Source organism: Paenarthrobacter sp. TAF1, assembly GCF_052113825.1.
Classification (GTDB): Bacteria; Actinomycetota; Actinomycetes; order Actinomycetales; family Micrococcaceae; genus Arthrobacter; species Arthrobacter nicotinovorans.
The window spans coordinates 1-55,554 of record NZ_JBFRDO010000002.1 but is presented as its reverse complement, the minus strand read 5'-3'; the positions used below and the strand labels follow the sequence as shown (position 1 = coordinate 55,554).

The following is a 55,554-nucleotide window of genomic DNA, read 5'->3' as shown; positions in this document are numbered from 1 at the left end:
GCCCTGCAGCGGGCTTTGCTGTTCGTTGGTGGTGCCAGCCCCGACTGGTTCTGGACTGCCCAGTGGTACGTCGTGGCAGCTGCTGTTTTGGCAGGACTGCGCTACATCAGGGGACAGCGCGGGGAAGGCCTGCTGCGCCTGTGCATCGGAGCCGGGATCCTGTCCCTGACATCCGCGGGCACCATCTTCGGTGGAAGCTCCGGGCAGCAACTCTATGTACTTGTGGCACACGTGGTGCTGCTCGCCGTGGGACTTGTCGTAGCCGAGCGCCTGCTGGTGGCTTGGGGGGCCATCGGCGTGGTGCTGAGCATCATGTGGGCGCTTCGCACCTATGCCTTCGCAATGCTGGCCCTGGTAGCCGTGGGCCTCATTGTGCTTGCGGTGTGGCGCTTGAACCGTAAGCCGCCCGCTGGTCCCCAAGGCCCGGCCGCCGACGATGGTTCGGATGACACGGCGTCCTCGCGGGGCTATGGTGGCGTCCGATAGGGTTGGATTCTACGAAGAGGAGCACGGTGTGGAATTCCTGATTTTCCTGGCAGTGATAGCGGCCATCGGCGGTGGGGTGCTGTGGGGGCGCAAGAACTTCCGGCAAGAGATCGAGCGTGCCAAGCGCATCCGGCGCGCCAACAAGAACCAGTAGCTTCGGGCGGTGACGCCGGCTGCCTGACCAGCGCCCGCGGTCAAACCCGATAGCGATTTAACCGTTCGCGATTTAACCCGGCTGCGCTACTCGTTGCGGCTGCGCGCGCGAGCCAGCGCCCTGAGCCAGTAGAACGATTCCTTCGGGGTCCGTTCCAGGGTTTCAAAGTCCACGTGGACCAGGCCGAACCTCTGCGAGTAGCCCGCTGCCCACTCGAAGTTGTCCAGGAGCGTCCACACGTAATAACCGCGCAGATCCACGCCTTCCGCAGCGCCGCCGGGACCCGTCGCGGTGACGGCGTGGCCCAGATGCTCAGCCAGATACGCGATGCGGTTGGTGTCCGGGACAGGACCGTCGACATGGGCGGGCTCCGGAAAACTCGCGCCGCCCTCCGTGATGAAAATTGGTGGCAGGGCCTCCCCGTACCGCTGCTTCATCTCCTTGAGAACCGTGGCGAGTTGTTCCGGGGCCTCGGGCCAGCCGAAGCCGGTGGTCTCGTACTCTTGGTAGGCGGCAAGGTGGAAAGGGATGTTGGCCATCTCTTCTGCCTGCCCGGTAGGGATCTCGGCAGGCCCCCGCCCGGAAGCCACCTTGATGGGGTAGTAGTAGTTCAAGCCGTAGAAATCCAAGGGCTGGTTAATTGTCTCGAGGTCACCGTCGAGCACGGGACCCAGTGAGCGGAACCAAGGCCACAGGGGAAGCGAAGGCTTGGGGTATTGGCCAAGAAGGACCGCGTCGGCGTAAATGCGGTTCAGTATCAGGTCCAGGGCCTCAGCCATCAGACGGTCCGAGAGCCGGTTGCTGGCCGGCCGCACGGGGGAGTGCATATTGGACAGGCCGATCTTGCCCTTAGCCCCCTCTGCCCTGAGTGCTTTGACTGCCAGGCCATGGCCCAGCAGCTGATGATGGGCTGCAGGCAGGCTRTCGAACAGGAGCTGGCGGCCCGGGGCGTGCGCACCCAATGCGTAACCCTGCAGGGTAACGGAAACGGGCTCGTTCACTGTGACCCAGTGGTCCACCCGGTCGCCGAACCGGCGCGCGGCCACAGCGGCATACTCGGCGAGCCTCTGGGCAGTGTCCCTGTTCATCCAGCCGCCCTCATGCTCAAGGGCCAACGGGGTATCCCAGTGGTACAGGGTGACCATGGGTGAAATGCCGGCGGCCAGGAGCTTGTCCAACAAGCGGTCGTAGAAGTCCAGGCCGCGCTGGTTGACCGCGCCCCGACCGTCGGGTTGGATCCTCGGCCATGACAATGACAAACGGTAGGAATCGACGCCCAGCTCCTGCATCAGGGCTATGTCTTCATCCGCGCGGTTGTAATGGTCGCACGCCACGGTGGGGGAGCCGCCGTCGACGATTGCTCCTGGCTTTTCCGCGAAAGCGTCCCACCCGGACGGGCCGCGTCCATCAGCCGTGAGGGAGCCCTCAATCTGGAAGGCGGCCGCCGCTACCCCTAATGTGAAACCAGGCCGCAGGCGTGCAGCGAGATCTTCCACTGAGCCTGAATCCTGGACGGACATGCCACCATCATCCCCAGTTGGCGGGGGTCGGGCAATGCCCAATGCGGGCCGATTGGCCTTTGCTCCGGATTTCCGCCATACTGGATGAGTTGTTCAAGCGCTTCTTCGTGTCCCGATCCGGATAATGCCGGGTGTCAGGGTCCAGGTTGAAGCCCAAACATAACCCTGAACCCCATGGAATGCGGTCGAGTCTGCGTGGAAATCGCGACACGCCCGACCGCGGGGGTCGGTGCGCCGGCAGGTTGAGGAACCCGGGAATATCCGGATTCAGCTTGTGCGGCGTGTGGTGGTAAAACCTCAAACGCCTCGGCGGCCACATCAACAGGTAAGTAAACAGAGCAGCCCTAACTAGAGCAGCACTAGCTGAAAGAGAGTCAGGCGACATGGCGGGACAAAAAATCCGCATCCGGCTGAAGTCATATGACCACGAGGTCATTGATGTTTCAGCGCGGAAGATCGTTGAGACGGTCACGCGCGCAGGCGCAACGGTAGTCGGCCCGGTGCCGCTGCCCACGGAGAAGAACGTTTACTGCGTTATTCGCTCTCCTCACAAGTACAAGGACAGCCGTGAGCACTTCGAAATGCGTACTCACAAGCGTCTGATCGACATCATCGACCCCACGCCGAAGGCCGTTGACTCGCTTATGCGTCTCGACCTGCCTGCAGACGTGAACATCGAAATCAAGCTCTAGGGAGGTGCTGAGAGACTATGACCGCAACCCGTAACGTAAAGGGCCTGCTGGGCACGAAGCTCGGCATGACCCAGGTCTGGGACGAGAACAACAAGCTCATCCCGGTAACTGTCGTCCAGGCTGACTCCAACGTCATCACGCAGCTGCGCAACGCAGATGTCGATGGCTATGTCGCCGTCCAGATCGGCTACGGCCAGATCGACCCCCGCAAGGTCACCAAGCCGCTGGCTGGTCACTTTGAAAAGGCTGGCGTTACCCCTCGCCGCCACGTCGTCGAACTGCGTACCGCAGACGCCGCATCCTACGAGCTGGGCCAGGAGCTCTCTGTTGAGATCTTCGAAGCCGGCCAGAAGATCGACGTCGTCGGCACCTCCAAGGGTAAGGGCTTCGCCGGTGTTATGAAGCGTCACGGCTTCCACGGCGTTGGCGCTTCCCACGGTGCCCACAAGAACCACCGTAAGCCTGGCTCCATCGGTGGCGCATCCACCCCGAGCCGCGTCTTCAAGGGCCTGAAAATGGCCGGCCGCATGGGCGCCGAGCGTCACACCACGCTGAACCTCACGGTTCACGCTGTTGACGTTGAGAAGTCGCTGCTCCTTATCAAGGGTGCCGTCCCCGGTGCCCGCGGCCAGGTCGTACTCGTACGCACCGCCGTGAAGGGAGCCTAGTTCAATGACTAGCACTGTCAAGGTAGACCTGCCTGCAGAGATCTTCGACGTCCAGACCAACGTGCCGCTGCTGCACCAGGTCGTCGTCGCACAGCTCGCTGCTGCTCGCCAGGGTACTCACAAGACGAAGACCCGCGCCGAGGTTTCCGGTGCAGGTCGCAAGCCGTTCAAGCAGAAGGGCACCGGCCGCGCCCGTCAGGGTTCCATCCGTGCTCCTCACATGACCGGCGGTGGCGTTGTCCACGGTCCGACACCTCGTGACTACAGCCAGCGCACCCCCAAGAAGATGAAGGCTGCTGCACTCCGCGGCGCCCTGTCTGACCGCGCCCGCAACGGACGCATCCACGTCATCGCTGAACTGGTAGCCGGCACCAAGCCGTCCGCCAAGGACGCACTGGCTTCGCTGCGCTCTGTCACTGAGCGCAAGAACCTGCTCGTCGTTATCGAGCGCGCCAACGATGTTGCTGCACTTTCCGTGCGCAACCTCCAGGATGTTCACGTTCTGTACGCAGACCAGCTGAACACCTACGACGTGCTCATCTCCGACGACGTGGTCTTCACAAAGGCTGCTTTCGAGGCGTTCGTCGCTGACAAGGCAAAGAACGAGGAGGCCTCCAAGTGAGCGTAACCACCATCAAGGATCCGCGCGACGTCGTGCTTGCACCCGTCGTTTCGGAAAAGAGCTACGGTCTGATCGACGAAGGCAAGTACACCTTCCTGGTGGACCCTCGCTCGAACAAGACCGAGATCAAGCTGGCCGTAGAGAAGATCTTCTCGGTCAAAGTTGACTCGATCAACACCATCAACCGTGCCGGTAAGCGCAAGCGCACCAAATTCGGCTGGGGACAGCGCAAGAGCACCAAGCGTGCGATTGTCACCCTCAAAGAAGGCACAATCGACATCTTCGGCGGTCCGCTCGCGTAGCGGAGACCACTTTAACGAGGAAATAAATTATGGGAATCCGTAAATACAAGCCGACTACCCCGGGCCGTCGCGGCTCGAGCGTAGCCGACTTTGCTGAAATCACGCGATCGACTCCGGAAAAGTCGTTGCTGCGTCCGCTGCACAAGACCGGCGGCCGTAACAACTCCGGTAAGATCACCACCCGTCACAAGGGTGGTGGGCACAAGCGCCAGTACCGTCTGATCGACTTCCGTCGTCACGACAAGGACGGCATCAACGCCCGCGTTGCCGAAATCGAGTACGACCCGAACCGCACGGCTCGCATCGCACTCCTGCACTACGTTGATGGCACCAAGCGTTACATCATCGCCCCCAACAAGCTGTCCCAGGGTGACTTCGTCGAGGCTGGCCCCGACGCTGACATCAAGCCGGGCAACAACCTGCCGCTGCGCAACATCCCGGTTGGTACCGTAATCCACGCAGTTGAACTGCGTCCGGGTGGCGGCGCCAAGATGGCACGTTCCGCAGGTGCTTCGGTACAGCTCGTTGCCAAGGAAGGCCGTTTCGCCCAGCTGCGTCTGCCCTCCGGTGAAATCCGCAACGTTGACGTGCGCTGCCGCGCAACCGTCGGCGAGGTCGGCAACGCCGAGCAGTCGAACATCAACTGGGGCAAGGCCGGCCGCATGCGCTGGAAGGGCGTTCGCCCGACCGTCCGTGGTGTAGCCATGAACCCGGTTGACCACCCGCACGGTGGTGGTGAAGGTAAGACTTCCGGTGGACGTCACCCGGTTAACCCGAACGGCAAGCCTGAGGGCCGTACCCGCCGTCCGAACAAAGAGAGCGACAAGCTTATTGTTCGTCGCCGCCGTACTGGCAAGAACAAGCGATAGGAGCCTGGACACATGCCACGCAGCCTGAAAAAAGGTCCTTTCGTTGACCAGCACCTCTTTGTGAAGGTCGCACGGGAAAACGATAAGGGCACCAAGAACGTCATCAAGACCTGGTCCCGTCGTTCGATGATCATCCCCGACATGCTCGGGCACACGATCGCCGTACACGACGGACGCAAGCACATCCCGGTGTTTGTCACAGAGTCGATGGTCGGGCACAAGCTCGGCGAATTCGCTCCCACGCGGACATTCCGCGGCCATGTTAAGGACGACCGTAAGGGCAAGCGCCGCTAAGGCGCCTGACTTTACGTCTTAGACGAGAGAAGGAAAGCAATGGAAGCCAAGGCTATTGCGCGTCACATCCGCGTAACGCCTATGAAGGCCCGGCGCGTCGTCAACCTTGTTCGTGGTAAGCAAGCGAATGAGGCTCTGGCAATTCTGAAGTTTGCCCCCCAGGCAGCTTCGGAGCCGGTATTCAAGGTACTTCAGTCGGCAATGGCCAACGCACGTGTCCTCGCGGACCGTGACGGCGTTGCATTCGACGACAGCGACCTGTTCATCAGCGAAGCATTCGTTGATGAAGGCCCGACCATGAAGCGGTTCCAGCCGCGTGCCCAAGGCCGCGCCTACCGCATCAGGAAGCGGACCAGCCACATCACGTTGGTCGTGGCAACCCCCGAGAAAGAGGAGGCTCGCTAAGTGGGACAGAAAGTAAACCCGCACGGGTTCCGACTCGGCATCACCACCGACCACGTTTCGCACTGGTTCGCTGACAGCACCAAGCCCGGACAGCGCTACAAGGACTTCGTCCGCGAGGACATCAAGATCCGTCAGCTCATGTCCACCGGCATGGAGCGCGCCGGCATCGCCAAGGTCGAGATCGAGCGCACCCGTGACCGTGTCCGCGTGGATATCCACACGGCACGCCCGGGCATCGTCATCGGTCGCCGCGGCGCCGAAGCAGACCGCATCCGCGGCGAGCTCGAAAAGCTCACCGGCAAGCAGGTCCAGCTGAACATCCTCGAGGTCAAGAACCCCGAGATGGAAGCACAGCTTGTTGCCCAGGGCATCGCTGAGCAGCTGACTTCCCGCGTGGCTTTCCGCCGTGCGATGAAGAAGGCCATGCAGTCCGCACAGCGTGCGGGTGCCAAGGGCATCCGTGTTGCTTGCTCGGGTCGTCTGGGTGGCGCAGAAATGTCCCGCTCGGAGTTCTACCGCGAAGGCCGTGTGCCCCTGCACACCCTCCGCGCGAACATCGACTACGGCTTCTACGAAGCCAAGACCACCTTCGGCCGCATCGGTGTGAAGGTTTGGATCTACAAGGGTGACGTAACCGCCAAGGAACTGGCTCAGCAGGCAGCTGCTGCTCCGTCCCGTGGCCGTGCAGGAGACCGTCCGGGCCGCCCGGGTGGCGACCGCCGTCGTCGTAACGACCGTCCGGCAGCTGAGGCAGCACCTGCTGCCGTTGAAGCACCGGCCGCTGAAGCTGCTGCCCCCGCAGCAGAAGGAGGACAGGCTTAAATGCTTATCCCACGTCGAGTCAAGCACCGTAAGCAGCACCACCCGGGTCGTTCCGGCGCTGCTACGGGCGGCACCAAGGTCAGCTTCGGTGAGTACGGTATCCAGGCCCTGAGCCCGGCATACGTAACCAACCGTCAGATCGAGTCCGCTCGTATCGCGATGACCCGCCACATCAAGCGTGGCGGCAAGGTCTGGATCAACATCTACCCGGACCGTCCGCTGACGAAGAAGCCTGCTGAAACCCGTATGGGTTCCGGTAAGGGTTCTCCGGAATGGTGGGTCGCAAACGTCAAGCCGGGCCGGGTTCTCTTCGAACTCTCCGGTGTCAATGAAGAGGTAGCTCGCGAGGCCCTGCGCCTGGCAATCCACAAGCTGCCGTTGAAGGCACGCATTGTGCGTCGCGAAGGTGGTGAATAGAAATGGCAGTAGGGTCGAAGGATCTCGCACCCGCACAGCTGGACGGTTTCGACAACGAGCGTCTCGTTGAAGAACTCCGCAAGTCCAAGGAAGAGCTGTTCAACCTGCGTTTCCAGTCCGCCACCGGACAGCTGGAGAACCACGGTCGCCTGCGTGCGGTAAAGAAGGACATCGCACGCATCTACACCGTTCTCCGTGAGCGCGAGCTGGGCATTCGTGCCGAGGTTGCCGCACCGGTTGTGGAAGCCAAGGAAGAAAAGAAGTCCAAAAAGGCTGCCAAGGCTGAAAAGGCCGAGGTTGAAGCTGGAGAGGACGCCAAGTGAGCGAGAAGGAAACTGTGACGGAAGCAGCAGCCAGCGCTGAACAGCGCGGTTACCGTAAGACGCGTCGCGGCTACGTTGTCTCTGACAAGATGGAAAAGACCATCGTTGTTCAGGTTGAAGACCGCGTAAAGCACGCTCTGTACGGCAAGGTTATTCGCCGCACCTCGAAGATCAAGGCTCACGACGAAGAGAACACCGCCGGCATCGGCGACCTCGTTCTCATCTCTGAGACCCGCCCGCTGTCCGCTACCAAGCGGTGGCGTCTGGTGGAGATCCTCGAAAAGGCCAAGTAAATCCGACGCCGGGCACGCCTGGCAGAGATTCACTGGAAAGGTCCGCATTCCCTATGGAATGCGGGCCTTTCCGCTTTCCCGGCCGGTTCGGTTACTGGCCCTGAACGTGCTAGGATATTGAGTTTGTATGGCGCCACTTGTGCGTCGTCCACTACCTCGTAAACAATCGTGCCGCTGCATACTGCCCCGCGCAGAGTTTTCTGCAAGGGAAGCTGATGCTTGTGGCACGGGCGTTTAGGCCTGTTCTGGCAAAATCCAGGCAGGTCAAGAGACACCCCGATCAACCGTTCCGCAAGGCTCATTCCGTATGCATGATTTCGGTCTGAGAACCGGCGCGACGCAAGGAGTAGAAATTGATTCAGCAGGAGTCGCGACTCAAGGTCGCCGACAACACGGGTGCTAAGGAAATCCTTACCATTCGCGTTCTCGGTGGATCCGGTCGTCGCTACGCAGGCATCGGCGACGTCATCGTCGCCACCGTCAAGGACGCTATCCCTGGCGGCAACGTAAAGAAGGGTGACGTCGTCAAGGCTGTCATCGTTCGTACCAAGAAGGAACGCCGCCGTGCGGATGGTTCCTACATCAAGTTTGACGAAAACGCAGCTGTGATCCTGAAGAACGACGGTGACCCCCGCGGTACCCGTATCTTCGGCCCGGTTGGTCGTGAACTTCGCGACAAGAAGTTCATGAAGATCGTTTCGCTGGCCCCGGAGGTGCTTTAGTCCATGGCTAAGATCAAGAAGGGTGACCTCGTTCAGGTCATCACCGGCGCCAAGCAGGAACGCGGCGGCGACCGCGGCAAGCAGGGCAAGGTCCTGCGCGTATTCCCGGCCACCAACCGCGTGCTGGTAGAGGGAATCAACCGCGTCACCAAGCACACCAAGGTCGGTCAGTCGCAGCGCGGCACCAAGACCGGTGGCATCGAGGTCGTTGAGGCCCCGATCCACGTTTCCAACGTTGCTCTGGTTGACCCGTCGACCAAGAAGCCGACCCGTGTTGGTTTCCGTCTCGACACCGTTGAGAAGGATGGCGCTACCAAGACCGTCCGTATCCGCGTGTCCAAGGCCACCGGGAAGGACATCTGATGAGTGAAACACTGTCTGAGACCACTGTCGCAAACAAGATCGTTCCGCGTCTGAAGACGAAGTACGCAGAGACCATCAAGAAGTCGCTGCAGGACGAATTCAACTACGCGAACGTGAACCAGGTTCCCCGCCTGGTGAAGGTTGTTGTGAACATGGGTGTTGGAGATGCCGCCAAGGACTCCAAGCTGATCGACGGCGCTGTCCGCGACCTCACCCTCATCACCGGCCAGAAGCCGCAGGTAACCAAGGCCCGCAAGTCGATCGCACAGTTCAAGCTGCGCGAAGGCATGCCGATCGGTGCACACGCAACTCTGCGTGGAGACCGCATGTGGGAATTCGTGGATCGTCTGGTTTCGCTGGCTCTGCCGCGTATCCGTGACTTCCGCGGCCTCAACGGCAAGCAGTTCGACGGTAACGGCAACTACACCTTCGGTCTGACCGAGCAGGTTATGTTCCACGAAATCGACCAGGACTCCATCGACCGCGTACGCGGCATGGACATCACGGTTGTCACCACCGCCAAGACCGACGACGAAGGCCGCGCGCTGCTCAAGGCGCTTGGTTTCCCGTTCAAGACCGAAAACTAACTACGTGACAGGTCCGACCGCGCAGGCTCGTAAGGGCAAGCGCAGCGGAAACCGGTACGAGGAAGGGCTATAGCCCAAATGACTATGACAGATCCTGTCGCAGACATGCTCACGCGTCTGCGCAATGCAAACTCGGCATACCACGACACCGTGTCCATGCCGTACAGCAAACTGAAGGCACGCGTTGCCGACATCCTGAAGGCTGAAGGCTACATTGCCGGCTGGAAGGAAGAGGACGCCGAGGTTGGCAAGAAGCTGACCATCGACCTGAAGTTCGGTCCGAACCGCGAGCGTTCCATCGCTGGCGTCCGCCGCATCTCCAAGCCGGGTCTCCGCGTTTACGCGAAGTCCACCAACCTGCCTCACGTGCTGGGTGGCCTGGGTATCGCAATCCTGTCCACCTCTTCCGGCCTCCTGACTGACAAGCAGGCCGGCAAGAAGGGCGTGGGCGGCGAAGTCCTCGCGTACGTCTGGTAACGGGAAAGGAAGAGAATAATGTCACGTATTGGACGTCTCCCCATCACCGTTCCTGCCGGAGTTGAGGTCAAGCTCGATGGCTCCGTCATCAGCGTCAAGGGTTCCAAAGGCGAGCTGAGCCACACTGTGGCCAGCCCGATCGAGGTCTCCCTGGAAGAGAACACTCTCACGGTCACCCGCCCGAACGACGAGCGCAACTCGCGTTCGCTGCACGGCCTGACCCGCACCCTGATCGCCAACATGATCCAGGGCGTTACCGAGGGCTACGAGAAGAAGCTTGAAATCGTTGGTACCGGTTACCGCGTTCAGGCAAAGGGTTCTGACCTGGAGTTCGCTCTGGGCTACAGCCACCCGGTTAACGTCTCTGCACCCGAAGGCATCACCTTCGTAGTAGAGGGTCCGACCAAGCTCTCTGTTGCGGGTATCAACAAGCAGCAGGTCGGCGAGGTTGCTGCCAACATTCGCAAGCTGCGCAAGCCCGACCCCTACAAGGGCAAGGGTGTCCGTTACGCCGGCGAAGTCATCCGCCGCAAGGTCGGAAAGGCTGGTAAGTAAACCATGGCCATCGCAATTAACAAGAAGCGTACGAACAAGAGCAAGTCGGCTGCACGCAACCGTCGCCAGCTTCGTATCCGCAAGCGCATCACCGGTACGGCTGCACGTCCTCGTCTGGTCGTCAACCGTTCGGCACGCCACATGTTCGTCCAGGTTGTCGATGACAGCAAGGGTGTAACCGTGGCTTACGCTTCCACTCTGGAAGCTGACCTTCGTGCACTTGACGGAGACAAGACTGCCAAGGCCAAGCGCGTCGGCGAGCTCGTTGCCAAGCGTGCAAAGGCTGCAGGCGTCGAAGCTGTTGTCTTCGACCGTGGCGGTAACAAGTACCACGGCCGCATCGCCGCCGTCGCTGACGGTGCTCGCGAAGGTGGGCTGGCACTGTGACCGTTGAAAATAACGAAAAGGACATTCAGGTGACTGAAGCTGTAGCTGCTGAAGCAACTGAGACCGCACCCGCTACCGATGACCGCCGCGGCGGACGTCGCGGCGAGCGTGGCGACCGTGGCCAGGGCCGCGGCGACCGTGGTGGCCGTGGTGGCCGCGACGGCGGTCGTGAAGCCGAGAAGAGCCAGTTCGTAGAGCGCGTTGTCACCATCAACCGCGTTGCCAAGGTCGTCAAGGGTGGTCGTCGCTTCAGCTTCACCGCACTCGTCGTCGTCGGTGACGGCAACGGCATGGTCGGCGTTGGCTACGGCAAGGCCAAGGAAGTTCCCGCTGCTATCGCAAAGGGCGTAGAAGAGGCCAAGAAGTCCTTCTTCCGCGTTCCCCGCGTTGGCAACACCATCCCGCACCGTGTGCAGGGTGAGGCTGCTGCAGGCGTTGTCCTGCTGCGTCCGGCTTCCGCCGGTACCGGTGTTATCGCCGGTGGTCCGGTCCGCGCGGTATTGGAGTGCGTGGGTATCCACGACATCCTCTCCAAGTCGCTCGGTTCTTCCAACGCGATCAACATCGTTCACGCGACCGTTGCCGCTCTGAAGCAGCTCGAAGAGCCCGCTTCCGTGGCTGCCCGCCGTGGCCTGCCGCTGGACGAGGTTGCTCCTGCTGCTCTGGTGCGCGCGCTCCAGAACCAGAAGGCAGGTGTTTAGTCATGGCTAAGAACCTGACTCCCTCCGACGCCAAGTTGGAGATCACCCAGATCAAGGGCGTCATCGGCGCCAAGCAGAACCAGATCGCCACCCTTCGGTCCCTCGGCCTGAAGCGCATCGGACACACCGTTGTCCGTACCGCTGACGCCGTTACCGTTGGCATGCTGAACACGGTTCCGCACCTCGTGAATGTAGAGGAGGCGAAGTAATGGCAGAGAACAAGACCGCCGCAGAGGCTGCTGAGAAGCAGAACACTCTGAAGGTCCACCACCTGCGTCCCGCCCCGGGTGCCAAGACAGCCAAGACCCGTGTTGGTCGTGGTGAAGGCTCCAAGGGTAAGACCGCTGGCCGCGGTACCAAGGGTACGAAGGCCCGCTACCAGGTAAAGGCTGGCTTTGCCGGCGGCCAGCTGCCGCTGCACATGCGCCTGCCGAAGCTGCGCGGCTTCAAGAACCCGTTCCGGGTTGAATTCCAGGTTGTAAACCTGGAGAAGCTCAACGAGCTGTTCCCGGAAGGTGGCACCGTCACCGTTGAGTCCCTGGTAGAGAAGGGTGCCGTTCGCAAGAACCAGCCCGTAAAGGTGCTCGGCACCGGCGACATCACCGTCAAGGTTGACGTCACCGTGCACGCATTCTCTTCCAGCGCTGCGGAAAAGATTGCCGCAGCAGGCGGATCCACCACCGCCCTCTAAGGGTTTGTGGGGCATCAGCCCGCTGTAACAAAGAATCCCGGTATGCGGGGCTTCGGCCCCGGATACCGGGATTTTTTTGGTGGTTGTGGACTCTCGATTATTCCGACGGCGTCACAAGCAGTTAGACTCGGTTGTTGGGTTTCATTGAGCCCGACCACATCCTTGTACTTTCTACTCAGGAGGACGCTTGCTAAGCGCATTCGGCCGGGCGTTTCGGACGCCTGATTTGCGACGCAAGTTGTTGTTCACGCTGGGAATTATCACAATCTTCCGCTTGGGAGCTTTCATCCCCTCGCCTGGTGTGAACTACCAGAATGTCCAGCAATGCTTGAACAACGGTGACACCTCGCAGGGCATCTACCAGCTGGTGAACTTGTTCAGCGGCGGCGCGTTGCTGCAGGTCTCGATCTTTGCCTTGGGCATCATGCCCTACATCACGGCGAGCATCATCGTGCAGTTGCTCCGGGTGGTTATTCCCCGGTTCCAGCAGCTGTACGAAGAGGGCTCATCGGGGCAGTCCAAGCTGACGCAGTACACCCGGTACCTCACCATCGCACTGGGCCTGCTGAACGCCACAACCCTGGTCTCCTTGGCCCGCTCGGGTCAGTTGCTGCCCGGCTGCAACCTGCCGATCATCCCCGATGAGAGCATCATTACCACCCTTCTGCTCATCATCACGCTGACAGCGGGCACGGGCCTGATCATGTGGATGGGCGAGCTCGTCACCGAGCGCGGCGTCGGCAACGGCATGTCGCTGCTGATCTTCACCTCCATCGCAGCCGGCTTCCCCCGCTCACTTGGCTCCATCTGGGAGACCAAGGGCCCGGGAACCTTCTTCATCGTTCTTGCCATCGGCCTGCTTACGGTGGCCCTGGTGGTCTTCGTGGAGCAGTCGCAGCGCCGTGTTCCGGTGCAGTATGCCAAGCGCATGATTGGTCGTCGCACCGTGGGCGGCACCAGCACCTACATTCCCATCAAGGTGAACATGGCCGGCGTCGTGCCCGTCATCTTCGCTTCCTCCATGCTGTACCTGCCCGGCTTGATTTCGCAGTTCAACCAGCCGAAGCCAGGGGAGCAGATGGCCCCGTGGGTTGAGTGGATCAACAACAACCTCACCCGTGGCGACCATCCCATCTACATGGCGCTTTACTTCGCCATGATCGTGTTCTTCACCTACTTCTACGTAGCCATCACCTTCAACCCTGAAGAAGTGTCGGACAACATGAAGAAGTACGGCGGGTTCATTCCGGGCATCCGGGCGGGTAAACCGACCGCGGACTACCTGCAGTACGTGCTTTCCAGGATTACTTTGCCTGGAGCCCTCTACCTGGGCTTCGTGGCGTTGATTCCGCTGGTTGCACTCGTCCTGATCAATGCCAACCAGAACTTCCCGTTCGGTGGCACGTCAATCCTGATCATGGTGGGTGTCGGCCTGGAAACCGTCAAGCAGATTGATGCGCAGCTACAACAACGTCACTACGAAGGGCTTTTGCGATGACGAGAATGCTGATCATTGGACCTCCCGGTTCGGGTAAGGGTACGCAGGCTGAGCGGATTTCGGAGCGCCTCGGCGTAGTCGCCATCTCCACCGGCGACATCTTCCGTGCCAACGTCAAGGGTGAAACGCCCTTGGGTATCGAAGCCAAGAAGTACATGGACGCTGGTGACTTCGTTCCGGACAGCGTCACGAACAACATGGTTCGCGATCGACTGAGCCAGAGCGATGTCGAGAACGGCTTCCTGCTCGACGGCTACCCGCGCACCACCGCGCAGGTTGACTACCTCGACCAGATCCTCGCTGAGGGTGAGCAGGAGCTCGACGTCGTGCTCCAGCTGACCGCGGATGACGAAGAACTGGTTGCACGCCTCCTGGGCCGTGCAAAGGAAACGGGACGTTCGGACGACAACGAGGCCGTGATCCGTCACCGTCTTGACCTCTACCACGAGCAGACCGAAGCCGTTGTGGCCAAGTACGCTGAGCGCGGCATCCTTACTCAGGTGGATGGCATCGGCGGTATCGATGAAGTTACCGACCGCGTGCTCACAGCCATCGAGTCGGCCAAGGCTGTCTAGCGTTTTTCCACATAGCTGGGGAACCGGAGCTGGAGTGAAGGGTGTGTCCCGTACCATGGGTGCGGGACACACCCTTTTTCGTTGAAGCGGCACATTCTTGGGGGAAGCGCATGCAGACAGCTCTGTCAGGACGTAGCCGGATTTCGGGGCTTGAGGTCTACCTGCCACCGACGCGACTGGATACGGCCGCCGTCGAACGCCGCATTGCCGAATCCAGCCCTGGCTTCCGCGTGCCGACGGGTCTGATTGGCCGGGTCACGGGAATCCGCTCCAGGAGTGTCATGTCCCCGACGGAGCAGGCGTCGGATCTGGCCGCCAACGCCGCTGCCAAGGTCCTGGCGGAATGCGGATTGCAGGCGCCTGACGTGGACCTGCTGGTCTTTGCCTCTGCCAGCCAGGACATGGTTGAACCCGCTACGGGACACATGGTGGCAGCGAAACTGGGACTTTCATGCCCTGTGATGGACGTCAAGAACGCCTGCAACAGTTTCCTCAACGGTATGGAGGTTGCCGACGCTCTGATCGCCGGAGGGCGCTATGGGAGGGTTCTGGTGGTCACGGGGGAGTCGCCTTCCCGGGCGGTGCGGTGGTCGGTGCCGGACTTCCCGACGTTCGCCTCCAGCTTCCCCGGGTACACCATGAGCGACGGCGGCGCAGCAGTGTTGCTGGAGGCCGCGGTTGATCCCGCCGCAGCTGCAGACGGGGCGGCCGGAATCCTGGCCATGGGCTTCACCGCGCGAAGCAGCCATTGGTCCGTGGGTACCTTGGCGGCGGGAGGGTCGGCCTTCCCCCGTGATCCAGAGGCCAGCTACTTCAACATGGACGGGGAAAAGCTCAAGGATGCGTTCTTGGACCTCGGCTCCGACATCCTTGATGCGACTCTCGCGGAGATGCACCTCGCGTGGACGGACTTCGCTGTCGTCTGCGTACACCAGGTCAGCGCACCGTACCGGCAAATATTCGCCGAAGGTGCCGGTGTGCCTGCGGAACTGCTGGTTCATTCCGTTGAGGACTTCGGCAACCTCGCCTCCGTCAGCCTTCCATTGCAACTGAAGCTTGCCGTGGACAGTGGCAGGGCCGGACCCGGGGACCTGGTGGCATTGGTCGGTTTGGGCGGCGGCGTGAGCCTGGGAATGGCGGTGGTGCGGCTGTGAGCCCGCAAGAGGTGCGCAACAGGCTTGCGAGTACGGCTTCCACAAAGTCCTTATGCGTGGCCATGCCGATGCTCAATGAAGAGAAGCTGGTACGGCAGGCACTGGATTCGCTGGCGGCGCAGACGTTTCAGGATTTCACGGTAGTGGTGGTGGACAACGGCTCCACGGATCTCAGCTGCGCCATCGTGACTGAGTTCGCGTCAGCGCACCCGGGGATGGATATCCGGTTGGTTCACGACAGCGAGAAGGGCACGGGCGCTGCAGCTGATACCGGCATGCGTTTCGGCGTGGAGCACGGTGCGCGCTGGCTGGCCCGCACCGATGCCGATTGCCTGGCCGCACCGGACTGGACAGAGCGGATCATGGCTGCATTCGATGACGGCCTGGAGCTGGTTGCCGGACAGCTGAATCCCAGGGAGGACGAGGGCATAACTGCCCGTGAGCGGATCATGATGTTGTTGGCCGTCGAGGTGGCGTCGTTCTTCGGTCGGATCCGCCCGGGAAACAAGGGCGAGGGATACTTGGGTCCGTACCAGATGCTTCCTGGTTGCAACATGGCCATCACCGCAGACATGTATCACCGCTCAGGGGGTTTCCCCAGGACCAGGATCGAAGATCTCCATGAGGACCGCGCCTTGTCCAACCGGGTGCGTAAATTGACGCGCAACTACGCCCTTCGACGCGATGTTGTGGTGTTCGGTTCCTCCCGACGGGTCAAAGCGTGGGGGCTGAAGAACACTCTCGCCTGGTACGCGGACCACCGGTACCGCCCCGAACACGTGGATATCCGGTGATGCGGAGCCTTGCAGCAATCAACCCGCAGTGTACGGCGGAACTTTGGGAGCGCCGCGTCCATCTGGGAGCCCACCCCGTGTTGTATCCCGTGATCCGCGGCCTGGGTGCCATGGGTCCTGTGGTTCGCATCCCGGGACTCGGTGTGCTGGTCAGCGAAGCGGGACTGGTTCGGGAGGTGCTGATGAGCCAGGACGCCTACGTCAAGAACGGCCCATCAGGCTCGGGTGCGCTGTGGACCCCCGTTGTGGGGCCCAAGGCCTTGGTGAACATGGATGGTGAGGAACACAGGCTGCTGCGGCGGCGCCTGGGTGACCTTTTCACTCCCCGCTCCGTGGAGGGCATCGTGGAACCGGCAGCGGCAGCTCTGAAGGCGCGCCTGCACGGTGATTTGGACGCGAACGGCCGCGTGGATCTGGTGGACTGCGTCAAAGAACTGGCCGGCGGGGTCATCTCGCGCCTGCTGGGGGTTCCCGACGATGCCCCGGGGAGGTTGGCGGACAGGGAGCTTTTCGACCTCGGCTCCTCCATCTCGTCGCTTGTCCGCCTGGGCCGGCCGACGCTGACGGCGGGCCAAGTGGCCAAAGGAAAATCCGCCGTCGCGGTTTTGGCTGGACCGGTCCGGACGGCGTACAGGGTAAGCGACCCGGATACCTTCCCCGGCAGACTGCGTGAGCTCGGTATGGCAGAGGACGAAGCCATGGGCATCATCAGTGCGTTCGTGATGGTGGGCACCGAGACGCTGGTGTCGTTTGTGCCAAGGCTGGTGGCGTTGCTTGCTGACAGTGGACGGCTCAGTGAACTGGCCGCGGACAGGTCCGTTGTTCCGGCCGCCGTCAACGAGGCCCTGCGCTTTACGGTTCCTTCGCCCATGATGCTGCGGGACGCAGTGGTTGATGGATACATAGGCGGTACAAAGGTCTTCGCCGGGGACAGGATCCTGCTCTCAACCATCCACGCCGCCAAGAGCCTGGGTGGATTTGATCCGGCACAGGCAACACCACAGCAGGCACGTCAACTGTGGTTCGGTGCCGGACCGCATTTCTGTATCGGCATGCCGCTAGCCATGGCGGAAATCAACAAGACGCTCGAGCTGCTCCTGGACATGTACGCCCAGCGGCCGTGGTTGATCGCTGCCCGCCAGGTCAGCAGGGGAGTGCTGATTCCCGGGTATCGGAAGTTGGAGTTGGCCCATGCCTGACGAGACACCCGGCCTACCCCTGATGGCAGAGGATCTGATCACCGCCGTCTATGCCGTGGCGGACCGTGTTCCGGACCGTCCCGCCATCACGGCACCAAGCAAAAGCCGGCCACCGTGGGCACGGCGGAGAAACGACGGCGTCCGGCCCGGTCGTACCATCACGTACCGCGAGTTGGTGGATGGCATTGAGGCCACGGCCCGGCGTTTGCAGGATGACGGATTCGGGACAGGGGAGCGGATGCTCTTCTCGGTCCGTCCCAGTCCCGAAGCGTTCATTCTGGCACTTGGAGCCGTCAGGGCGGGCGGCTCCGTGGTGTTCATCGATCCCGGCATAGGGCCTTCGCTCTTCCGGGACCGGGCAGAACTCGCTGCGCCGCGCTGGGCCGCGTCGGAGTCACTCCTGTATGCCGTCAGCGCCAGGAGCCCGCTCCGTCCCATCGCACGCGGCCGCGGCCTGCTGCTCCCTGACTACGGGGCCATGGATGTCCGCCACTACTACTCCGGGCCGTGGCTCCCCGGCGTCCCCCGCGGCGCTTCGCCGGTAAAAGGGCTTGCGGCAACACTCCCGCAGGGGCAAGAGTCCGCCAGACCCACAGAAACGGTGACCGAACAGGAAGCGGTGATCATCTTCACCTCCGGTACCACCGGCTCACCCAAAGGGGTCATCCACACGAGGGGTTCCCTGGCCGCAGGTTTCGGGCAATTATCGACGCGTTGCAGCTTCGGTGAGGGGGACCGGATCCACTCCGAGCAGCTCATGATGGGCCTTCCGGCCTTGATCGCCGGCGCCCACTGGACGATGCCCGGTTATGGTTTCTCGGCTCACATTAACCCGCTTCGCCTGGCCGGCGAGTTGGGTGCCGTGACCGGCAAAGAAACGTCGTACGACGCCGCCACGCACCTTTTCCTGGTGCCCTCCCAACTGGCGCCCATCCTGGACGCCATCGAAGACGGTTCCGTCACTCTGCCCGCGACACTGAGAACAGTGATGCTGGGGGCCGCCCCCATCCTTGCTCCCTTCCTTGAACGGGCAATGAAGCTCCTGCCCGGGGTCGGGTTCAAACTCATCTACGGCATGACCGAGGTGCTGCCCATCGCCATTGCCGATGGCCGGGAGAAACTGGCCTTCGCGTCCGGCGCCGAAGCCGGGTTCACTGCGCCCGATGGCAGCGGTGAGGGCGACTTCCTCGGGGAGCCGCTGCCCGCCGTCGGGATCCGCATAGCAGCCGACCACGAGCTGTTCGCCCGTGGGCCGAACATGTGCCGTGGCTACTTGGGCGAGGACCCCATGGTGGAGCACGCCACTGGCGACCTCGTCCGGCTGGACCACGGAGGAACCGGTGCGTCCAGGCTGGTCATGATCGGACGCAAGAAGGACATGATCATCCGGGGTAAGACAAACATCTACCCCGCGTTGTATGAGCCGGTCATCGCAGCTGTGCAAGGGGTCCGGACTGCAGTCATGGTGGGGGTACCGGACACTATCGGAGACGAGGCGGTATGGCTGGCGGTGGTCCCTGAACCGGACCAATCCGCTGTTGAGCTGAAGTCCCGGCTGGCCAGGGAACTGCCCATGCTCATCGACGAGTCCGCCCTTCCGGACCATATCGAAGTCCTGGAATCCATCCCATCCTCCGGCAGGCACAGGAAGCCGGACCGGGTGGCCCTGCGCGGGATGTTTGCCGTACGCCGGGACCCCGGGGAGGCCACATGAGGATTGCAGTGACAGGCGCGACGGGGTTCGTTGGAGGAGCCGTGGCGGATGCGGCTGAAGCCCGTGGCTGGGACGTCGTCCGCTATGCCCGCCGCCAGGGAGAGGGCTTGGAGTACTGGGACCTGGCGGGGCTGCCGCCTGCCCGGCTTCCGCACGTGGATGCGGTTGTCCACGCCGGTGCCCACGTGGCCGACTGGGGAGACGCTGCCGTTTTTCACCGGGCAAACGTCGAGGGGACAAGGGCGGTCGCCGAAGCTTTCGCCGGGACACGCCTGGTCCATATCTCAAGCTCCAGCGTCTATCCGTGGTGGGAACCATGCGTGGATCGCCCCGAAGATGAGGTTGCTGCGCGACACCTGAATGCCTATGGACGCAGCAAGGCGCTCGCCGACGTCGAAGCCAGGAAACACGGCGATGCCGTGGCACTGCGTCCCCACGCCGTGTACGGCCCGGGTGACCGGACGCTGTTGCCCCGCCTCGTCAGCAACATTCGTGCAGGGCGGCTGCTCAGCATCGGGCACCCCGGGGTGAAACATCAACTGACCCATGTAGACAACCTGACACGGGCCGTCCTGGCCGCCTGCCAGTCGACGGTGCGCGGTGCGGTGAACGTGGGGGATGCCCAGCCTGTGGAGCTGGGGGCTGTATTGCGGCAGGTACTCGATGTTTCAGGACGCAGCGACGTCCCCGTCACCTACCTTCCGGAGCCCGCGGCCATGGCGCTCGCGGCCGTTTCGGAAGCAGCTTCGCGGGCTACGGGCCGTGCTCCGAAGCTGACCCGCTACGCCGTCAGCCAGGTAGGAAAGCAGCGGACGTACCGTTTGGACCGGCTGCGGGACGAGCTGGGAATCGAGCCAATTTCGACCACGGTCTCCGATGCGGGAAAATGGTTGGAGCACGGGGCCTGATCGGTCCCAACAGCAAACCTTCCAGAGGAGAACATGGCGTTCGGTCAGCCCCGCATTGAATATAAGAACAACGAGCAGATGCGTACGATGCAGCAGGCCGGGCTTGTCCTGAGCAGGGCACTGGACGCTGCCGTTGCGGCTGCCAAGCCCGGCGTCACCACCAAGGACCTGGACGACGTCTTTGCAGCAGTCCTCAATGACGCAGGAGCCAAGTCCAACTTCCTCGGATACCACGGGTTCCCGGCGACCATCTGCGCCTCCGTCAACGAGGAAGTGGTCCACGGCATCCCCGGTGGACGCGTCCTCCAAGACGGAGACATCATCTCCATCGACGGCGGCTGCATCGTGGATGGCTGGCACTCCGACTCGGCGCGGACGGTCATCGTGGGCACCGCGGATCCCGAGGACCAGCGGCTGTCGGACGTCACCGAGGCCGCCATGTGGCGGGGTATCGCTGCCTTGGCCAAGGGCAAGTTCGTGGGAGACATCGGAAACGCCATCGATGACTACGTCTCCTCGGTCCCGGGCAAGCCGCTGGGCATCCTGGAGGACTACGTCGGCCATGGCATCGGTTCCGAAATGCACATGGCACCTGATGTCCTGAACTACCGGACCAGCCACCGTGGTCCGAAGATCCGCCCGGGCTTGTGCCTTGCGATTGAGCCAATGCTGGTTCGCGGCGACATCGAAACGGCCACCCTCGACGACGACTGGACCGTGGTCACCACTGACGGCAAGCGTTCCTGCCAGTGGGAGCACTCCGTAGCAGTGCATGAAAAGGGCATCTGGGTGCTGTCCGCCCCCGATGGAGGCGCAGAGCAATTGGCGCCCCTCGGCGTCGTGCCTGTCCCCATCCCGTAACTGCTCCAAAAGGAAGAGCGCGGCTACCGAAGTAGCCGCGCTCTTTTGTTCTTTCCAGAGGGGTCAGGACTTCAGCTTCGGCTTGACGTCCTTGGTGTAGATGCCCTCAAGCGTCTTCTTCAGCTCGGTCATGGTCGCTTGGACATCGCCCTGCTGCGTGAGGATTTTGGCTGCTGACTTGGCCATTTCCTGATCGGCGCCCGGCAGGAACACGCGGGCGTTGTCCTGGACCTTGGTAGCAGCGAGCTGGTCCATGGCTGTCTTGATCTGCGGAGTGGCCGCGAGAACAGAGGACATGTCTGCCGAGAGCCTGGTAGGCATGTAGCCGGTGGCGGCTGAAAACGCGGCAGTGTTCTCCGGCTCGGTCATGAATTTAAGGAAGGTTGCCGCGGCCAGCTGCTCCTCCTTGGTGATGCCGCTGGGAATGCCGAGACCCGCACCGCCGGTAGGGCAGACGCTGCTCGGGACCTCGGGACCGCCGGGAAGGAACCCGACACCCACGTTGAACTTGGCTGCTTTCAGGACCCCCAGGAGCGAACCCGTGGAAGAAATGGTGGACGAGGTGATTCCGGCGGCAAAGTCGTCTGCGGCCTCCTTGGATGAAACACCGGCCCAGCCATCCTTGTAGATGGAGTCCTGGGCCCACTGAAGCGCGGCCACGGATTCCTTGGAGTCGCAGGTGATGTCCCAGCCTTTGGACCAGGCACCGCCCCAACCCCACAGGTTGTTCTGCAGCGTCCACCCGGCATAGCCCGCCAGGGCCGGGTAGATGTAGGCGTACTGCGCTCCGGAGGTCGCCTTGAGCTTGGGAGCCCACTCAGCGAACTCCTGCCACGTGGCCGGTGCGCGGTCCGGCAGGCCTGCTGCCTTGAAGTGGTCCTTGTTGTAGTAGAACAAGGGGGTGGAACGGCCGTACGGAAGGGCCCATTGCTTGTTGTCGTACTTGTAGTCGTCGACCAGCGATTTCTGGAAATCGTCGATCTTGATGTCCAGCTGCTTCACCAGGCCATCGATGGGGATGATGCTGCCGTTGGAGAAGTAGCGGAACCACCAAACGTCGGAGAGCACAACCAGCCCGGGCAGACCGGCTTTGGCTGCCTGGGACGTCTGGAACTTCTGCGCGATCTCTTCATAGTTGGCGCCCGCGGTGACCAGGTTGACCTTGATATCGGGGAATTTGGCGTGGAACTTCTCGATGATCGCCTTTTCCACATCCTGCGACTTGCCGGGGTGGTTCGTCCAGAAGTCGATGGAGGCGGCCGGCTTGACGCCACTGAAGTCGATAGTGGCGGTGTCGACGGCGTCTGCCGTGCCCGCCGTCGACGGTCCGCCGCATGCGGCGAGGGCCGCTGCTCCGGCTCCGAGGCCTGCCAATCCCAGGAAATGGCGGCGGTCAAGGTTGGTGCGCATGATGCTTCCTCTCAATTACTGACTTTGATGCGAATGGTGTGGTGGAGAATCAACCGGTGACACTGCCTTGGGTCAGACCGGCAACGATGTAGCGCTGGAGTGCTGCGAAGACCAGCAGGATGGGGACGATCACCAGTACCGCGCCGGCCATGAGGATTCCCCAGCCGGCTCCGTTGCCTTCGGAGTTCTGGAGGAGGGTCAGTCCTACCGGAAGCGTCATGGTTTCGGGCCGGTCCGTGATGATGAGGGGCCAGATGTAGTCGTTCCATTCGCTGACCACGGTCACCAGCGCCACTGTGGCGATCGACGGGACCGACACGGGAACGATGATCTGCCACAGCCTGCGCCAGTGTCCGGCGCCGTCAATCTCCGCCGCTTCAAGGATCGACGGCGGCAGCGTCAGGAAGTGCTGGCGCAGGAGGAACGTGCCGAACGCCGTGCCGAGCCCGGGAAGGATGATGCCCCACAGGGTGTTCTTTCCGCCCATGCCGGCGATCAGGATGTAGTTGGGCAGGATCGACACCTGGGCGGGGACCATAAGGGCCACAAGAATCAGCACGAAGATCACGTTTTTGAACGGGAAGCGCACGAACACCAAGGCATAGGCGGTGAGGATTGCCAGAACCACTTTGACCGACGAGCCCACGATGGTGACGATCAGGCTGTTGGCGAAGAACTGTGCGAACGGAACGGTGGTCATGGCCGTGACGTAGTTCTGCAGGTTCAGTGACTGGGGAAGGATCCGAAGGTCCATGGTGACGATTTCGCCGGGTTGCTTGAAGGAACTCAGGAGCATCCACAGCAGCGGCAGGAAGACCACCAGCGTTGCGACGATCAGGGGAACATAGCCGGTGGCCACGGTCTGGAGGAGATTGGACCTGGACAGGGGGTTGGTCCTGGCGGGCGGACCCTCCGGTGAAGCAGTCTGTTGGGGTTCTTCACGCACGATGACGGGTGCAGGGGCGCTCATGAATAGTGGACCTTTCGCTCAACGAACCGCAGTTGGAGGACGGTGATGACCAGCAGGATGGCGAAGAGGATCACCGAAATTGCGGCCGAATAGCCTGCCCGGTTGTATGCCCCGAAGGCCTGCAGGTACGCCTCGTAGATCAGCGTGCTGGTGCCGTTGCCCAGAGGGGTCATGATGCGGATGAGGTCGAAGGCCTGCAAGGAGCTGAGCATGGTGGTGATGAGCAGGAAGAACGTGGTGGGGGAGAGCAGCGGCAAAGAGATGTTGAAGAACCGCCGGAAACTGTTGGCACCATCCAGTGCCGCGGCCTCCATCACGTCGCGGGGAAGGGACTGCAACCCTGCCAGGAAAACCACGGCGCAGTAGCCCAGGTTCTTCCACACGTAGACGATGATGACCATCACCAGGGACAGCTGCGGATCGTTGATCCATTGCGGGCTCTGTTGCCCGAGTGCGCGCAGGATCCAGGCCAGCACTCCGTAACCGGGATCGAAGATGAACAGCCACACCAGGCCGACGCCCACTCCGGAGAGTACGTAGGGCGCGAACACCGCTGACCGGGCGAAGGTGGTTCCACGGACTTTCGAATTGAGCGCGAGGGCCACCAGTAGGCCAAGGATCATGGAGCCGCCTACGGTGAACACCGTGAAGATGGCCGTGGTTCCGAGGACCTTGGACGCATCCTCACTGGTGAAGAACGTGACGTAGTTCTGCAGCCCGACAACGGTGGCCGAGGCCGAGCCCAAGGTCCAGTCCAGTGTGGAGTAGTAGATGTTGTTGATCAGGGGCCAGTAGGTAAACGTGCCGATCAGGATCAGGTTGGGCAAGGCCATGGCAAGGAACACCACAAAGTCCTTGCGGCTGCGACCGGACCAGCGTCGTCTTGCGGGCACGGCGGTGCTGTTGTTCATCAAAGGGACATTCATGTATTACTCACGGTTTCGGCGGAATGCGGGGCGCCTGCTCCCTGCCAGGGGCGGCGAAGACAGGCCTAGCTCACCACATTGACGCCGCGTGCCCGGGCCAAAACGGTCCTTCGTAGCGAGAGTTGTCTTACACTTCCGGACCCGTTTACCGGGCGTTACTCACGAGTTCGTATTTGAGGTTCGACTCCCGTTTCATGACCGGCCCGGGGGTGGAGAATGGACCCATGACGGCGATCACCGATGTCCCGGGTATCCGGGTTGGGCACATGCAGAAGAACGACGGCGGGTGGCTGAGCGGCGTAACAGTCCTCCTTCCGCCACCGGGAACCGTGGGTTCCATTGACGTCCGCGGCGGGGGCCCTGGCACACACGAGACCGACGCACTGGACCCAACCACCTTGGTGTCCACGGTCGATGCCGTGGTCTTGACCGGCGGCAGTGCTTTCGGTTTGGCTTCGGCCACGGGTGCCCAACTCTGGTGTGAGGAACAGGGCCGCGGCTTCGCCGTCCCTGGAACTGTCGTGCCGATCGTTCCCGCTGCTGCCATCTTCGACCTCGGGCGCGGTGGCGACGTGCGCGCCCGACCCGATGCCGACATGGGTTACCGGGCAGCTGCGGCAGCGTTCGCCTCAGGCGACCATGCCGCCGTCGAACGTGGAAACGTCGGCGCGGGGACCGGTGCCGTTGTTGCCCGCGGACAGTACAAAGGCGGTGTGGGCAGCTCCTCGATCACTCTCGACGGCGGCGTGATCGTAGGTGCGCTGGCGGTGGTTAACGCGCTGGGTTCGCCCCAGTTTGGTCCTGCGGACCTGCAGCCCTCTGCGCGCTCGGTCGTTCCTCCCATAGACGCGCGCGGCCGGGCTCCAATCCCGCAGGCCGAGGATAAGCCAGCGCGGGTCGAACCCCAGGGACTCAACACCACGCTCGTGGTGATCGCTACTAATGCGGTGCTGGATGTGGCTGAGTGCAAGCGGACTGCCTCGTCCGGGCATGCCGGGCTGGCGCGGGCCCTGGATCCTTCCCACACCCTCGCGGACGGTGACACCATTTTCGCCCTGGCCACAGGCGCCATCGCTCTTGACCGCAGCACCGAACAAGCGCGGCAGGTATCGCTGATCACCCTCCAAAGCGCGGCGGCCGAGGCGGTCCGGTTGGCCATTCTGGACGGCGTCCTGGCGGCCGAAAGCATCACGACGGCGGCCGGTCACTTCCCGGCTTATCGCCAAGCGGGGGAGTGACGGCGGGGGACACGTGCGCTACCATGGTCGGATTTAACTTTCCAGCCTGATTGGCGTAGAGTTATTTGTTGGTTGTCTGTGCAGCCGCGCCCTTTTTGGTGTCGTGGTTCCAAGGCGGTCAAGCAAACAAAAAAACGTCCGCTGGATCTTCGGTGCCTCATCGGAGGACGGTGGCAAACAACAGTTAGCGGAGGATATGGCCAAGAAGGACGGGGTCATTGAGATCGAGGGCGTTGTGACTGAGGCGCTGCCCAATGCGATGTTTCGCGTTGAGCTCACCAACAAGCACGTCGTTCTCGCACACATCTCTGGGAAGATGCGTCAGCACTACATCAGGATTCTCCCAGAGGACCGGGTAGTGGTGGAGCTGAGCCCATACGACCTCACACGTGGTCGTATCGTCTACCGCTACAAGTAAATTGCTGGGCGGCAGGGCAATAGTGCCCAAGCCGCTCCAGCAGATCAACTGCAAAACACGCAAAGGAACGCCATGAAGGTCAAGCCGAGCGTCAAGCAGATCTGCGACAAGTGCAAAGTGATCCGCCGTAACGGCCGGGTCATGGTGATCTGCGAGAACCCGCGCCACAAGCAGCGCCAGGGCTAATTCCCCTTCCGGGAATCAGCGCCCGCAAGGGCAAACCTGGGTTGCTAGCCCACGCAAGTAAATAAAGGCAGCACAAGCTGTGCCAGGACTGCATTACAGAGCCTGGTCAGCGAACCCCCGGTCGGAGGCTGGGGCCGCACGGAACGTGCGGGTGTACTGCCTACGACCTCCGGTTTATTCAAGGAGTACCGCCACTATGGCTCGTCTCGCTGGCGTAGACATTCCCCGCGAAAAGCGGTTGGAAATTGCGCTTACTTACATCTACGGCGTGGGCAAGACCCGTGCACACGAAACCCTGGCTGCCACCGGCATCAGCGCTGACGTTCGCGTCAAGGACCTGACTGACGCCGAACTGGTTCAGCTGCGTGACTACATTGAAGGCAACTACAAGGTTGAGGGTGACCTTCGCCGCGAGGTAGCCGCTGACATCCGCCGCAAGGTTGAGATCGGCAGCTACGAAGGCCTGCGCCACCGCAAGGGCCTGCCCGTACGCGGACAGCGTACGAAGACCAACGCTCGTACCCGCAAGGGCCCGAAGCGCACCGTCGCCGGCAAGAAGAAGGCCGGACGTTAATCCCTCGGGATTGACCTGGTTTTCCCCCGATAACTTTCTGTAGGAGAAACAATGCCCCCGAAGACTCGTGGAGCGGTTCGTAAGCCGCGTCGCAAGGATAAGAAGAATATTGCGCTTGGCCAGGCGCACATCAAGAGCACCTTTAACAACACCATCGTGTCCATCACGGACCCGAACGGTGCTGTTATCTCATGGGCTTCCGCCGGTGAGGTTGGCTTCAAGGGCTCCCGTAAGTCCACCCCGTTCGCTGCCCAGATGGCTGCCGAAGCTGCTGCAAAGCGCGCCCAGGAGCACGGTCTGCGCAAGGTTGACGTCTTCGTCAAGGGACCGGGATCCGGACGCGAAACCGCAATCCGTTCACTTCAGGCCGCTGGCCTCGAGGTTGGCTCCATCCAGGATGTCACCCCCAGCGCCCACAACGGTTGCCGCCCCCCGAAGCGCCGCCGCGTCTAATTAGGTCTTCCCTGCCTGACTGGCCGGGCCTGCTATGGAAGTTTTCCTTCCATCAGCATGGCCCGGCTGGTCAGGCTGGAAACCGAAGCCGATTTCCACCACCTGTGTTGCGTCATATAGCGGATGCTCGCCGAAAGGAAACCTAAGTGCTCATTGCACAGCGCCCCACCCTGTCTGAAGAAGTTGTATCCGAGAACCGCTCCCGTTTCATCATTGAACCGCTGGAGCCGGGCTTCGGTTACACCCTCGGAAACTCCCTCCGCCGTACCCTGCTCTCCTCCATCCCCGGTGCCGCTGTAACCAGCATCCGGATCGATGGCGTGCTGCACGAGTTCACCACGGTTCCCGGTGTCAAGGAAGATGTCACTGAGATCATCCTGAACATCAAGAACCTTTCGGTTTCCTCCGAGCACGATGAGCCGGTTGTTGCATACCTGCGCAAGCAGGGCCCCGGAGTCGTCACCGCCGCGGACATCGCTCCGCCGGCCGGCGTCGAATTCCACAACCCGGATCTGCACATTGCCACTCTGAACTCGAAGGGCAAGTTCGAACTCGAACTGACCATCGAGCGCGGCCGTGGCTACGTTTCGGCAGCTCAGAACAAGTCCGGCGACTCCGAGATCGGCCGTATTCCGGTTGACTCGATCTACTCGCCGGTCATGAAGGTAACTTTCCGCGTGGAAGCTACCCGTGTTGAGCAGCGCACCGACTTCGACAAGCTCATTGTCGACGTCGAGACCAAGCAGGCAATCGCTCCCCGCGATGCTGTTGCTTCCGCAGGCACCACCCTGGTGGAACTGTTCGGTCTGGCTCGTGAGCTGAACACCGCAGCTGAAGGTATCGAGATTGGCCCGTCGCCGACGGACGCTGCCCTGGCAGCCGACATGGCTCTGCCGATCGAGGATCTGGACCTCACCGTCCGTTCCTACAACTGCCTCAAGCGTGAGGGCATCCACACCGTGGGTGAACTCGTTGCCCGCTCCGAGGCTGACCTGATGGACATCCGTAACTTCGGTGCGAAGTCCATCGACGAGGTCAAGGCAAAGCTCGTCGAACTGGGTCTGTCCCTCAAGGACTCCCCTCCCGGTTTCGATCTCGCAGCCCGCGCCGCAGCCATCGAAGAGGACGACGCCGCGTTCAGCGACGACGAGCTCTAAACAGCAGATCTTGGCCGCCGGGTCCAGCGATGGACCTGACCGGCTTACACAACAGGAGAAATAACTATGCCTACCCCCACTAAGGGTCCGCGCCTCGGAGGCGGCCCGGCTCACGAGCGTCTGATGCTCGCGAACCTGGCAGCTGCTCTGTTTGAGCACAAGCGCATCACCACCACGGTCACCAAGGCCAAGCGCCTCAAGCCGTACGCAGAGCGTCTGGTCACCTTCGCCAAGCGTGGCGACCTCGCTTCCCGCCGCCGCGTTCTCGGCCTGATCAGCGACAAGGGCGTTGTCCACGAGCTGTTCACCGACATCGCCGGCGCCGTTGCCAACCGCGATGGTGGCTACACCCGCATCACCAAGATCGGCAACCGCAAGGGCGACAACGCTCCCATGGCTGTCATCGAGCTCGTTCTCGAGCCGGTTTCCCCGAAGCAGGCCGTTGTTGCTGAAGCAACCGCTGCTGCTGCCAAGGCTGCTCCGGCTGCCGAGGAAGAGGTCGTAGAGACCGAAGCCGTCGAAACCGAAGCTGCTGAGTCTGAAGAGGCTCCTGCCGCTGAAGTTGCTGAGACCGAAGAGGCTCCGGAAGCTGAAGCTGCTGAAACCGAAGAGGCTCCGGCCGCTGAGGACAAGAAGTAATTCACTGAATTCTTCACAGTAGACTTAAGTCTATGAACGAACGAAAACCCGCTGCCCCCGTTATGGGGGGCGGCGGGTTTTTGCGTGTCCGGCTGGATCTTTCGTACGACGGCGGCCCGTTCAGCGGCTGGGCATTGCAGCCGGGGCTGCGTACCGTGCAGGGTTCTTTGGAAGAAGCACTGGCGCTGTTGTTGCAACGACCCGTCCGCGTTACTGTTGCCGGCCGCACCGATGCCGGCGTCCACGCCCGCGGCCAGGTAGTACATCTCGATGTCACCGAAGCCGAGTGGCTCTCACTGCCGCGTGGCCACGAACTTGATCCCGCCGTCGCCCTTTTGCGACGCCTCCGCGGAGCCTTGAGCCGGATCCTCGGCGACCTCACCGGTGCAGTGGAAGTGCACGACGCCGGTCTGGCGCCGGAGGGTTTCGACGCGCGCTTCTCGGCGTTGTGGCGCAGGTACAGTTACCGGATTGCAGACGGTCCGGGGAGATGGGACCCGGTGCTTCGTATGATCACGCTGTGGCACAAGGCGCCCTTGGATGTTGCCTTGATGAACCAGGGTTCCCGGTCCTTGTTGGGGCTCCAGGATTTTCGTTCCTACTGCAAACCCCGGGAAGGTGCCACCACCATCCGTGAGCTGCAGAAGTTCTCGTTTGATCGCGGAAGCGACGGCGTCATCGTGGCTACCGTTCAGGCTGACGCTTTCTGCCACAACATGGTGCGTTCGTTGGTTGGTTCGGCTCTGCGGGTGGGGGAGGGGCTGGAAACTCCTGAATGGCTGCACTCGCGGCTGTTGGAGCGCCGACGCGATGCCAAGTCGGTGCTCGCCGCGCCTCATCCGTTGGTCCTCGAAGAAGTGGCCTACCCGTCGGACAGTGAGCTGCTCGCCAGGGCTGAATTGACGCGGGCCCGGCGGGAGTAGCCTTCCTGTCGTCGCCCGGATGTTGTTAGCCCGGACGTTGGAGGACCCCCTCCCGGCTCTGGGTACCGGAAGGGGGCCGTTGTGGCACTCCGTGGTCTGGGATCCGCGAATTGCCGGTCTATTTCCCGCAGGACATAATCAGCCAAAAGCCTGGATGATCCTGATGGCCGCGGGACCCAGAAGGACTATGAACAGCACCGGGAAGATGCAGAACAGCAAGGGGAAGAGCACCTTGACGGGGAGCTTCATCGCCCGCTCTTCGGCGCTCTGCCGTCGCCTGACGCGTGCTTTCTTGGCCTGTGCTCGAAGCACGTTGGCGATGCCGATCCCGTATTTGTCGGCTTGGATCACTGCAAGGACGAAGCTACGGATGTCCGGGACGGCGCATCGTTCGGCCAGGGCATCATAGGACTCCTGCCGTGGGCGTCCCACCTGGATGTCTTGCAGAGTGCGCATCAGCTCCTGGGCCAGGGGACCGGCCCCTTGTACGGACGCCCGTTCCATGGCCGATTCGAACCCGAGGCCGGCCTCGACCGAAATCAGCATTTGATCGAGAGTATTCGGAAACTCAAGTTTGATGGCCTCCTGCCGTTTGATCCCTGTGTTGTAAATCAAGAGATCGGGAAGGAAGTACAGAAAGATGGTCAGGAAGAGGCCAAGACCGACCATTCCTGGACCGGGGCTGAGGAGAAACAGGAAGACGCCGCCGACTGCTCCGGCCAGTGCCAGGGCCGGCTTCAGAGACATGAGCTTAGGCAGGGGCATCGACATCGGGCGCCCAGCCAGGGCAAGCCAGTGATCCAGCTTGGCCTCGTAGCTTCCAGGAGTCAGCTTCCTGGCAACACCCAGAAGGAGCGGTGGGCGCCGAAGACTCGCACTGCCACTTTGAGTGAAGCCGGAACCGAGGTTGTCCTGAATGGCAACAATGCCCTTCCGGTCAATGCTGAGCAATGACCAGGCAAAATAGGCCAGTGGAAGAACGATAAGGGCGATAATCAGCCATGCAGAGGGAGTCATGAGCTTTCTCTCCTAGAACTTGATCTTCACGGTGCGGCTCATCCACAAGCCTCCGACGGCGAACAGGATCACGCTGAGAACTATCAGGGCAATCCCAAGGGGGTGGCCGGTGAAGAGTTTCAGGTACCCGGGATTTAGTGCTGACATGAAGATCCCTACTGCCACAGGGAGGATCATCAGAACCACGGCTGACATCTTTCCTTCAGCGCTCAAAGCGCGCACGTGCCCCTTGATCTCGCTGCGTTCACGGATGGTTCCTTCAACCTGCTCCAGAACCTCGGCCAAGTCCCCGCCCACTTCACGGTTGATCTGGATAGCTTGGCCAATCCAACGGAAATCTTCGCTGTCCATCCGCGCAGCGCAGTCCTCTATCGCCTGGCGTGCGTCTTTGCCGACCCTTACTTCGTTGACGATGCGGCTTAGCTCTTCTGATGTCGGAGCCTGGGATTCTTGGCCCGCGGCTTGCAGGGACCGCATGATGCCGTGCCCCACCCTAAGCCCTCCGATCAACATCTGAATGGTGTCGTTCAGTTGCCCTTCGAATTTGGCGCGTCGTTTCTGCGTTTTGGTAGCCAGCACCAATTTCGCCAGGAACGGCACCGATAGGGCCAAGAGAATACCCACGAAGACGTTGAAGACAAGGCTGCCCAGGACTGCAGTTACTACTGCACCGGCGACAACCATGACCATGAAGTCTGCAGGAGCTTGTTTGACTCCGGCGAGGTAAAGAACCTCCCGATTGAACGGTCCGCCCGAGCGTCCCAGTGCCGTGTCCATGAAGCGCACCGCAGTTTCGGAGACCAGGCCTACGGCTGAAGTATCGCTTGAAGTTTCCAAGCGACGCCGCTCAAGGGGAATACTGTCGCGGCGCGGTTTCAGGACGATCACGACCAGAATGAAGAGGGAAACCACGCAGAGAACGACGGCGAGGATAAATAATCCTGGTGATTCCACGGCTACCGCCTCCCTGTGGGCATGGGGACGACGCCGAAGGCCGCGGGCGATACCTGGATCCCAAGTTCAGCAAAGCGATCCAGGAAACGAGGACGAATGCCGGTCGGGATGGCCTTGCCCAAGAACCGGCCTTGCGCGTCCAAGCCGGCTGAGTAGTCGAAGAGGAAGACATCCTGCAAAGTCACGACGTCTCCTTCCATGCCCTGCACCTCAGTGACGTGGGTAATACGGCGACTTCCATCGCGCAGGCGGGTGACCTGAACAATGAGATCCACTGCCGATGACGCTTGTTCCCGGATCGCCCGAAGCGGAAGATCCATTCCAGCCATGAGCACCAGCGTCTCCAGACGGGCGATGGCGTCGCGGGGAGAGTTGGCATGCACGGTGGACAGCGATCCATCGTGGCCGGTGTTCATGGCCTGAAGCATGTCCAGGGACTCACCCCCGCGAACCTCTCCCACGATGATCCGGTCCGGACGCATACGAAGGGAGTTCCGAACCAGGTCCCGAATGGTGATGGCACCCTTGCCTTCGATGTTCGGTGGCCGGCTCTCTAACCGGACCACATGTCGCTGCTGCAACTGCAGTTCGACCGCATCCTCGATCGTGACGATGCGGTCCGATTCGGGGATGAAGGACGACAGCACGTTGAGCAGCGTGGTCTTGCCGGTGCCCGTGCCACCAGAGACGATGACATTGAGCCGGGCCCGGACGCACGCACTCAGCAGCTCTGCCATCTCAGGGCTCATCGATCCCCAGTCGATCAGGTTGCGAACAGTCAACGGAACATGGCTGAATTTCCTGATGGTCAGGGAGGGTCCGTTGACCGCCAGGGGAGGGATGATCGCGTTGACACGCGATCCGTCTTCCAGCCTGGCATCCACCAACGGCGAAGACTCATCGATGCGGCGTCCAACCTTGGAAACGATTCGTTCGATTACCTTCCGCAGGTGATCATCCGAGCTGAACTGGAGTTCAGTGAGAGCCAGATGACCGTGACGCTCCACGTAGATCTGATCGAACCTGTTCACCATGACTTCCGTCACGGAGGGGTCCTCCAACAGCCTCTGAAGAGGGCCGTAGCCCATCACTTCGTCGGATATCTCCCGGATGAGTCGACGCCGTTCCTCCGGGGTAAGGGGTACTTGCTCGTCGTCGATAACCGCTGAAAGTTCCTCCACGGCGAAGGAACGGAGGTCTTCTTCCGAAGATGAAGCGTCGCTCAACCGGCTTCCTATGCGTTCAAAGAGGGAAGCTGCGGCACGTTTCTTGAGTCCCGCCAACGCATCCACGACCGGGGCCGTTGGGGCACCGCCCAACATCGGAGTTGAGGCTGAGGGACGGGCCGCCCAGTCGGCCCCGGCGACCACCGCCGGCGGCTGCGAATCACCCGGGGCGCCGGTGGAAAGCGGATTGTTTTTAGAAAGCCTCTCTGAGAGTTTCATGACACCACCACCCTCCGATGCAGCTTGCTCTGGGGAGTGGACTCCAGTCGGGGATCGAAGCGTTGGACGAGCTTCTTCAGGCCTTTGAGGGCCGAATCCCTGGCCGTCCCCTGAAGTACAGGAATGCCCCGATTGGTTGAGTAGGGGAGCGTCCTGGATCGCGGTATCACCGTGTCCACAGGCACCCCGATGGTGGCTTCAACATCCTGGACAGAGAGTCCACTCTTTCGGTCCGCAAAGTTCAGCACGGTGTGCCGGCCCTGTGGCAGAAGCTGGAGTTCTTTCAGGACGCTGAAACACTTCCGCAGGCCCCTGATGCTCGGCACATCCATCCCGCACACCCAGACGCCGTCGGTGGCCAACTCCAGGGTTGCCAGGCAGTGTTCGCCGAGGCCCGGTGCAGTATCCACAACGACATACTTGAACTCCGTGGCCAGCTGGTTGAGCAGGCGGGTGACGTGTTCGGCAGTGATGTAGTCCGAGTCGGAAGGCCTCTGGGGTGCGCAGAGGGCATAGATCCCGGCCGGGTGGACGGTCAAAAACGCTTTAAGGACCATGGAGTCCTGTGCCGCCGCTCCATGCACAGCTTCAGTGATGGAGTGCTCCGGTTCAAGCAGCAGACCTGAAGCGACGTCCCCGAACTGCAGGTCCAGATCCACGATCACCACGCTCATTGGTGCGATGTTTCCCAGCCCGATGGCCAGGTTGGTGGCAACAGTGGTCTTGCCAACTCCGCCCTTCGGTGACATCACCGCAATGATCCGTCCCCGCTCCTGCCCGGATTCGGCGGCGGGCTGCATTCCTCGCCGCCGGCTTGCTGCGGCCAAGCACGCGCGCTCCAGAAGTACCCGGAGCTCGTTCACGTCTGCCTCAGGTGCTACAACATCCCTGACACCTGCGTGCATTGCTTTGAACACAACGTCGGCAGTCGGGTCGGCAACCATGAGAAGGCTGATTTCCGGGTACTGAAGGTCGAGCACAGTGGCCAGTTTGAAGGCGTCGTCGGGATTGACTCCTGGGCCGAGAATCATGACCTCGGGAGGTGCCCCTGTGAGTTGCTTGAAGATTTCGTCGGTGCCGGTTTGGAGGACTGCGGGTGACAATGTTTGAAGGTCACCGTGCAGGGCCCCAGTGATTGCCTGGCGCACACGGGTCTCGAAATCGCGTACTGCAGTGATGGCTACGAAGCGGCTCATTGGACCAGCCCTCCGAACGTGGTTGTTGGTGGATCGCTCTTGACGGTTTTCTCTGTCTGCTTGGAGAGCCAGAGGGTGCCAAATTCTGCGCTAAAGACCATCTTGGCTGCGTTGGCGTCGCTTAGTGCCACGGTGACGTATGCCGACCCATTGGGAAGCGCTACGGCCTTTTCACTTCCGGCCGACTTTTCGGCATCGGGGGCAGCCTGCTGGACCGCCGTGACCAGAACGTCGTGGTACAGGAGCTCAGTGAAATCCTTCCATCCGGTCAAACCGGCCGGCACGTTGGCTCCTGCCGGTACAGCATCGTCGAGTTTGAACGATGCGAAGACCGTCACAGTGTCGCCGGCCTCGACCCGCCCTCCGAGCATGCGCTCAGGGGCAAGGACAAAAGTGGCTTCCTGCAAACCCTCCGGTACCGGAACAGTTCCCGGGACCAGCTCTTTGGGGCTGACCAGCTTTACCCCCAGAAGCTGTTCACCCGGCTGAAGGTCAGCCGAGGTCACCTTTCCTTTTTGATCGGTGAGGGTGTTGATGGTTCCCGGTGCCACCGCGGACTGAGGCAAGGTTTCGGTTTTGAGCTTGGACTGGATGTCCTCTGCCTTGGTGCCGGCAGGAATGCGTTCCTTGACGACAAGTACACTGACGGGATCAAGCCCTTGCTGCGCCCGTTTGTCTGCTCCCTGTACGTAGGTGACCAGTAGAACGATGCCTGTGACTGCCAGCAGCAGTGCGGCAATGCCTCCCAGTAGGCGTGTTTTCACTTTGTAACTCCCTTCGAGTTCTCGTGAGATTGGTGGCGGGGCCCTCATGGAGTGCCTATTTGGTGAGCGTGACCACCGACGCTCCATAGTTGGGAATGCCACCGGAGACTTGCGAGGCTTCTTCGAGTGACACGAAACGGGAGAAAAACCCCTGTAATGCCCTGCAGTTGTTAGTGCAGTTCGGCGCTGCGGGGTCAAGTTTTTGACCCCCGTCGAACTTGTAGCCGGTCACTTGGAATGCTGCGAAACCGACGAGGGTGTACTTTGTTTTGTTCCCGTTTTGGGCCGCTGTCTTGAAGAGCGGAATCAGCGCGGGTTCATCCATGATGTGCGCGAGCACAGTGTTGCAGGCGGTTCCGTTGGGAAAATGGTTGCCGGGCTGGCCCTGTACCACTGCGCCGATGCTGATGGCCGTAGAACAAGCGGATGTGGTCTCCAGCCAACCAAAGCCGCCAGGCTGGTAGCCATTTTGCGCTACACACCCGCCCACAGCCGGTGCGTTGGTGTCGTAGCGAAGGGTGACATGGGTTGGAACAGGATCGCCTGAGAACGTGCCGGTCGAGTTCAGCGAGGCAAGTTGGGCAGGCGATAGGTACTTCTTGAACACGCACTCGCTGACTGTCCAGGGTAGGGTCGTAGCCGAGGCGGGGGCTCCCCACGAGGCTTCGGCGGAAGCGTTAACATTTGCGGTGTCGAAGCCCATGGATTGTGCGAAGAAGAGCGAGAGGCTGTTCTGCCCGCCGGTGTCCCTGGCGTTGGTCACGACCCGGACGGTCGTCGCCGCGGGGAAGGTAATGACAGCGCCGCTGGTGTTGTCGTTGGCATTGCTGTTGGCGAACTGATTCCCCGTGGACGTGCTGCTTCCACAACTGCCACGAGCGCAGTCGGTTGCGATGGCCAGTGCAGCCGCATCCGCGCCGGTCTGCAGTTGAGCCTTCTCCGCATAGATAGCCCCAACGTCCACTGCCAAAGCAGCAAATCCCAAGAGAACCACCATGAGGACTGCGACGATGACCGTGGAAGCACCGCGTTCATCGCCTTCGCGTGTGTAAGCCTGACGGATGCGTTGCCGGGCATTGCTTAGCCGCCGCATCTCATCACCGCCACTCCCGAAAGGTTGAGAGGAAAGAGCCCTGTTCCATCCAGGAAACCGGTCATCGATGGCAGCGAAACATTGGTGGTGACTTTGACGTTGGAACCAGGAGCGCAACTCGAAGCATTGTTGGTGACGGTGACGCCCAGGCCATTCAGCGCCGGCGCAGCGGACAGAGCCGCTCCGGATACATTCAGGCTGCCGTCCTTGTAGTGCACCGCCGCATAGCGGGCTCCTTCACGCGCGGCCTGCGTCAGCGAAACCTGGACATTGTAGGCACGCCCGAACTCGATGATGCCGAACAGGATCAGCAGCAATAGTGGAAGGATGATGGCCAATTCCACTGCTGCTGCGCCACGCTCATTCGTCTTGGATTTCACGTTCATCTCCGGTCCCAGATCCAACAGAGAGTGTCTTTAAAGCAACGGGTTGGCCGAGGGTGCCAAGGGGCAGCCGCGACCAACCGCATCGCAGTATCCGAGCTAGGGAAGGAGGCCACCGAAAAGCGCGGAGACCTTTACGCCGAGTGCCAGGGCAGCAGCACCCACCACGACCGCGATGGCTGCGACCATGAGGCCGTATTCAACCATCGTCGCGCCCTTTTCTTCCTTGGTGAAACGGTCCTTGACGCCGGCGATGAAAGCAATGGTGTTGATCATGAAAGCAGACATTGGAAAATCCTTCCCAGAAATGAATATGTTTTGGAAAAATTGATTGGATATTACTGAGGCGTACTGATTGCTCGAAATCCGAAGGGTCTGTGCTTCTTATCCGTTCGAATTTGATGACACAAGAATTGCCCACTCGCACCAAAAGCCACAATGCGTAGCCGTACTCGATTTATTCGGGCTGCCAATACTTGCCGGATGGGGGCATGGGTGCGAAGTACTCAGTTCCGGCGCGCGGACAGCCGGAAACTACTTGGTTGCGGCAGGAGCCTTATACCTTGGAGAACGTCCTCTAGGCGAGGTAAGGGCGTACTAACCCAGGATCAGTTCAGGGCGAGGATGATGCCCAGGGTAGCGATGACCATCGCGGGTCCGTGGGCTGTTTCTGCGGGCTTTTTCGCCGAACGCAGGCGCAGCATGAGCACTGTGAGCACGCCGCCCACCACGAATCCAAGCAAGCCGCCGAAGAGTACTTGCTGCCAACCCAAGTAGCCCAAGTACATTCCAAGTGGTGCCGCGAGCTTCACATCGCCCATTCCGAGGCTTCCGGGCGAAATCAGCCCCAATATCAGGTAGCCAACGAAGAGTATGAAGCCGCCGGCCAGTGCTCGGAGCAGGTCTGTCCACCCAGGCTCAAGCATCGAAGACACGGCAAGGAGCCCCATTGCGCCGATAAGCAGGGCCAAAACAAGCGGATTCGGCAGCAAATGAAGCGTGAAATCAATACGTGAAAGTTGCACCCCAATAAGGGCCAGGAAAAGAAAAGCCGGCAATTCGGCCACCAATCCAAACCGCCACGCAAGCAGAGCGAAGAGCAGCGCGGTGACCACCGCCGTCGTGATCCGTATCTTCAGGGAGGGGAGGCCGCCGAGTCGCGGCAGTGTCCGCGCGATCAGCAACTCGGCCGCCGGACTCAGAAGGAGGCCGGCGAGAGCCAGCAGAAGCGGCATGGCAAGTCCGTCAGTCACGTGCACTCCCTCATTAACACAGGTTCACCCATGTGTGCTCACCCCATTTTGACCCGGGCGCCCCGTTGAAGGTATTGTTTAGAGTCGTTGTGCGTGTCCTATCTCGATGACACATGCCTACAGGGGGATCCAGTTGCAGGATCGCTAACTCCATGGGCATTTCGAGATCCTGGGATAACTGGTACATAGAGCCCTCACCTCTGCTCCGGTAGCGCATACATAGTAGGTACACGCCTCACTGCGTGTCGCCTAAAACATGAACGCCAGAACAAGAACGAGGCAAAACCGTGCGTACGTACACCCCGAAGCCCGGCGATATCAACCGCCAGTGGCACGTCATTGACGCCACCGACGTTGTCCTTGGTCGTCTTGCCAGCCAGACCGCAACACTGCTGCGCGGAAAGCACAAGCCGACCTTTGCGTCCCACATGGACATGGGCGACTTCGTCATCATCATCAACGCTGAAAAGGTTGCCCTCACCGGCGCCAAGCTGGAGCAGAAGCGCGCATACCGCCACTCCGGTTACCCGGGCGGCCTGACCTCCGTCAACTACGCCGAGCTGTTGGAATCCAACCCGGTTCGCGCTGTTGAGAAGGCCATCAAGGGCATGCTCCCCAAGAACTCCCTCGCAGCTCAGCAGCTGGGCAAGCTCAAGGTCTACGCAGGCCCCGAGCACCCCCACGCTGCACAGCAGCCGAAGACTTTCGAAATCACCCAGGTCGCCCAGTAGTCCTGGCCACCAACTAAACTTTTTATTACAAGGAGAACCGTGGCTCAGAACGAAGAACTGACCGCCGAAGCCGTCGAGGCTGAGGAAACCCTCACCAGCTACACCTCTGAAAGCAGCGCCGCTGCTGAAGATGCTCCCAAGAAGGAGCGCCCGGCACTGACCGTTGCCGGCGCAGCTGTTGGCCGCCGCAAGGAAGCCGTTGCACGCGTTCGCGTTGTTCCGGGTTCCGGCAAGTGGACCATCAACGGCCGCACGCTGGACAACTACTTCCCGAACAAGCTGCACCAGCAGGACGTCAACGAGCCCTTCAAGATCCTTGATCTCGAAGGCGCCTACGACGTCATCGCCCGTATCCACGGCGGTGGCATCTCCGGCCAGGCCGGTGCCCTGCGTCTCGGTGTTGCCCGCTCGCTGAACGAGATCGACGTCGACAACAACCGCGCCACCCTGAAGAAGGCCGGTTACTTGAGCCGTGACGCCCGCGTCATCGAGCGCAAGAAGGCTGGTCTCAAGAAGGCACGCAAGGCCCAGCAGTACTCCAAGCGTTAATTCGCTTCGCCCCATTACAGGGGTATCGGAAGCCCGTTCCGCCGTTTCGGTGGGGCGGGCTTCCGTCGTTTAACGCTGCCGTCACTGCGCACGCGCGTGGACCGGGTCAAGACGCTCCGGTGGCCCGATGAACAGGTGGTGCCGTGGCGTCGTCTAAACTTGACCCGATGTCTAGATTATTTGGAACAGATGGCGTGCGCGGTCTCGCGAACGGATTACTCACCGCTGAACTGGCTATGCAGCTCGCGCAGGCGGCCGCCGTCGTACTCGGCCACGACCGCGCGACAGACGGAAAGCGGCCCCGCGCCGTGGTAGCCAGGGACCCCAGGGCCAGCGGTGAATTCCTCGCCGCCGCCGTGGAGGCCGGGCTTTCCAGCTCCGGTATCGACGTTTACGACGCCGGTGTCCTCCCCACCCCGGCTGCGGCCTACCTGGTGGCAGATCTCGACGCCGACTTCGGCGTCATGCTGTCCGCCTCCCACAACCCTGCGCCGGACAACGGAATCAAGTTCTTCGCCCGGGGCGGCCAGAAGCTTCCCGACGACGTCGAGGACGCCATCGAAGCGCAGCTTGGCAAAGAGCCGCAGCGGCCCGTTGGCGCCGACGTCGGACGCATCCAGCGCTTCTCGGACGCGGAAGACCGGTACATCGTGCACCTGCTCGGCACGCTCCCGAAGCGCCTGGACGGCCTGAAGGTGGTGCTTGACTGCGCCCACGGTGCCGCGAGCGGATGCTCGCCCCAGGTATTCAAGGACGCCGGCGCGGACGTGGTGGTCATCGGAGCAGAGCCTGACGGACTGAACATCAACGAAGGCGTCGGTTCAACCCACCTGGGTCCGTTGAAGGAAGCCGTGGTCAAGCACGGCGCAGACCTTGGCGTGGCGCACGACGGCGACGCGGACCGTTGCCTGGCCGTCGACCACGAAGGCAACGAAGTGGACGGTGACCAGATCATGGCGATCCTGGCGCTGGCACTCAAGAAGGCCGGCAAACTCAAGGATGACATTCTGGTTGCCACGGTCATGAGCAACCTCGGGCTGAAGATCGCCCTTCGCGATGCCGGCATCACCATCCGGGAGACCGGCGTCGGCGACCGCTACGTGCTTGAAGAAATGCGCGACGGCGGTTACAACCTTGGCGGCGAACAGTCCGGCCATGTGATCTTCTCCGATTACGCAACCACAGGCGACGGCGTCCTGACCGGACTGCAGCTGGCAGCCCAAGTGGCCCTCACCGGCCGCACGCTCCAGGACCTTGCCGGCGCGATGACCAAGCTTCCGCAGCTCATGATCAACGTCAAGGGTGTCGACAAGGCGCGTGGCGGCATCCACTCCGATGTACCGGAGGTGCCAGGATTCGTAGAAGTAGCCTGTGGTGTCGTGGAACATCCAGGGGTACCTGACGACGAATCCGAACTTGTGCGCATTGGCTTTGGCCCAGACCGCTGCAGGCTGCTCGGCGAAGCATGGCTGGAAGCTGCAGGCTCCGCCTCCGTCGCCGATATCGAATGACCAGCCTGTCTGGTGTTCGGAGTGTCCGGGCCGCGCGGAGGCGCGATCGGCTGCGGCCTGCCCTGTGCTGGCAACATATCCGTTGTAGGTGGACACCTGCGTTGTGTAGGAACGGTAGCCCGAAGCCAGCGTCATGATGACGCCCTCCGATGCCGCTGCCCCGAACATCCTCTCTGCGGCAGCCGCCGTCGTGCTGTTCAAAAGGGCCGCTTCGCCGCTGACGGCGAGTCGGATGGCCGGCTGCACCAAGTCGGCCGGCACGAAGTCCTGAGGATTCAGCGGCCTGTGCTTGTTGACGATCACCCAGGGGCTGGTCGGGTCGGTCAGGGAGTGCTGGGTCTTGATGGTGCTGGAAGGGGCCGGGCCCGGGCTGGTGGCCGCGGTGGGCTCTGCTGTGGGCTCTGCTGTGGCGGACGGCGTTGGTGTTGCGGCAGCGGCGCTTGAAGCTGGTGCAGGAGCCGCCACGTCGGTCTGGGCCGGCATGCTTGCGGCAGCAGGGGAGGGAGCCCCGTCCTGTGGCGTGCATGCCGTCAGGGCGGCGAGGCCGGCACTRACTGTGAGCAGCCCGGCGAAAGCCCGGCGGCTGGGCATCGGTGTGATTTCGTTCGGCAACTAGACCTTCCTCAGCAGCATGCGCCTGATGGAGTGGTCTGCATCCTTGGTGAGCACCAACTGTGCCCGACCACGTGTCGGCAGCACGTTTTCCTTGAGGTTGGGCTCGTTGATGCGCTTCCAGATACCCCGGGCGGTGGACTCGGCGTCGTCGTCCGACAATGTGGCGTAACGGTGGAAGTATGACTCGGGCTGGGCGAAAGCCGTACTGCGCAGCTTCCGGAAGCGGTCCACATACCATTCCTCGATGTACGAGGTCTTGGCGTCGACGTAAATGGAGAAATCGAAGAAGTCGCTGACGGCCAGGCCCTGTTTGCCGTCCATGCGGGGCCGTGCCGGTGCCAGCACATTCAAACCCTCGACGATCAGGACATCGGGGCGGCGCACAACGACTTCCTTGCCCGGCACGATGTCGTAGGTAACGTGCGAATACCAGGGCGCCCGGACTTCCTCTGCGCCGCCTTTGACCTCCGAAACGAAGCGAAGGAGCCCCCGCCGGTCGTAGGACTCCGGAAAGCCCTTGCGCTCGAGCAGGTGCCGGCGTTTGAGCTCGGCCAGGGGGTAGAGGAAGCCGTCCGTCGTGATGAGCTCCACGTTCGGCGTTCCTGGCCAGCGGCGCAGCATCTCGCGGAGAACGCGGGCGATGGTGGACTTGCCTACTGCCACGGAACCGGCCACGCCGATCACGAATGGCGTGCGCTGGGTTTGCTCACCAAGGAAGGTGGTGGTTGCGGCGTGAAGCTGGTGGGATGCCTGGACGTAGAGGTGAAGGAGCCTTGAGAGGGGGAGGTAGACCTCCCGGACTTCCTTCATGTCCAGGGGATCGCCGAGCCCGCGCAGACGGAAGATGTCCTCTTCGTTGAGGGGCTGCTCCATCTGTGCTGCAAGCCTGGACCAGGTCTGGCGGTCCAGCTCGACAAACGGGGAAGCGCCGTCGCCATTAGCTTCGGTGCGTTGCAAAGTCACGATCATGATTCTGCCCTCCGCACGGCTGATCAGGAAATGCGCGATGGCTGGGGGATGAATTATGGGTGCCGTAAAGGTCGCCAGGGACCCCATGAAATGGGATGTCCCACATCAGTTGTTTGCGTTAGCCGTTAGGCTTGTACCCATGTGTGGAATCGTAGGCTATGTTGGCAATTCGTCTCGCGAGGCAGCTGGTTACAGCGCCCTTGACGTCGTGGTGGAAGGGCTGCGCCGTCTGGAGTACCGCGGCTATGACTCCGCCGGCGTCGCAGTAGTGGCTGATGGGGCCATCTCATCCCGTAAAAAGTCCGGCAAGCTGAGCAACTTGATCGAGGAACTGGAAGCGCATCCCGTTCCCAAGTCCCTGACAGGCATTGGCCACACCCGGTGGGCCACGCACGGCGGCCCCACCGACCGCAACGCCCACCCGCACCTTTCCGATGGTGGGCGGTTGGCTGTCATTCACAACGGAATCATCGAGAACTTCGCCGAGCTCCGTCAGGAACTGCTCGCCAAGGGCGTCACGTTTGAATCCGAAACGGACACCGAGGTCGCTGCGGCACTTCTGGGAGACATCTTCCGGAACCAGCTCAGCGGCGACGGCGGCAACCTCACCGAAGCGATGCGCCTCGCCTGCCAGCGGCTCGAGGGTGCTTTCACGCTCCTGGCAGTGCACGCTGACCAGCCGGACGTAGTTGTTGCTGCCCGCCGTAACTCTCCCCTGGTCGTGGGATTGGGCGATGGCGAGAACTTCCTCGGCTCCGACGTCTCCGGCTTCATTGACTACACGCGCCGCGCTGTGGAACTGGGCCAGGACCAGATCGTCACGATCACCGCGGACAGCGTTGAGATCACCGACTTCTTCGGTGCGCCGGCTGAAGGCAAGGAATACCACGTTGACTGGGACCCGGCTTCGGCTGAAAAGGGTGGCTTCAGCTCCTTCATGGAGAAGGAAATCAACGACCAGCCCGACGCTGTGGCACAGACCCTCCTGGGACGCTCCGACCTCAACGGCAAGCTGACGCTGGACGAACTCCGTATCGATCCCGAGCTCCTCAAGCAGGTGGACAAGATCATCGTCCTCGCCTGCGGTACGGCAGCCTATGCGGGCCTGGTGGCCAAGTACGCCATCGAGAACTGGTGCCGCATCCCCACCGAGGTGGAGCTCGCCCACGAGTTCCGTTACCGTGACCCGATCGTGGACTCCAACACCCTGGTGGTTTCCATCAGCCAGTCCGGCGAAACCATGGACACCCTCATGGCCGTCCGTTACGCCCGGGAACAGGGTGCCAAGACGATCTCGATCTGCAACACCAACGGTTCCACCATTCCGCGCGAGTCCGACGCCGTGCTCTACACGCACGCCGGTCCGGAAATCGCTGTCGCCTCCACCAAGGCGTTCCTGGCGCAGATCACGGCTGCCTACCTTCTGGGCCTCTACCTGGCCCAGCTGCGCGGCAACATCTTCTCCGGCCAGATCAAGGATGTCCTCGCGGACCTGAACAAGATCCCGGCCAAGATCCAGACAATCCTGGACAACGCAGGACCGCTGCGCGAGCTGGCCCGCAGCATGAAGGACGAAAAGTCCGTGCTGTTCCTCGGCCGTCACGTTGGCTACCCGGTTGCCCTCGAAGGCGCCCTGAAGCTCAAGGAAATTGCCTACATCCACGCAGAAGGCTTCGCCGCCGGCGAGCTCAAGCACGGGCCGATCGCCCTGATCGACGACGGCCAGCCGGTCTTCGTCGTCGTTCCGTCCCCGCGTGGCCGTGACTCCCTGCACTCCAAGGTGGTCAGCAACATCCAGGAAGTCCGCGCACGTGGTGCACGCACCCTGGTCATCGCCGAAGAGGGCGACGAGTCGGTCAAGGACTACGCAGAGCATGTCTTCTACGTACCGGAGACGCCCACGCTGCTCATGCCGCTGCTCACCACGGTTCCGTTGCAGATCTTTGCTGCCGAGCTGGCCGGGGCGAAGGGGTACGACGTCGATCAGCCGCGTAACCTCGCCAAGAGCGTGACCGTAGAATAACGGCATGATTGTTGGCATTGGCGTAGACGTCGTAGACATTGAGCGGTTTGGCCGGCAGCTTGAACGGACTCCCGGGCTGAGGGATCGCCTGTTTGTGCCCGCCGAGCGTGAACTCAACACACGGTCCCTGGCTGCCCGCTTCGCAGCCAAGGAAGCAGTGGCCAAGGTCCTGGGCGCACCGGCAGGCATGAACTGGCAGGATTGCTGGATCGGCCTTGACCAGAATGGTCCAACCATCCAGGTCAAGGGAACTGTGCTTGCCGTCGCTGAGGCCAAGGGTGTCAAGCGTTGGCACCTGTCGATGAGCCACGACGGCGGCATCGCCACGGCAACCGTCCTCGCTGAGGGCTAGACGGACACTTAAACAATGATCAGCGCCTTCACCGGACAACAGATCAGGGACGCGGAACAGCCGCTCCTGGACTCCGGTGAGGGCGCTGTTCTTATGCAACGGGCAGCGTACGGCCTCGCCCAGGCCGTGATCCGTGAGCTGAAGAAAAAACGCCGGTTGGCCGGTGCATGCGTCACGGTTCTCGCCGGCAAAGGCAACAACGGCGGCGATGGCCTCTATGCTGCCGCGTATCTCGCCCGACGCGGAATGCGTGCGACGGCGGTACTCGCCGGCGATTCCGTCCACGCGGAAGCATTGGCTGCTCTTCTCGCCGCAGGTGGGCGGGTTTTGCAGCTCGGTCCTTCAAATGCCGAAGAGCTCGCGGTTCTGTGTGCCGGTGAGGACGTGATCATCGATGCTCTGCTGGGTACCGGCGCCCGCGGGGGATTGCGCGAAGCCCCGGCCGAGCTGATTGCCGCGCTGCAGGAACTCGGACCACGGCTGGTTGTCGCCTGTGACGTCCCAAGCGGGCTGGATGCAGGCACCGGGGAGGTCCACTGGCCCGTGCTGGATGCCGACGTCACGGTCACGTTCGGTGGTGTCAAGGCAGGGCTCCTGACCGATCCGGGTGAGGGCTGCGCGGGGCGGGTGGAATTGGTGCAGATCGGCATCGAGGCCGGGCTTCAGGACCAGGCGCCGGAGTTGTGCCGCCTGACCGACCCGGACCTTGGCGCCTTGCTGCCCCGCCCCGGCCGGAGGTCACATAAATACTCCCGCGGTGTCCTGGGAATTGTTGCAGGCTCGTCCCGTTTTGCCGGCGCCGCTGTCCTGGGTGTGCACGCCGCAGCCCTCGCCGGGGTGGGCATGGTGCGCTACATCGGCCCCGGGTCCGCGGCGCGAATGGTTCTCTCCCGGACCCCGGAGGCCTTGTGGGAGGACAAGGATCCGGGCCGGGTCCAGGCATGGGTAGTGGGTCCGGGCGTCGACGGAGAAGAGCAATTGGGCCGTGCAGGGGCTGCCGTGGAGGCGGCCCTGGGCCATGACCTTCCGGTAGTGGTCGATGCCGGGGCGCTGAGCCTCCTCCCGGACCGTTGCCCGCCCGAATGGATCCTTACCCCGCACGCCGGCGAACTTGCGTCCTTGCTGGATTCGCTGCCGTCCACGGGCGAAGTTCCGGTGACCCGGGCCGACGTCGAATCCCGGCCCCTGCACTTCGTACGCCAGGCGGCCCAACAAACCGGAGCCACAGTGCTCCTGAAGGGTGCCACGACACTTGTGGCGTCGCCGTCGGGAATTGTTTTCAGCCAGTCGGAGGGCATCCCCTGGATGGCGACCGCCGGCAGCGGCGATGTCCTGGCCGGAGTGCTGGGAGCGTTGCTGGCTCAGGCCGCTGAAGAGATAGGCGGCGACGACGGCGCGTATGCCGGCCTGGGCCTGGACCCTGCGGACCGCTGGGCTGCTGTGGCGGCCGTGGCGGCGGGCATCCACGGCAGGGCAGGGGCCCGGGCGTCGGCGGATTGCGACGGTGGCCCCCTTACAGCCTCGGCAATTGCTGCGGCTGTGCCGCGCGTTATCGGTTCGCTCAGCGCGGAATACGACCGAACAATACCGTAAGGTTACTGTCGTTGTCAGGGTACTGAGTAGGCTTGCAACAGTTGTTCGCATCATCAAGAGGAGAACGCATGGAAGTCTGGCCTGGATCGGCTTATCCGCTGGGTGCCACCTTTGACGGCACCGGCACCAACTTCGCGCTATTCAGCGAGAAGGCCGAAAAAGTGGAGTTGTGTCTCTTTGACGACGACGGCGGCGAAGTCCGCGTAGACGTTACCGAGGTAGATGGTTACGTATGGCACTGCTACCTGCCGCAGGTGCAGCCGGGACAGAAGTACGGCTACCGGGTTCACGGGCCCTACGATCCCGACGCCGGTCAGCGTTTCAACCCCAACAAACTGCTGCTGGATCCGTACGCAAAGGCCATCCACCGGCAGATCGACTGGGATCCGTCCCTCTTCTCCTACAACCTGGGAGACCCCGATTCGCGGAACGATGAGGACTCAGCGCCGCACATGATGCTGGGCGTCGTCATCAACCCGTTCTTCGATTGGGACGGCGACAAGCTCCTGAGGATCCCCTACCACAAGTCGGTCATCTATGAGGCCCACGTCAAAGGCTTGACCCAGCTGCACCCGGAAGTCCCCGAAGAGCAGCGCGGCACCTACGCCGGCGTGGCACACCCTGYGGTCATCTCGCACCTGCAGAAGCTCGGGATCACCGCAATCGAACTGATGCCGGTGCACCAGTTCGTCAACGACGGCATCCTGCAGGACAAGGGCCTGAACAACTACTGGGGCTACAACACCATTGGTTTCTTCGCGCCCCACAACAGCTACAGCTCCAAGGGCGACACCGGCCAGCAGGTCCAGGACTTCAAAGCCATGGTCCGTGCGCTGCACACCGCGGGAATCGAAGTCATCCTGGACGTTGTGTACAACCACACCGCCGAAGGCAATCACCTGGGGCCCACTTTGTCGTTCAAGGGCATCGACAACTCCGCGTATTACCGCTTGGTGGAAGATGACCAGAAGTACTACATGGACTACACGGGTACGGGCAACTCGCTGAACGTCCGCAGCCCGCACTCCCTGCAGCTGCTGATGGACTCCCTCCGCTACTGGGTCACGGAAATGCACGTCGACGGCTTCCGCTTCGACCTCGCCTCCACCCTGGCACGCGAGTTCTACGACGTTGACAAACTCTCCACCTTCTTCGAACTCATCCAGCAGGATCCCGTGGTTTCGCAGGTAAAGCTCATTGCCGAACCGTGGGACGTTGGTCCCGGTGGTTACCAGGTTGGCAACTTCCCGCCGCAGTGGACGGAATGGAACGGCCAGTACCGCGATACCGTCCGTGACTTCTGGCGCGGGGAACCCTCGACTCTGGGCGAATTCGCTTCCCGGCTGACCGGGTCGGCTGACCTGTACGAACACTCAGGTCGGCGGCCGGTGGCATCCATCAACTTCGTTACCGCCCACGACGGCTTCACGCTGGCGGACCTCGTCTCCTACAACGAGAAACACAACGAGGCCAACGGCGAAGACAACAACGACGGCGAGTCCCACAACCGTTCATGGAACTGCGGCGAGGAGGGGCCGACAGACAACCCCATCGTCCTCGGCTTGAGGGCGCGTCAGCAGCGGAACTTCATTGCCTCCCTGTTCCTGTCGCAAGGCGTTCCCATGCTGCTGCACGGTGATGAACTTGGCAGGACGCAGAACGGCAACAACAACGGCTACTGCCAGGATTCCGAACTTACGTGGATCAACTGGGACAACGTGGACCAGCCCCTGATCGAATTCACCGCGGCCGTGAGCGCACTGCGTGCCAAGCACCCCAGTTTGCGGCGCAGCCGGTTCTTCGATGGACGCCCTGTCCTGCGTGGGGAGGGCGAGCGGCTCCCGGACATCGTATGGCTGGATGCTGACGCCAGCACCATGAGTCCCTCGGATTGGGATGAAGCCCTGGGCCGCTCCGTTGGCGTGTTCCTGAACGGTGACGGCATCCATGGCCGCGACAACCAGGGCCGCCGCATCACAGACGTCAACTTCCTGCTGTACTTCAACGCCGACCAGGAAGACGTCGACTTCCGGATTCCCTCGGATGAATACGCGCCGGCCTGGGATGTCATGATCGATACTGCCGGAGAGGGAGCCGAAGCGGGCGTCATCAAGCCCGACCAGATCCTTTCCGTTGGCGGTAAGTCGCTGGTGGTCCTCCGTGCGCACAGCACTCCCGAGATCGAGCCGGACCACTCCGTCGCTGCCTCGCTTGCAGCATTGACGCAGACGAGCACCCCTGAAACGGCCTCGATTACGGCTCCCGCCGTCACGTCGCTGCCGTATGACTACAAGGGCCCCGACGAAGGGGACGACGCCGGCGAAGCTGCGGAAGCGGGCGAGGTTACGGAAGCGGGCGAGGCGAAGGAGACCGAATCATGAGGACGCCGGTCTCCACCTACCGTCTCCAGATCCGTCCCGGCTTCACCTTGCAGGATGCCGCCGGACTCACGGGTTACCTGCACTCCCTGGGCGTCGATTGGGTGTACGTCTCGCCCATCCTGACCGCGGAGCAGGGCTCGGACCACGGCTATGACGTGACCGATCCCTCCACGGTGGACCCCTCCCGGGGTGGCCCCGAGGGTTTGGCTGCCCTGTCCAGGGCCGCCAAGGACAACGGCATGGGAATTCTTGCCGACATCGTGCCCAACCACATGGGTGTTGCCACTCCCAAGCAGAACGCCTGGTGGTGGAACCTCCTGAAAGACGGGCGGGATTCCAAATACGCCGAGGCCTTCGACGTGGACTGGGAATTCGGCGGCGGCAAGATCCGGATCCCGGTCCTGGGCAGCGACGACGACCTCGACCAGCTCAAGCTGGTGGACGGCGAACTGCACTACTACGACCACCGCTTCCCCTTGGCCGAAGGAACGTTCGCCTCAGGAGACAGCCCCAAGGATGTCCACTCGCGCCAGCATTACGAATTGATCGGATGGCGGCGGGCAGATGCGGATCTGAACTATCGCCGATTCTTCGCCGTGAATACCCTGGCCGGCATCCGGGTCGAAATTCCCTGGGTGTTCGACGAGTCGCACGCCGAGGTTGTCCGCTGGTTCCACGAAGGCCTGGTGGACGGACTCAGGATCGACCATCCGGATGGGCTTGCCGATCCGGAAGGCTACCTTGCCAGGCTTCGCGAGGCGACCGGGGGCGCTTACCTGCTTGTGGAGAAAATCCTCGAACCCGGCGAGCAACTTCCGGAGACTTTCAGCTGCGAAGGAACAACCGGTTATGACGCCCTCGCGGACGTAGACCGCCTGTTCGTGGATCCAACCGCCGAGGAATACCTCAATTCCCTGGACGCACGGTTGCGGAACTCGGAGAAAGCGGCCGATTACGCCGAGATGATCCATGGGACCAAGCGGCGGATCGCTGACGGCATCCTGCGTTCAGAGATCCTGCGGCTTGCCCGCTTGGTACCGGTCTCCCTGGAACTGCCGTTCGCCAAGGTGGCCGACTCCCTTGCCGAGGTCATCTGCTGGTTCCCCATTTACCGGACATATTTGCCCTACGGCGGGAAAACCCTCGTGGAAGCAATCGAGCGGGCCGGCCGACACCGCCCCGAACTCGAACCCGTCCTTGGGAAGCTGCAGCCGCTCCTGCTGGATCCCGAAAGTGCTTTGGCGCGGCGGTTCCAGCAGACATCGGGAATGGTCATGGCCAAGGGCGTGGAGGACACCGCGTTCTTCCGCTACACCCGATTGGGCTCTCTCACCGAAGTCGGCGCAGACCCCACGGAGTTCTCGTTGCCCAGCGGGGTCTTCCACGAACGGATGGCTCGGCGCCAGCGGCTCCTGCCGCTCTCCATGACCACCCTGAGCACGCACGACACAAAGCGGAGCGAGGACGCCAGGGCGCGGATATCGGTTATTTCCGAGGCCGTGCCGGAGTGGGAACTTTTCCTTGGAACAGTTCAGCAGCTCGCGCCGATTCCGGACGGACCGTTGGCGGCGCTGGTCTGGCAGTCGATCGTGGGTGCCTGGCCGGCAGACCGCGGGCGGCTTCAGTCATACGCGTTGAAGGCGGCGCGCGAGGCCGGCAACTCCACCAACTGGACCGACCCGAACCCGGAGTTCGAAAGGCAGCTTGCAGCCGCCGTCGACGCCGCGTTCGACGTTCCCGAGGTCGCGGCCGCCTTGAAGAACTTCGTGGCTGAGCTGGAACCATACGGGACCTCCAACTCGCTGTCCGCCAAGTTGATCCAGCTCACCATGCCCGGCGTCCCTGACGTTTACCAAGGCACGGAGTTCCGGGACGGATCACTGACCGATCCGGACAACCGACGGCCGGTGGACTTCAAGGCACGCAAAGAAGCTTTGGCAGCATTGGACCAGGGAGCGACACCGTCGTTCACGGAGGAATCGGCCAAGTTGCTGGTGCTCTCCCGGGCGTTGAGGTTGCGTAGGGACCGGCCCGAGCTGTTCGAAGGTTACTTGCCCGTCGCGGCGCAGGGAGCGGCAGCAGCACATGTGGTGGCCTTCGACCGCGGGTCTGGTCGTCGTGGCGCGCTGACTGTCGCCACGCGCCTTCCCCGTCGTCTTGCACGGGAAGGCGGCTGGCGGGACACCGTCATCGAACTCACGGTGAACTGCAGGGACGAGCTCACAGGGGCGAGCTATGCCCCGGGTGCTGTCCAGTTGAGCACCCTGCTGGAGCGGTACCCTGTGGCGCTGCTGGTACCCACTGACTGACGCCACCACGAATCACGGCAACGCACGCTTAAGGAACGTACAGGGGAACATCATGCTGAAGCACGCTGCTGGAAAGAATCTCTTTGATGTCTGGGCGCCGAACGCAAAAACTGTTCGGCTGGTGGCCGGAGGCCACGAATACGGCATGGAGCAATACGACGACGCCGCTGCCCACGGCTGGTGGCACGCGCCGGCTGAGGCGGTGGCAGGGGGAGTCGACGGCGTGCCGTACGGCTATCTTGTGGATGGAGAAGGACCGTTCCCTGATCCGCGTTCGCGGCGGCAGCCGGACGGCGTCCATGGCCTGTCTTCAACGTTCGACCCGTCCATCCACGAATGGAAGGATTCCGGCTGGAAGGGACGGAACCTCAAGGGTTCCGTCATCTACGAACTGCACCTGGGCACGTTCACGCCGGAGGGCACACTGGATGCCGCCGCTGGAAAATTGGACTACTTGGTGGACCTCGGCGTCGATTTCATTGAACTCCTGCCGGTCAACGGGTTCAACGGTGTCCACAACTGGGGTTACGACGGCGTCCTTTGGTACGCCGTGCATGAACCCTATGGTGGTCCCGCCGCCTATCAGCGCTTTGTTGACGCGGCGCACGCTGCGGGGCTTGGCGTCATCCAGGACGTCGTCTACAACCACCTCGGTCCGAGCGGAAACTACCTGCCAAAGTACGGTCCTTACCTGAAATCGGGGGAGGGCAACACCTGGGGTGACTCCGTCAACCTTGACGGCCCGGGCTCCGATGACGTGCGCCGCTACATTCTGGAGAATGCGGCGATGTGGCTCCGCGACTACCACGTTGACGGACTTCGGCTCGATGCCGTCCATGCACTCCGGGACGAACGGGCCGTGCACATCCTGGAGGACTTTGGTGCGCTGGCTGACCAGATCGAGTCTGAAACGGGGATACCGAAAACCCTCATCGCAGAATCGGACCTGAACAACCCGCGCCTCATCTATCCCCGCAAGGACAACGGCTACGGGCTGGAGGGGCAGTGGAGCGACGACTTCCACCACGCCGTCCACGTCAACCTCAGCGGAGAAACCACCGGCTACTACTCGGACTTTGAATCGCTGTCCGTGCTTGCCAAGGTCCTGGAACACGGCTTCTTCCACGATGGCAGCTACTCGAGCTTCCGGGGTCGCCATCATGGCCGGTCAATCCGGCATGACCTCGCGCACCCATCGGCCCTGGTGGTCTGCCTGCAAAACCATGACCAAATCGGAAACCGGGCCATAGGTGACCGACTCACGGCGACGTTGTCCTATGGCAAGTTGGCCATAGGTGCCGTGCTGACCATGACCTCTCCCTTCACCCCCATGCTGTTCATGGGAGAGGAGTTCGGTGCTTCAACGCCGTGGCAGTTCTTCACCTCCCACCCGGAGCCCGATCTAGGCAAGGCCACAGCCGAGGGACGGATCAAGGAGTTCGAGCGGATGGGGTGGGATCCGGCTGTTGTCCCCGATCCGCAGGATCCTGAGACGTTCGAACGCTCCAAGCTCAAGTGGGAGGAGGCCGGCGAGGGAGACCACGCCCGCTTGCTCCGGTTGTACCGGGATTTGGCACAGCTGCGCCGAAAAACGCCTGAACTAGTCGACGGCGGCTTCGGGGACACCTCCGTCGAGTTCGACGACGCGGAACAGTGGCTGCAGATGTCCCGGGGGAGAATCCGTGTTGTGTGCAACTTCGGTGAGGACGCACTCGTGACGCCCCTCGAGGGGTCCTTGTTGCTGTCTACCGATTCCGAAGCTGCCATGGACGAGGACACGCTGACGCTCCCGGGCGCCAGCGCCGCCGTCGTACGCGTCAACTGACACAAGCAGTGAACCGGGGTGACGGCGCCCACATGGCGGACACCGCCGTCGCCCCGGTTTCCACAGTGGCAGGATGGTACGTATGACTTATTCGGCCGCGGAAAACCGCTACGAAACCATGCCCTACCGCCGTGTCGGACGCAGCGGACTCAAGCTGCCCGCCATCTCGTTGGGCCTTTGGCACAACTTCGGCGACGACAAGCGATTCGACGAGCAACGCGCCATCCTGCGAAGGGCTTTCGACCTCGGCGTCAATCACTTCGACCTCGCCAACAACTACGGTCCGCCGGACGGATCGGCCGAAACGAACTTCGGACGCCACTTGAAGGACGACTTCAAGCCCTACCGCGACGAACTCGTCATCTCCACGAAGGCCGGCTACTACATGTGGCCTGGTCCGTACGGCGAATGGGGATCCCGCAAGTACCTGATTTCCAGCCTCGACCAGTCCCTCGAACGCATGGGCCTGGAGTACGTGGACATCTTCTACAGCCACCGCCCGGACCCCGAAACACCCTTGGAAGAAACCATGGGCGCCCTGGACTACGCGGTCCGTTCAGGCAAGGCGCTCTACGCGGGCATCTCGTCCTACACCCCTGAGCAGACCCTCGAAGCGGCCCGGATCCTCAAGGAACTCGGCACCCCGCTGCTGATCCACCAGCCGAGCTACTCCATGCTGAACCGGTGGACCGAGAATGGCTCACCCAACCTCTACGAGGCATTGGACCAGGTGGGCGCAGGCTCCATCGCTTTCTCGCCCTTGGCCCAGGGGATGCTGACCGACCGGTACCTCAACGGTGTGCCGGCCGACTCCCGCGCAGCAAAGGAACGTTTCCTGTCCGAGTCGCAGCTGACCGAGGACAAGCTTGACCGGGTGCGCGGGCTCAACGCAATCGCCCAGGGCCGGGGACAGACGCTCGCCCAAATGGCTGTGGCCTGGATCCTCCGGGATCAGCCGAAGGGCTCGCCGGTGACGTCGGCACTGGTGGGAGCTTCCAGTGTGAAGCAGCTGGAAGACACGCTCAGCGCCATCCAAAACCTGGAGTTCACCACGGAAGAACTGACGGCGATCGACGAGTTTGCTGTTGAATCGGACATCAACCTTTGGGCGCAAAAGTAGCCGTTCACGATTGACATAAAACGGGAGGGGCCGGCCGGGAACAAAGGCGGCCCCTCCTGTGTTGGCTACAATGCAAGTGTGCGCCGAATGGCGCCGTGCCAATCAGTCGTGCCCTGGACTCAGCCAGCGGTGCGCCTGGCACCTGAGGTTTAGTTCTCAAAGGAGTTCCGTGTCTTCACATCCGATTCGTGTTGCCATTGTCGGCGTAGGTAACTGCGCCGCATCGCTGGTCCAAGGTGTTCAGTACTACCGCGACGCTGACCCCAAGGCCACGATCCCGGGTCTGATGCACGTCGAGTTCGGCCAGTATCACGTCAACGACGTCCACTTCGTTGCGGCTTTCGATGTCGACAGCAAGAAGGTTGGACTGGACCTGGCGGACGCCATCGGCGCCAGCGAAAACAACACCATCAAGATTGCCGACGTCCCCGCTACGGGCGTCACCGTCCAGCGCGGCCACACACTGGACGGACTGGGCAAGTACTACCGCGAAACCATCGTTGAGGCTCCGGAAGAGGCTGTGGACATCGTCGCTGCATTGCGCGAAGCCAAAGCGGACGTCATGGTCTGCTACCTGCCTGTTGGTTCGGACCAGGCCGCCAAGTTCTACGCCCAGTGCGCCATCGACGCCGGCGTCGCTTTCGTCAACGCACTGCCCGTGTTCATCGCCGGCACCAAGGAATGGGCCGACAAGTTCACTGCTGCCGGTATCCCGATCGTGGGCGACGACATCAAGAGCCAGATCGGTGCCACCATCACCCACCGTGTCATGGCCAAGCTGTTCGAAGACCGCGGCGTCACCCTGGACCGTACGTACCAGCTGAACGTCGGCGGCAACATGGACTTCAAGAACATGCTGGAGCGCGACCGCCTGGAATCCAAGAAGATCTCCAAGACCCAGGCCGTTACTTCAAACGTCGAGGCCGAGCTGCACGCCGACGACGTCCACATCGGGCCTTCCGACTACGTCGCCTGGCTTGATGACCGCAAGTGGGCCTTCGTCCGCCTCGAAGGCCGCAACTTCGGCGACGCCCCTGTATCCCTGGAGTACAAGCTCGAGGTATGGGATTCCCCGAACTCTGCCGGCGTGATCATCGATGCCATCCGCGCCGCCAAGATCGGCCTGGACCGCGGCATCGGCGGCCCGCTGCTCTCCGCTTCCAGCTACTTCATGAAGTCGCCGCCGGAGCAGTTCAACGACGACATCGCCCGCGAAAAGGTCGAAGCCTTCATCCGCGGCGACATCGAACGCTAAACACCGCAGGACCCCTTTGTCACCTGACGCCCCCGCACTATGTGCGGGGGCGTCAGTCGTCTCCGGGACCCTCTTCCACATCCCTATGGTTTCCCACGGTCGCTTGCTCACATCCCCATGGTTTGGCGCCGACGCTTACTCACATCCCTATGGTTTGRTGGCGACGCTTACTCACATCCCTGGGGTTTGGTGGCGACGCTTACTCACATCCCTGGGGTTTGGTGGCGACGCTTACTCACATCCCTGGGGTTTCGTGGCGACGCTTACTC

62 protein-coding genes and 2 pseudogenes (1 of these 64 only partly in view) are annotated in these 55,554 nt (G+C 62.0%); 49 read left to right on the top strand and 15 right to left on the bottom strand.

Annotated elements, in window-relative coordinates; genetic code table 11:
- Window positions 1–486: the final stretch of a hypothetical protein gene (locus AB4Y81_RS02300; RefSeq protein ID WP_441995033.1), read on the top strand. Its footprint begins 3,711 nt before the window's first position; 486 of the gene's 4,197 nt are visible here — the last part of the coding sequence; the start codon falls outside the window, past its left edge; its stop codon occupies window positions 484–486.
- A 28-nt stretch (window positions 487–514) separates the two neighbouring features.
- Window positions 515–640, top strand: a complete 126-nt coding sequence (locus tag AB4Y81_RS02295; protein ID WP_255520211.1) for a hypothetical protein — start codon at window positions 515–517, stop codon at window positions 638–640.
- An 86-nt stretch (window positions 641–726) separates the two neighbouring features.
- Here AB4Y81_RS02295 and AB4Y81_RS02290 read toward each other — a convergent pair whose 3' ends face one another.
- Window positions 727–2,160, bottom strand: a complete 1,434-nt coding sequence (locus AB4Y81_RS02290; protein WP_055971667.1) for a GH1 family beta-glucosidase — start codon at window positions 2,158–2,160, stop codon at window positions 727–729.
- Between the two features lie 383 nt (window positions 2,161–2,543).
- Between AB4Y81_RS02290 and rpsJ the strand changes: the two genes are divergently transcribed.
- The 28 genes from rpsJ to map all read left to right on the top strand — a co-directional run bounded on the left by rpsJ (window position 2,544) and on the right by map (window position 21,053).
- On the top strand, window positions 2,544–2,852 hold the full coding sequence (gene rpsJ, locus AB4Y81_RS02285) for a 30S ribosomal protein S10 (protein WP_003803825.1): 309 nt from the start codon (window positions 2,544–2,546) through the stop codon (window positions 2,850–2,852).
- Between the two features lie 17 nt (window positions 2,853–2,869).
- Window positions 2,870–3,520 (top strand): 50S ribosomal protein L3, encoded by a 651-nt coding sequence (rplC, locus tag AB4Y81_RS02280; RefSeq protein ID WP_018776685.1) that lies wholly within the window; start codon window positions 2,870–2,872, stop codon window positions 3,518–3,520.
- A 4-nt stretch (window positions 3,521–3,524) separates the two neighbouring features.
- On the top strand, window positions 3,525–4,142 hold the full coding sequence (rplD, locus tag AB4Y81_RS02275; protein ID WP_018776684.1) for a 50S ribosomal protein L4: 618 nt from the start codon (window positions 3,525–3,527) through the stop codon (window positions 4,140–4,142).
- Complete coding sequence (gene rplW / locus AB4Y81_RS02270; RefSeq protein WP_011775593.1) at window positions 4,139–4,444, top strand: 50S ribosomal protein L23; 306 nt, start codon at window positions 4,139–4,141, stop codon at window positions 4,442–4,444. The genes rplD and rplW overlap by 4 nt, the downstream gene beginning before the upstream one ends.
- A gap of 29 nt (window positions 4,445–4,473) precedes the next feature.
- A complete protein-coding gene (rplB, locus tag AB4Y81_RS02265) occupies window positions 4,474–5,313 on the top strand; it encodes a 50S ribosomal protein L2 (RefSeq protein WP_011775592.1) in 840 nt (279 codons plus the stop codon).
- A 12-nt stretch (window positions 5,314–5,325) separates the two neighbouring features.
- Entirely contained in the window at window positions 5,326–5,607 is a 282-nt protein-coding gene (rpsS, locus tag AB4Y81_RS02260) for a 30S ribosomal protein S19 (RefSeq protein WP_011775591.1), read from the top strand.
- A gap of 39 nt (window positions 5,608–5,646) precedes the next feature.
- A complete protein-coding gene (gene rplV / locus AB4Y81_RS02255) occupies window positions 5,647–6,012 on the top strand; it encodes a 50S ribosomal protein L22 (RefSeq protein WP_018776683.1) in 366 nt (121 codons plus the stop codon).
- A complete protein-coding gene (gene rpsC / locus AB4Y81_RS02250) occupies window positions 6,013–6,834 on the top strand; it encodes a 30S ribosomal protein S3 (protein ID WP_011775589.1) in 822 nt (273 codons plus the stop codon).
- On the top strand, window positions 6,835–7,251 hold the full coding sequence (gene rplP / locus AB4Y81_RS02245) for a 50S ribosomal protein L16 (protein WP_003803795.1): 417 nt from the start codon (window positions 6,835–6,837) through the stop codon (window positions 7,249–7,251). It abuts the gene before it with no gap.
- A 2-nt stretch (window positions 7,252–7,253) separates the two neighbouring features.
- A complete protein-coding gene (gene rpmC / locus AB4Y81_RS02240) occupies window positions 7,254–7,574 on the top strand; it encodes a 50S ribosomal protein L29 (RefSeq protein WP_014922387.1) in 321 nt (106 codons plus the stop codon).
- The gene (rpsQ, locus tag AB4Y81_RS02235) at window positions 7,571–7,867 is read left to right on the top strand and encodes a 30S ribosomal protein S17 (protein ID WP_011775587.1); all 297 of its coding nucleotides are present in this window, start codon (window positions 7,571–7,573) and stop codon (window positions 7,865–7,867) included. The genes rpmC and rpsQ overlap by 4 nt, the downstream gene beginning before the upstream one ends.
- Before the next feature lie 353 nt (window positions 7,868–8,220).
- A complete protein-coding gene (gene rplN, locus AB4Y81_RS02230; protein ID WP_003803789.1) occupies window positions 8,221–8,589 on the top strand; it encodes a 50S ribosomal protein L14 in 369 nt (122 codons plus the stop codon).
- A gap of 3 nt (window positions 8,590–8,592) precedes the next feature.
- Complete coding sequence (gene rplX, locus AB4Y81_RS02225) at window positions 8,593–8,952, top strand: 50S ribosomal protein L24 (RefSeq protein WP_018776682.1); 360 nt, start codon at window positions 8,593–8,595, stop codon at window positions 8,950–8,952.
- Complete coding sequence (gene rplE / locus AB4Y81_RS02220; protein ID WP_018776681.1) at window positions 8,952–9,539, top strand: 50S ribosomal protein L5; 588 nt, start codon at window positions 8,952–8,954, stop codon at window positions 9,537–9,539. Before rplX ends, rplE begins: the two co-directional genes overlap by 1 nt.
- 78 nt (window positions 9,540–9,617) lie before the next feature.
- Complete coding sequence (gene rpsH, locus AB4Y81_RS02215; RefSeq protein WP_011775584.1) at window positions 9,618–10,016, top strand: 30S ribosomal protein S8; 399 nt, start codon at window positions 9,618–9,620, stop codon at window positions 10,014–10,016.
- An 18-nt stretch (window positions 10,017–10,034) separates the two neighbouring features.
- Window positions 10,035–10,571: a 50S ribosomal protein L6 gene (rplF, locus tag AB4Y81_RS02210; RefSeq protein ID WP_018776680.1), complete on the top strand. Its 537-nt coding sequence runs from the start codon at window positions 10,035–10,037 to the stop codon at window positions 10,569–10,571.
- 3 nt (window positions 10,572–10,574) lie between these two features.
- A complete protein-coding gene (rplR, locus tag AB4Y81_RS02205) occupies window positions 10,575–10,958 on the top strand; it encodes a 50S ribosomal protein L18 (protein ID WP_018776679.1) in 384 nt (127 codons plus the stop codon).
- A 29-nt stretch (window positions 10,959–10,987) separates the two neighbouring features.
- Window positions 10,988–11,659: a 30S ribosomal protein S5 gene (rpsE, locus tag AB4Y81_RS02200; protein ID WP_179128297.1), complete on the top strand. Its 672-nt coding sequence runs from the start codon at window positions 10,988–10,990 to the stop codon at window positions 11,657–11,659.
- Between the two features lie 2 nt (window positions 11,660–11,661).
- Entirely contained in the window at window positions 11,662–11,868 is a 207-nt protein-coding gene (gene rpmD, locus AB4Y81_RS02195) for a 50S ribosomal protein L30 (protein ID WP_018776677.1), read from the top strand.
- Complete coding sequence (gene rplO / locus AB4Y81_RS02190; RefSeq protein WP_018776676.1) at window positions 11,868–12,350, top strand: 50S ribosomal protein L15; 483 nt, start codon at window positions 11,868–11,870, stop codon at window positions 12,348–12,350. Before rpmD ends, rplO begins: the two co-directional genes overlap by 1 nt.
- A 187-nt stretch (window positions 12,351–12,537) precedes the next feature.
- Entirely contained in the window at window positions 12,538–13,848 is a 1,311-nt protein-coding gene (gene secY, locus AB4Y81_RS02185) for a preprotein translocase subunit SecY (protein WP_039242402.1), read from the top strand.
- A gap of 5 nt (window positions 13,849–13,853) precedes the next feature.
- The gene (locus AB4Y81_RS02180) at window positions 13,854–14,423 is read left to right on the top strand and encodes an adenylate kinase (protein WP_018776674.1); all 570 of its coding nucleotides are present in this window, start codon (window positions 13,854–13,856) and stop codon (window positions 14,421–14,423) included.
- 110 nt (window positions 14,424–14,533) lie between these two features.
- Window positions 14,534–15,577, top strand: a complete 1,044-nt coding sequence (locus tag AB4Y81_RS02175; RefSeq protein ID WP_055971671.1) for a 3-oxoacyl-ACP synthase III family protein — start codon at window positions 14,534–14,536, stop codon at window positions 15,575–15,577.
- Between the two features lie 62 nt (window positions 15,578–15,639).
- Complete coding sequence (locus AB4Y81_RS02170; protein ID WP_018776672.1) at window positions 15,640–16,371, top strand: glycosyltransferase family A protein; 732 nt, start codon at window positions 15,640–15,642, stop codon at window positions 16,369–16,371.
- A gap of 77 nt (window positions 16,372–16,448) precedes the next feature.
- A complete protein-coding gene (locus AB4Y81_RS02165; RefSeq protein WP_441995023.1) occupies window positions 16,449–17,570 on the top strand; it encodes a cytochrome P450 in 1,122 nt (373 codons plus the stop codon).
- The gene (locus tag AB4Y81_RS02160) at window positions 17,563–19,284 is read left to right on the top strand and encodes an AMP-binding protein (RefSeq protein WP_441995021.1); all 1,722 of its coding nucleotides are present in this window, start codon (window positions 17,563–17,565) and stop codon (window positions 19,282–19,284) included. The genes AB4Y81_RS02165 and AB4Y81_RS02160 overlap by 8 nt, the downstream gene beginning before the upstream one ends.
- Complete coding sequence (locus AB4Y81_RS02155) at window positions 19,281–20,192, top strand: NAD-dependent epimerase/dehydratase family protein (RefSeq protein ID WP_416428381.1); 912 nt, start codon at window positions 19,281–19,283, stop codon at window positions 20,190–20,192. Before AB4Y81_RS02160 ends, AB4Y81_RS02155 begins: the two co-directional genes overlap by 4 nt.
- 33 nt (window positions 20,193–20,225) lie before the next feature.
- Complete coding sequence (gene map, locus AB4Y81_RS02150) at window positions 20,226–21,053, top strand: type I methionyl aminopeptidase (RefSeq protein WP_018776668.1); 828 nt, start codon at window positions 20,226–20,228, stop codon at window positions 21,051–21,053.
- 63 nt (window positions 21,054–21,116) lie between these two features.
- Here the strand turns inward: map and AB4Y81_RS02145 are convergent, their stop codons facing one another.
- From AB4Y81_RS02145 to AB4Y81_RS02135, 3 genes are read right to left on the bottom strand one after another with little or no spacing between them, the layout of a single operon-like run.
- Window positions 21,117–22,463 (bottom strand): ABC transporter substrate-binding protein, encoded by a 1,347-nt coding sequence (locus AB4Y81_RS02145; RefSeq protein ID WP_441995019.1) that lies wholly within the window; start codon window positions 22,461–22,463, stop codon window positions 21,117–21,119.
- Between the two features lie 49 nt (window positions 22,464–22,512).
- On the bottom strand, window positions 22,513–23,433 hold the full coding sequence (locus AB4Y81_RS02140; RefSeq protein WP_441995018.1) for a carbohydrate ABC transporter permease: 921 nt from the start codon (window positions 23,431–23,433) through the stop codon (window positions 22,513–22,515).
- Window positions 23,430–24,344, bottom strand: coding sequence for a carbohydrate ABC transporter permease (locus AB4Y81_RS02135; protein WP_416428376.1), 915 nt, complete (start codon window positions 24,342–24,344; stop codon window positions 23,430–23,432). The genes AB4Y81_RS02140 and AB4Y81_RS02135 overlap by 4 nt, the downstream gene beginning before the upstream one ends.
- A 239-nt stretch (window positions 24,345–24,583) precedes the next feature.
- Here AB4Y81_RS02135 and AB4Y81_RS02130 point away from each other — a divergent pair, with 239 nt between their 5' ends.
- The 8 genes from AB4Y81_RS02130 to AB4Y81_RS02095 all read left to right on the top strand — a co-directional run bounded on the left by AB4Y81_RS02130 (window position 24,584) and on the right by AB4Y81_RS02095 (window position 29,947).
- Window positions 24,584–25,597 (top strand): P1 family peptidase, encoded by a 1,014-nt coding sequence (locus AB4Y81_RS02130; RefSeq protein ID WP_441995015.1) that lies wholly within the window; start codon window positions 24,584–24,586, stop codon window positions 25,595–25,597.
- A gap of 196 nt (window positions 25,598–25,793) precedes the next feature.
- On the top strand, window positions 25,794–26,015 hold the full coding sequence (gene infA / locus AB4Y81_RS02125) for a translation initiation factor IF-1 (RefSeq protein WP_011775571.1): 222 nt from the start codon (window positions 25,794–25,796) through the stop codon (window positions 26,013–26,015).
- A gap of 72 nt (window positions 26,016–26,087) precedes the next feature.
- Window positions 26,088–26,201: a 50S ribosomal protein L36 gene (gene rpmJ, locus AB4Y81_RS02120; protein ID WP_011775570.1), complete on the top strand. Its 114-nt coding sequence runs from the start codon at window positions 26,088–26,090 to the stop codon at window positions 26,199–26,201.
- Between the two features lie 196 nt (window positions 26,202–26,397).
- On the top strand, window positions 26,398–26,775 hold the full coding sequence (rpsM, locus tag AB4Y81_RS02115) for a 30S ribosomal protein S13 (protein WP_011775569.1): 378 nt from the start codon (window positions 26,398–26,400) through the stop codon (window positions 26,773–26,775).
- 51 nt (window positions 26,776–26,826) lie between these two features.
- Window positions 26,827–27,228, top strand: coding sequence for a 30S ribosomal protein S11 (gene rpsK / locus AB4Y81_RS02110; protein WP_014922380.1), 402 nt, complete (start codon window positions 26,827–26,829; stop codon window positions 27,226–27,228).
- 146 nt (window positions 27,229–27,374) lie between these two features.
- A complete protein-coding gene (locus tag AB4Y81_RS02105; protein WP_011775567.1) occupies window positions 27,375–28,385 on the top strand; it encodes a DNA-directed RNA polymerase subunit alpha in 1,011 nt (336 codons plus the stop codon).
- Window positions 28,386–28,451: 66 nt separating this feature from the next.
- Window positions 28,452–29,024, top strand: a complete 573-nt coding sequence (gene rplQ, locus AB4Y81_RS02100; RefSeq protein ID WP_026267001.1) for a 50S ribosomal protein L17 — start codon at window positions 28,452–28,454, stop codon at window positions 29,022–29,024.
- A gap of 32 nt (window positions 29,025–29,056) precedes the next feature.
- On the top strand, window positions 29,057–29,947 hold the full coding sequence (locus AB4Y81_RS02095; protein ID WP_441995011.1) for a tRNA pseudouridine synthase A: 891 nt from the start codon (window positions 29,057–29,059) through the stop codon (window positions 29,945–29,947).
- 138 nt (window positions 29,948–30,085) lie between these two features.
- Here AB4Y81_RS02095 and AB4Y81_RS02090 read toward each other — a convergent pair whose 3' ends face one another.
- The 9 genes from AB4Y81_RS02090 to AB4Y81_RS02050 form a co-directional block, all read right to left on the bottom strand.
- On the bottom strand, window positions 30,086–30,964 hold the full coding sequence (locus AB4Y81_RS02090) for a type II secretion system F family protein (RefSeq protein WP_441995009.1): 879 nt from the start codon (window positions 30,962–30,964) through the stop codon (window positions 30,086–30,088).
- A 12-nt stretch (window positions 30,965–30,976) separates the two neighbouring features.
- Window positions 30,977–31,918: a type II secretion system F family protein gene (locus AB4Y81_RS02085; RefSeq protein ID WP_441995008.1), complete on the bottom strand. Its 942-nt coding sequence runs from the start codon at window positions 31,916–31,918 to the stop codon at window positions 30,977–30,979.
- 2 nt (window positions 31,919–31,920) lie between these two features.
- Entirely contained in the window at window positions 31,921–33,240 is a 1,320-nt protein-coding gene (locus AB4Y81_RS02080) for a CpaF family protein (RefSeq protein WP_441995415.1), read from the bottom strand.
- A 119-nt stretch (window positions 33,241–33,359) separates the two neighbouring features.
- Window positions 33,360–34,559, bottom strand: a complete 1,200-nt coding sequence (locus tag AB4Y81_RS02075) for an AAA family ATPase (RefSeq protein ID WP_441995006.1) — start codon at window positions 34,557–34,559, stop codon at window positions 33,360–33,362.
- Window positions 34,556–35,323, bottom strand: coding sequence for a Flp pilus assembly protein CpaB (gene cpaB / locus AB4Y81_RS02070; protein ID WP_416428366.1), 768 nt, complete (start codon window positions 35,321–35,323; stop codon window positions 34,556–34,558). Before cpaB ends, AB4Y81_RS02075 begins: the two co-directional genes overlap by 4 nt.
- A 55-nt stretch (window positions 35,324–35,378) precedes the next feature.
- On the bottom strand, window positions 35,379–36,416 hold the full coding sequence (locus AB4Y81_RS02065) for a pilus assembly protein TadG-related protein (protein ID WP_441995004.1): 1,038 nt from the start codon (window positions 36,414–36,416) through the stop codon (window positions 35,379–35,381).
- On the bottom strand, window positions 36,404–36,802 hold the full coding sequence (locus AB4Y81_RS02060) for a TadE/TadG family type IV pilus assembly protein (RefSeq protein ID WP_416428362.1): 399 nt from the start codon (window positions 36,800–36,802) through the stop codon (window positions 36,404–36,406). The genes AB4Y81_RS02065 and AB4Y81_RS02060 overlap by 13 nt, the downstream gene beginning before the upstream one ends.
- A 96-nt stretch (window positions 36,803–36,898) precedes the next feature.
- On the bottom strand, window positions 36,899–37,087 hold the full coding sequence (locus tag AB4Y81_RS02055; RefSeq protein WP_079580721.1) for a Flp family type IVb pilin: 189 nt from the start codon (window positions 37,085–37,087) through the stop codon (window positions 36,899–36,901).
- Window positions 37,088–37,407: 320 nt separating this feature from the next.
- Window positions 37,408–38,058, bottom strand: a complete 651-nt coding sequence (locus AB4Y81_RS02050; RefSeq protein WP_416428360.1) for a prepilin peptidase — start codon at window positions 38,056–38,058, stop codon at window positions 37,408–37,410.
- A gap of 281 nt (window positions 38,059–38,339) precedes the next feature.
- Here AB4Y81_RS02050 and rplM point away from each other — a divergent pair, with 281 nt between their 5' ends.
- From rplM to glmM, 3 genes and pseudogenes are all read left to right on the top strand, one after another.
- On the top strand, window positions 38,340–38,783 hold the full coding sequence (rplM, locus tag AB4Y81_RS02045; RefSeq protein WP_011775554.1) for a 50S ribosomal protein L13: 444 nt from the start codon (window positions 38,340–38,342) through the stop codon (window positions 38,781–38,783).
- A 39-nt stretch (window positions 38,784–38,822) separates the two neighbouring features.
- Window positions 38,823–39,332 (top strand): 30S ribosomal protein S9, encoded by a 510-nt coding sequence (gene rpsI / locus AB4Y81_RS02040; RefSeq protein WP_018776652.1) that lies wholly within the window; start codon window positions 38,823–38,825, stop codon window positions 39,330–39,332.
- Window positions 39,333–39,499: 167 nt separating this feature from the next.
- Window positions 39,500–40,708, top strand: a pseudogene (gene glmM / locus AB4Y81_RS02035) (phosphoglucosamine mutase); the annotation flags it as partial.
- On the opposite strand, the pseudogene AB4Y81_RS02030 reads toward glmM, so the two are convergent.
- Window positions 40,649–41,434, bottom strand: a pseudogene (locus AB4Y81_RS02030) (M15 family metallopeptidase); the annotation flags it as partial. The pseudogenes glmM and AB4Y81_RS02030 overlap by 60 nt on opposite strands.
- 21 nt (window positions 41,435–41,455) lie before the next feature.
- Window positions 41,456–42,427: a type I pantothenate kinase gene (coaA, locus tag AB4Y81_RS02025; RefSeq protein WP_018776649.1), complete on the bottom strand. Its 972-nt coding sequence runs from the start codon at window positions 42,425–42,427 to the stop codon at window positions 41,456–41,458.
- Window positions 42,428–42,566: 139 nt separating this feature from the next.
- On the opposite strand from coaA, the gene glmS reads away from it, so the two are divergent.
- The 8 genes from glmS to AB4Y81_RS01985 all read left to right on the top strand — a co-directional run bounded on the left by glmS (window position 42,567) and on the right by AB4Y81_RS01985 (window position 55,285).
- A complete protein-coding gene (gene glmS, locus AB4Y81_RS02020; RefSeq protein ID WP_416428353.1) occupies window positions 42,567–44,450 on the top strand; it encodes a glutamine--fructose-6-phosphate transaminase (isomerizing) in 1,884 nt (627 codons plus the stop codon).
- Between the two features lie 4 nt (window positions 44,451–44,454).
- The gene (locus tag AB4Y81_RS02015) at window positions 44,455–44,802 is read left to right on the top strand and encodes a holo-ACP synthase (protein ID WP_018776647.1); all 348 of its coding nucleotides are present in this window, start codon (window positions 44,455–44,457) and stop codon (window positions 44,800–44,802) included.
- A 15-nt stretch (window positions 44,803–44,817) separates the two neighbouring features.
- Window positions 44,818–46,395, top strand: coding sequence for an NAD(P)H-hydrate dehydratase (locus AB4Y81_RS02010; RefSeq protein WP_441995000.1), 1,578 nt, complete (start codon window positions 44,818–44,820; stop codon window positions 46,393–46,395).
- A gap of 68 nt (window positions 46,396–46,463) precedes the next feature.
- A complete protein-coding gene (glgX, locus tag AB4Y81_RS02005; RefSeq protein ID WP_441994998.1) occupies window positions 46,464–48,776 on the top strand; it encodes a glycogen debranching protein GlgX in 2,313 nt (770 codons plus the stop codon).
- The gene (treY, locus tag AB4Y81_RS02000; protein WP_413305420.1) at window positions 48,773–51,085 is read left to right on the top strand and encodes a malto-oligosyltrehalose synthase; all 2,313 of its coding nucleotides are present in this window, start codon (window positions 48,773–48,775) and stop codon (window positions 51,083–51,085) included. Before glgX ends, treY begins: the two co-directional genes overlap by 4 nt.
- Window positions 51,086–51,137: 52 nt before the next feature.
- Window positions 51,138–52,910 carry a malto-oligosyltrehalose trehalohydrolase gene (gene treZ / locus AB4Y81_RS01995; RefSeq protein WP_189075241.1) on the top strand — a complete coding sequence of 591 codons (1,773 nt, stop codon included), beginning with the start codon at window positions 51,138–51,140 and terminating at the stop codon, window positions 52,908–52,910.
- Between the two features lie 82 nt (window positions 52,911–52,992).
- A complete protein-coding gene (gene mgrA, locus AB4Y81_RS01990; RefSeq protein WP_018776642.1) occupies window positions 52,993–54,030 on the top strand; it encodes an L-glyceraldehyde 3-phosphate reductase in 1,038 nt (345 codons plus the stop codon).
- A gap of 169 nt (window positions 54,031–54,199) precedes the next feature.
- Complete coding sequence (locus AB4Y81_RS01985) at window positions 54,200–55,285, top strand: inositol-3-phosphate synthase (protein WP_018776641.1); 1,086 nt, start codon at window positions 54,200–54,202, stop codon at window positions 55,283–55,285.
- Window positions 55,286–55,554: the final 269 nt, after the last annotated feature.

Excerpts from the sequence above, each read along its gene's own strand:
- mgrA (WP_018776642.1), top strand. The coding sequence starts at position 52,993 with ATGACTTATTCGGCCGCGGAAAACCGCTACGAAACCATGCCCTACCGC.
- AB4Y81_RS02140 (WP_441995018.1), bottom strand. The coding sequence starts at position 23,433 with ATGAGCGCCCCTGCACCCGTCATCGTGCGTGAAGAACCCCAACAGACT.
- AB4Y81_RS02145 (WP_441995019.1), bottom strand. The coding sequence starts at position 22,463 with ATGCGCACCAACCTTGACCGCCGCCATTTCCTGGGATTGGCAGGCCTC.
- rplX (WP_018776682.1), top strand. The coding sequence starts at position 8,593 with ATGGCTAAGATCAAGAAGGGTGACCTCGTTCAGGTCATCACCGGCGCC.
- AB4Y81_RS02155 (WP_416428381.1), top strand. The coding sequence starts at position 19,281 with ATGAGGATTGCAGTGACAGGCGCGACGGGGTTCGTTGGAGGAGCCGTG.
- rpsH (WP_011775584.1), top strand. The coding sequence starts at position 9,618 with ATGACTATGACAGATCCTGTCGCAGACATGCTCACGCGTCTGCGCAAT.
- rpsM (WP_011775569.1), top strand. The coding sequence starts at position 26,398 with ATGGCTCGTCTCGCTGGCGTAGACATTCCCCGCGAAAAGCGGTTGGAA.
- AB4Y81_RS02015 (WP_018776647.1), top strand. The coding sequence starts at position 44,455 with ATGATTGTTGGCATTGGCGTAGACGTCGTAGACATTGAGCGGTTTGGC.
- AB4Y81_RS02170 (WP_018776672.1), top strand. The coding sequence starts at position 15,640 with ATGCCGATGCTCAATGAAGAGAAGCTGGTACGGCAGGCACTGGATTCG.
- glmS (WP_416428353.1), top strand. The coding sequence starts at position 42,567 with ATGTGTGGAATCGTAGGCTATGTTGGCAATTCGTCTCGCGAGGCAGCT.
- rplB (WP_011775592.1), top strand. The coding sequence starts at position 4,474 with ATGGGAATCCGTAAATACAAGCCGACTACCCCGGGCCGTCGCGGCTCG.
- AB4Y81_RS02080 (WP_441995415.1), bottom strand. The coding sequence starts at position 33,240 with ATGTTGGGCGGTGCCCCAACGGCCCCGGTCGTGGATGCGTTGGCGGGA.
- infA (WP_011775571.1), top strand. The coding sequence starts at position 25,794 with ATGGCCAAGAAGGACGGGGTCATTGAGATCGAGGGCGTTGTGACTGAG.
- rpmJ (WP_011775570.1), top strand. The coding sequence starts at position 26,088 with ATGAAGGTCAAGCCGAGCGTCAAGCAGATCTGCGACAAGTGCAAAGTG.
- treZ (WP_189075241.1), top strand. The coding sequence starts at position 51,138 with ATGCTGAAGCACGCTGCTGGAAAGAATCTCTTTGATGTCTGGGCGCCG.
- AB4Y81_RS02010 (WP_441995000.1), top strand. The coding sequence starts at position 44,818 with ATGATCAGCGCCTTCACCGGACAACAGATCAGGGACGCGGAACAGCCG.
- AB4Y81_RS02135 (WP_416428376.1), bottom strand. The coding sequence starts at position 24,344 with ATGAACAACAGCACCGCCGTGCCCGCAAGACGACGCTGGTCCGGTCGC.
- AB4Y81_RS02060 (WP_416428362.1), bottom strand. The coding sequence starts at position 36,802 with ATGAACGTGAAATCCAAGACGAATGAGCGTGGCGCAGCAGCAGTGGAA.
- AB4Y81_RS02160 (WP_441995021.1), top strand. The coding sequence starts at position 17,563 with ATGCCTGACGAGACACCCGGCCTACCCCTGATGGCAGAGGATCTGATC.
- rpmD (WP_018776677.1), top strand. The coding sequence starts at position 11,662 with ATGGCTAAGAACCTGACTCCCTCCGACGCCAAGTTGGAGATCACCCAG.
- treY (WP_413305420.1), top strand. The coding sequence starts at position 48,773 with ATGAGGACGCCGGTCTCCACCTACCGTCTCCAGATCCGTCCCGGCTTC.
- AB4Y81_RS02130 (WP_441995015.1), top strand. The coding sequence starts at position 24,584 with ATGACGGCGATCACCGATGTCCCGGGTATCCGGGTTGGGCACATGCAG.
- coaA (WP_018776649.1), bottom strand. The coding sequence starts at position 42,427 with ATGATCGTGACTTTGCAACGCACCGAAGCTAATGGCGACGGCGCTTCC.
- AB4Y81_RS02065 (WP_441995004.1), bottom strand. The coding sequence starts at position 36,416 with ATGCGGCGGCTAAGCAATGCCCGGCAACGCATCCGTCAGGCTTACACA.
- rpsS (WP_011775591.1), top strand. The coding sequence starts at position 5,326 with ATGCCACGCAGCCTGAAAAAAGGTCCTTTCGTTGACCAGCACCTCTTT.
- rplO (WP_018776676.1), top strand. The coding sequence starts at position 11,868 with ATGGCAGAGAACAAGACCGCCGCAGAGGCTGCTGAGAAGCAGAACACT.
- AB4Y81_RS02055 (WP_079580721.1), bottom strand. The coding sequence starts at position 37,087 with ATGTCTGCTTTCATGATCAACACCATTGCTTTCATCGCCGGCGTCAAG.
- rpsK (WP_014922380.1), top strand. The coding sequence starts at position 26,827 with ATGCCCCCGAAGACTCGTGGAGCGGTTCGTAAGCCGCGTCGCAAGGAT.
- AB4Y81_RS02095 (WP_441995011.1), top strand. The coding sequence starts at position 29,057 with ATGAACGAACGAAAACCCGCTGCCCCCGTTATGGGGGGCGGCGGGTTT.
- rplE (WP_018776681.1), top strand. The coding sequence starts at position 8,952 with ATGAGTGAAACACTGTCTGAGACCACTGTCGCAAACAAGATCGTTCCG.
- rplF (WP_018776680.1), top strand. The coding sequence starts at position 10,035 with ATGTCACGTATTGGACGTCTCCCCATCACCGTTCCTGCCGGAGTTGAG.
- rplC (WP_018776685.1), top strand. The coding sequence starts at position 2,870 with ATGACCGCAACCCGTAACGTAAAGGGCCTGCTGGGCACGAAGCTCGGC.
- map (WP_018776668.1), top strand. The coding sequence starts at position 20,226 with ATGGCGTTCGGTCAGCCCCGCATTGAATATAAGAACAACGAGCAGATG.
- rpmC (WP_014922387.1), top strand. The coding sequence starts at position 7,254 with ATGGCAGTAGGGTCGAAGGATCTCGCACCCGCACAGCTGGACGGTTTC.
- AB4Y81_RS02175 (WP_055971671.1), top strand. The coding sequence starts at position 14,534 with ATGCAGACAGCTCTGTCAGGACGTAGCCGGATTTCGGGGCTTGAGGTC.
- rplD (WP_018776684.1), top strand. The coding sequence starts at position 3,525 with ATGACTAGCACTGTCAAGGTAGACCTGCCTGCAGAGATCTTCGACGTC.
- rplP (WP_003803795.1), top strand. The coding sequence starts at position 6,835 with ATGCTTATCCCACGTCGAGTCAAGCACCGTAAGCAGCACCACCCGGGT.
- rplR (WP_018776679.1), top strand. The coding sequence starts at position 10,575 with ATGGCCATCGCAATTAACAAGAAGCGTACGAACAAGAGCAAGTCGGCT.
- rpsJ (WP_003803825.1), top strand. The coding sequence starts at position 2,544 with ATGGCGGGACAAAAAATCCGCATCCGGCTGAAGTCATATGACCACGAG.
- rplV (WP_018776683.1), top strand. The coding sequence starts at position 5,647 with ATGGAAGCCAAGGCTATTGCGCGTCACATCCGCGTAACGCCTATGAAG.
- AB4Y81_RS02090 (WP_441995009.1), bottom strand. The coding sequence starts at position 30,964 with ATGACTCCCTCTGCATGGCTGATTATCGCCCTTATCGTTCTTCCACTG.
- AB4Y81_RS02075 (WP_441995006.1), bottom strand. The coding sequence starts at position 34,559 with ATGAGCCGCTTCGTAGCCATCACTGCAGTACGCGATTTCGAGACCCGT.
- AB4Y81_RS02180 (WP_018776674.1), top strand. The coding sequence starts at position 13,854 with ATGCTGATCATTGGACCTCCCGGTTCGGGTAAGGGTACGCAGGCTGAG.
- rplQ (WP_026267001.1), top strand. The coding sequence starts at position 28,452 with ATGCCTACCCCCACTAAGGGTCCGCGCCTCGGAGGCGGCCCGGCTCAC.